Annotated in this window: 62 protein-coding genes and 1 pseudogene (1 of these 63 only partly in view); 6 read left to right on the top strand and 57 right to left on the bottom strand. The window is 47.3% G+C overall.

Annotated features, from left to right (window positions below):
* The 37 genes from BUB85_RS08115 to BUB85_RS07945 form a co-directional block, all read right to left on the bottom strand.
* Positions 1-2,151: the 5' portion of a phage tail protein gene (locus tag BUB85_RS08115; RefSeq protein WP_242945380.1), read on the bottom strand. 957 nt of this gene lie to the left of the window's left edge; the window shows 2,151 of its 3,108 coding nt (coding positions 1-2,151); the start codon lies at positions 2,149-2,151; its stop codon lies beyond the left edge, outside the window.
* A 9-nt stretch (positions 2,152-2,160) separates the two neighbouring features.
* Positions 2,161-2,913, bottom strand: a complete 753-nt coding sequence (locus BUB85_RS08110; RefSeq protein WP_073108206.1) for a phage tail family protein — start codon at positions 2,911-2,913, stop codon at positions 2,161-2,163.
* Positions 2,910-6,044, bottom strand: coding sequence for a phage tail tape measure protein (locus tag BUB85_RS08105; RefSeq protein WP_073108201.1), 3,135 nt, complete (start codon positions 6,042-6,044; stop codon positions 2,910-2,912). The genes BUB85_RS08110 and BUB85_RS08105 overlap by 4 nt, the downstream gene beginning before the upstream one ends.
* Positions 6,045-6,056: 12 nt before the next feature.
* On the bottom strand, positions 6,057-6,242 hold the full coding sequence (locus tag BUB85_RS21995; protein ID WP_073108194.1) for a hypothetical protein: 186 nt from the start codon (positions 6,240-6,242) through the stop codon (positions 6,057-6,059).
* Positions 6,218-6,607 carry a hypothetical protein gene (locus BUB85_RS08095; protein WP_073108187.1) on the bottom strand — a complete coding sequence of 130 codons (390 nt, stop codon included), beginning with the start codon at positions 6,605-6,607 and terminating at the stop codon, positions 6,218-6,220. The genes BUB85_RS21995 and BUB85_RS08095 overlap by 25 nt, the downstream gene beginning before the upstream one ends.
* 2 nt (positions 6,608-6,609) lie before the next feature.
* Positions 6,610-7,230: a major tail protein gene (locus BUB85_RS08090; protein ID WP_073108179.1), complete on the bottom strand. Its 621-nt coding sequence runs from the start codon at positions 7,228-7,230 to the stop codon at positions 6,610-6,612.
* Between the two features lie 2 nt (positions 7,231-7,232).
* The gene (locus BUB85_RS08085) at positions 7,233-7,559 is read right to left on the bottom strand and encodes a hypothetical protein (protein WP_073108172.1); all 327 of its coding nucleotides are present in this window, start codon (positions 7,557-7,559) and stop codon (positions 7,233-7,235) included.
* Entirely contained in the window at positions 7,556-7,927 is a 372-nt protein-coding gene (locus tag BUB85_RS08080) for an HK97 gp10 family phage protein (protein ID WP_084533960.1), read from the bottom strand. The genes BUB85_RS08085 and BUB85_RS08080 overlap by 4 nt, the downstream gene beginning before the upstream one ends.
* The gene (locus BUB85_RS08075; protein ID WP_073108158.1) at positions 7,917-8,345 is read right to left on the bottom strand and encodes a hypothetical protein; all 429 of its coding nucleotides are present in this window, start codon (positions 8,343-8,345) and stop codon (positions 7,917-7,919) included. Before BUB85_RS08075 ends, BUB85_RS08080 begins: the two co-directional genes overlap by 11 nt.
* Positions 8,317-8,631, bottom strand: a complete 315-nt coding sequence (locus BUB85_RS08070; protein WP_073108151.1) for a hypothetical protein — start codon at positions 8,629-8,631, stop codon at positions 8,317-8,319. Before BUB85_RS08070 ends, BUB85_RS08075 begins: the two co-directional genes overlap by 29 nt.
* A 4-nt stretch (positions 8,632-8,635) precedes the next feature.
* Positions 8,636-10,093: a phage major capsid protein gene (locus BUB85_RS08065; protein WP_073108147.1), complete on the bottom strand. Its 1,458-nt coding sequence runs from the start codon at positions 10,091-10,093 to the stop codon at positions 8,636-8,638.
* 12 nt (positions 10,094-10,105) lie between these two features.
* Positions 10,106-10,873 carry a head maturation protease, ClpP-related gene (locus BUB85_RS08060; RefSeq protein WP_073108144.1) on the bottom strand — a complete coding sequence of 256 codons (768 nt, stop codon included), beginning with the start codon at positions 10,871-10,873 and terminating at the stop codon, positions 10,106-10,108.
* A 1-nt stretch (position 10,874) separates the two neighbouring features.
* Positions 10,875-12,047, bottom strand: coding sequence for a phage portal protein (locus BUB85_RS08055; RefSeq protein WP_073108140.1), 1,173 nt, complete (start codon positions 12,045-12,047; stop codon positions 10,875-10,877).
* Between the two features lie 18 nt (positions 12,048-12,065).
* The gene (locus BUB85_RS08050; RefSeq protein WP_242945379.1) at positions 12,066-13,757 is read right to left on the bottom strand and encodes a terminase TerL endonuclease subunit; all 1,692 of its coding nucleotides are present in this window, start codon (positions 13,755-13,757) and stop codon (positions 12,066-12,068) included.
* Positions 13,735-14,028, bottom strand: a complete 294-nt coding sequence (locus BUB85_RS08045) for a P27 family phage terminase small subunit (RefSeq protein ID WP_242945378.1) — start codon at positions 14,026-14,028, stop codon at positions 13,735-13,737. Before BUB85_RS08045 ends, BUB85_RS08050 begins: the two co-directional genes overlap by 23 nt.
* Before the next feature lie 127 nt (positions 14,029-14,155).
* The gene (locus BUB85_RS08040) at positions 14,156-14,338 is read right to left on the bottom strand and encodes a hypothetical protein (RefSeq protein WP_073108135.1); all 183 of its coding nucleotides are present in this window, start codon (positions 14,336-14,338) and stop codon (positions 14,156-14,158) included.
* Positions 14,310-14,657: a hypothetical protein gene (locus BUB85_RS08035; RefSeq protein WP_073108131.1), complete on the bottom strand. Its 348-nt coding sequence runs from the start codon at positions 14,655-14,657 to the stop codon at positions 14,310-14,312. The genes BUB85_RS08040 and BUB85_RS08035 overlap by 29 nt, the downstream gene beginning before the upstream one ends.
* A 1-nt stretch (position 14,658) precedes the next feature.
* The gene (locus tag BUB85_RS08030) at positions 14,659-15,078 is read right to left on the bottom strand and encodes an HNH endonuclease (protein WP_242945377.1); all 420 of its coding nucleotides are present in this window, start codon (positions 15,076-15,078) and stop codon (positions 14,659-14,661) included.
* Positions 15,079-15,129: 51 nt separating this feature from the next.
* Positions 15,130-15,543 (bottom strand): hypothetical protein, encoded by a 414-nt coding sequence (locus BUB85_RS08025; RefSeq protein WP_073108128.1) that lies wholly within the window; start codon positions 15,541-15,543, stop codon positions 15,130-15,132.
* 62 nt (positions 15,544-15,605) lie between these two features.
* Complete coding sequence (locus BUB85_RS08020; protein ID WP_073108126.1) at positions 15,606-15,896, bottom strand: hypothetical protein; 291 nt, start codon at positions 15,894-15,896, stop codon at positions 15,606-15,608.
* Positions 15,896-16,264 carry a hypothetical protein gene (locus BUB85_RS08015; protein WP_073108122.1) on the bottom strand — a complete coding sequence of 123 codons (369 nt, stop codon included), beginning with the start codon at positions 16,262-16,264 and terminating at the stop codon, positions 15,896-15,898. The genes BUB85_RS08020 and BUB85_RS08015 overlap by 1 nt, the downstream gene beginning before the upstream one ends.
* Positions 16,233-16,733, bottom strand: a complete 501-nt coding sequence (locus BUB85_RS08010) for a hypothetical protein (protein WP_073108120.1) — start codon at positions 16,731-16,733, stop codon at positions 16,233-16,235. Before BUB85_RS08010 ends, BUB85_RS08015 begins: the two co-directional genes overlap by 32 nt.
* A complete protein-coding gene (locus BUB85_RS08005) occupies positions 16,730-17,305 on the bottom strand; it encodes a hypothetical protein (protein ID WP_073108117.1) in 576 nt (191 codons plus the stop codon). The genes BUB85_RS08010 and BUB85_RS08005 overlap by 4 nt, the downstream gene beginning before the upstream one ends.
* 108 nt (positions 17,306-17,413) lie before the next feature.
* Positions 17,414-17,845, bottom strand: a complete 432-nt coding sequence (locus BUB85_RS08000; protein ID WP_073108115.1) for a single-stranded DNA-binding protein — start codon at positions 17,843-17,845, stop codon at positions 17,414-17,416.
* A gap of 103 nt (positions 17,846-17,948) precedes the next feature.
* Positions 17,949-18,149, bottom strand: a complete 201-nt coding sequence (locus tag BUB85_RS07995) for a hypothetical protein (protein ID WP_143160680.1) — start codon at positions 18,147-18,149, stop codon at positions 17,949-17,951.
* Entirely contained in the window at positions 18,146-18,406 is a 261-nt protein-coding gene (locus tag BUB85_RS07990) for a hypothetical protein (protein WP_073108109.1), read from the bottom strand. Before BUB85_RS07990 ends, BUB85_RS07995 begins: the two co-directional genes overlap by 4 nt.
* Positions 18,370-18,735 (bottom strand): hypothetical protein, encoded by a 366-nt coding sequence (locus BUB85_RS07985; RefSeq protein WP_073108106.1) that lies wholly within the window; start codon positions 18,733-18,735, stop codon positions 18,370-18,372. The genes BUB85_RS07990 and BUB85_RS07985 overlap by 37 nt, the downstream gene beginning before the upstream one ends.
* A 9-nt stretch (positions 18,736-18,744) precedes the next feature.
* Positions 18,745-20,736: a PcfJ domain-containing protein gene (locus BUB85_RS07980; protein ID WP_073108104.1), complete on the bottom strand. Its 1,992-nt coding sequence runs from the start codon at positions 20,734-20,736 to the stop codon at positions 18,745-18,747.
* Complete coding sequence (locus BUB85_RS07975) at positions 20,736-21,227, bottom strand: hypothetical protein (protein WP_073108101.1); 492 nt, start codon at positions 21,225-21,227, stop codon at positions 20,736-20,738. The genes BUB85_RS07980 and BUB85_RS07975 overlap by 1 nt, the downstream gene beginning before the upstream one ends.
* 1 nt (position 21,228) lies before the next feature.
* Positions 21,229-21,657, bottom strand: a complete 429-nt coding sequence (locus tag BUB85_RS07970) for an RNase H family protein (RefSeq protein ID WP_073108098.1) — start codon at positions 21,655-21,657, stop codon at positions 21,229-21,231.
* Entirely contained in the window at positions 21,658-22,422 is a 765-nt protein-coding gene (locus BUB85_RS07965; RefSeq protein WP_073108095.1) for a rolling circle replication-associated protein, read from the bottom strand.
* Positions 22,423-22,572: 150 nt separating this feature from the next.
* Entirely contained in the window at positions 22,573-22,872 is a 300-nt protein-coding gene (locus BUB85_RS07960; protein ID WP_143160679.1) for a hypothetical protein, read from the bottom strand.
* A 326-nt stretch (positions 22,873-23,198) separates the two neighbouring features.
* Positions 23,199-23,345, bottom strand: a complete 147-nt coding sequence (locus BUB85_RS21450) for a hypothetical protein (protein WP_159434628.1) — start codon at positions 23,343-23,345, stop codon at positions 23,199-23,201.
* A 64-nt stretch (positions 23,346-23,409) separates the two neighbouring features.
* A complete protein-coding gene (locus BUB85_RS21445; protein ID WP_159434627.1) occupies positions 23,410-23,550 on the bottom strand; it encodes a hypothetical protein in 141 nt (46 codons plus the stop codon).
* Positions 23,528-23,899, bottom strand: coding sequence for a hypothetical protein (locus BUB85_RS07955; RefSeq protein ID WP_073108088.1), 372 nt, complete (start codon positions 23,897-23,899; stop codon positions 23,528-23,530). Before BUB85_RS07955 ends, BUB85_RS21445 begins: the two co-directional genes overlap by 23 nt.
* Entirely contained in the window at positions 23,899-24,327 is a 429-nt protein-coding gene (locus BUB85_RS07950) for a hypothetical protein (RefSeq protein ID WP_073108085.1), read from the bottom strand. Before BUB85_RS07950 ends, BUB85_RS07955 begins: the two co-directional genes overlap by 1 nt.
* 9 nt (positions 24,328-24,336) lie before the next feature.
* Complete coding sequence (locus BUB85_RS07945; RefSeq protein ID WP_073108083.1) at positions 24,337-24,549, bottom strand: helix-turn-helix domain-containing protein; 213 nt, start codon at positions 24,547-24,549, stop codon at positions 24,337-24,339.
* A 168-nt stretch (positions 24,550-24,717) separates the two neighbouring features.
* Between BUB85_RS07945 and BUB85_RS07940 the strand changes: the two genes are divergently transcribed.
* From BUB85_RS07940 to BUB85_RS07930, 3 genes are all read left to right on the top strand, one after another.
* Positions 24,718-25,068 (top strand): helix-turn-helix domain-containing protein, encoded by a 351-nt coding sequence (locus BUB85_RS07940; RefSeq protein WP_073108078.1) that lies wholly within the window; start codon positions 24,718-24,720, stop codon positions 25,066-25,068.
* A gap of 59 nt (positions 25,069-25,127) precedes the next feature.
* Positions 25,128-25,451, top strand: coding sequence for a DUF4429 domain-containing protein (locus BUB85_RS07935; RefSeq protein WP_073108075.1), 324 nt, complete (start codon positions 25,128-25,130; stop codon positions 25,449-25,451).
* Positions 25,452-25,610: 159 nt separating this feature from the next.
* The gene (locus tag BUB85_RS07930) at positions 25,611-27,005 is read left to right on the top strand and encodes a recombinase family protein (RefSeq protein WP_073108072.1); all 1,395 of its coding nucleotides are present in this window, start codon (positions 25,611-25,613) and stop codon (positions 27,003-27,005) included.
* 24 nt (positions 27,006-27,029) lie between these two features.
* Here BUB85_RS07930 and BUB85_RS07925 read toward each other — a convergent pair.
* From BUB85_RS07925 to BUB85_RS07915, 3 genes and pseudogenes are all read right to left on the bottom strand, one after another.
* Positions 27,030-27,551 (bottom strand): annotated as a pseudogene (locus BUB85_RS07925) (ABC transporter ATP-binding protein); the annotation flags it as partial.
* Positions 27,552-27,662: 111 nt separating this feature from the next.
* On the bottom strand, positions 27,663-28,799 hold the full coding sequence (locus BUB85_RS07920) for a sensor histidine kinase (protein WP_330392258.1): 1,137 nt from the start codon (positions 28,797-28,799) through the stop codon (positions 27,663-27,665).
* 50 nt (positions 28,800-28,849) lie between these two features.
* Positions 28,850-29,521, bottom strand: a complete 672-nt coding sequence (locus BUB85_RS07915; RefSeq protein WP_073108069.1) for a response regulator transcription factor — start codon at positions 29,519-29,521, stop codon at positions 28,850-28,852.
* 265 nt (positions 29,522-29,786) lie between these two features.
* Here BUB85_RS07915 and BUB85_RS07910 point away from each other — a divergent pair, with 265 nt between their 5' ends.
* On the top strand, positions 29,787-30,221 hold the full coding sequence (locus tag BUB85_RS07910; protein ID WP_073108066.1) for a hypothetical protein: 435 nt from the start codon (positions 29,787-29,789) through the stop codon (positions 30,219-30,221).
* A gap of 23 nt (positions 30,222-30,244) precedes the next feature.
* On the opposite strand, the gene cyaB is transcribed toward BUB85_RS07910, so the two are convergent.
* The 6 genes from cyaB to BUB85_RS07880 all read right to left on the bottom strand — a co-directional run bounded on the left by cyaB (position 30,245) and on the right by BUB85_RS07880 (position 37,622).
* Positions 30,245-30,793 carry a class IV adenylate cyclase gene (cyaB, locus tag BUB85_RS07905; protein WP_073108063.1) on the bottom strand — a complete coding sequence of 183 codons (549 nt, stop codon included), beginning with the start codon at positions 30,791-30,793 and terminating at the stop codon, positions 30,245-30,247.
* Between the two features lie 39 nt (positions 30,794-30,832).
* Positions 30,833-31,894 (bottom strand): threonine aldolase family protein, encoded by a 1,062-nt coding sequence (locus BUB85_RS07900; RefSeq protein WP_073108060.1) that lies wholly within the window; start codon positions 31,892-31,894, stop codon positions 30,833-30,835.
* A 279-nt stretch (positions 31,895-32,173) separates the two neighbouring features.
* On the bottom strand, positions 32,174-33,916 hold the full coding sequence (locus BUB85_RS07895; RefSeq protein ID WP_073108057.1) for a [FeFe] hydrogenase, group A: 1,743 nt from the start codon (positions 33,914-33,916) through the stop codon (positions 32,174-32,176).
* Positions 33,910-35,742 carry an NAD(P)-binding protein gene (locus BUB85_RS07890; RefSeq protein WP_073108054.1) on the bottom strand — a complete coding sequence of 611 codons (1,833 nt, stop codon included), beginning with the start codon at positions 35,740-35,742 and terminating at the stop codon, positions 33,910-33,912. Before BUB85_RS07890 ends, BUB85_RS07895 begins: the two co-directional genes overlap by 7 nt.
* 262 nt (positions 35,743-36,004) lie before the next feature.
* A complete protein-coding gene (locus tag BUB85_RS07885) occupies positions 36,005-36,364 on the bottom strand; it encodes a YolD-like family protein (protein ID WP_330392257.1) in 360 nt (119 codons plus the stop codon).
* On the bottom strand, positions 36,354-37,622 hold the full coding sequence (locus BUB85_RS07880; protein ID WP_073108051.1) for a Y-family DNA polymerase: 1,269 nt from the start codon (positions 37,620-37,622) through the stop codon (positions 36,354-36,356). Before BUB85_RS07880 ends, BUB85_RS07885 begins: the two co-directional genes overlap by 11 nt.
* Before the next feature lie 554 nt (positions 37,623-38,176).
* Between BUB85_RS07880 and BUB85_RS07875 the strand changes: the two genes are divergently transcribed.
* Together BUB85_RS07875 and BUB85_RS07870 are read left to right on the top strand one after the other, a co-directional pair.
* Complete coding sequence (locus BUB85_RS07875) at positions 38,177-38,959, top strand: SDR family oxidoreductase (RefSeq protein ID WP_073108048.1); 783 nt, start codon at positions 38,177-38,179, stop codon at positions 38,957-38,959.
* 10 nt (positions 38,960-38,969) lie between these two features.
* A complete protein-coding gene (locus BUB85_RS07870) occupies positions 38,970-39,332 on the top strand; it encodes a hypothetical protein (RefSeq protein WP_073108045.1) in 363 nt (120 codons plus the stop codon).
* A 59-nt stretch (positions 39,333-39,391) separates the two neighbouring features.
* Here BUB85_RS07870 and BUB85_RS07865 read toward each other — a convergent pair whose 3' ends face one another.
* The 11 genes from BUB85_RS07865 to BUB85_RS07815 all read right to left on the bottom strand — a co-directional run bounded on the left by BUB85_RS07865 (position 39,392) and on the right by BUB85_RS07815 (position 56,562).
* Positions 39,392-40,075, bottom strand: a complete 684-nt coding sequence (locus BUB85_RS07865; RefSeq protein WP_073108042.1) for a GntR family transcriptional regulator — start codon at positions 40,073-40,075, stop codon at positions 39,392-39,394.
* A 75-nt stretch (positions 40,076-40,150) separates the two neighbouring features.
* The gene (locus BUB85_RS07860; protein ID WP_073108278.1) at positions 40,151-41,818 is read right to left on the bottom strand and encodes a mannitol dehydrogenase family protein; all 1,668 of its coding nucleotides are present in this window, start codon (positions 41,816-41,818) and stop codon (positions 40,151-40,153) included.
* 69 nt (positions 41,819-41,887) lie between these two features.
* Entirely contained in the window at positions 41,888-42,952 is a 1,065-nt protein-coding gene (gene uxuA, locus BUB85_RS07855; RefSeq protein WP_073108038.1) for a mannonate dehydratase, read from the bottom strand.
* Positions 42,953-42,992: 40 nt separating this feature from the next.
* Entirely contained in the window at positions 42,993-44,021 is a 1,029-nt protein-coding gene (locus BUB85_RS07850) for an alcohol dehydrogenase catalytic domain-containing protein (protein WP_073108035.1), read from the bottom strand.
* 87 nt (positions 44,022-44,108) lie between these two features.
* Positions 44,109-45,050 (bottom strand): ABC transporter permease, encoded by a 942-nt coding sequence (locus BUB85_RS07845; protein WP_073108032.1) that lies wholly within the window; start codon positions 45,048-45,050, stop codon positions 44,109-44,111.
* Positions 45,043-47,496: an ATP-binding cassette domain-containing protein gene (locus BUB85_RS07840; protein ID WP_073108029.1), complete on the bottom strand. Its 2,454-nt coding sequence runs from the start codon at positions 47,494-47,496 to the stop codon at positions 45,043-45,045. Before BUB85_RS07840 ends, BUB85_RS07845 begins: the two co-directional genes overlap by 8 nt.
* Positions 47,497-47,527: 31 nt before the next feature.
* Complete coding sequence (locus BUB85_RS07835) at positions 47,528-48,232, bottom strand: cyclase family protein (protein ID WP_073108026.1); 705 nt, start codon at positions 48,230-48,232, stop codon at positions 47,528-47,530.
* Between the two features lie 84 nt (positions 48,233-48,316).
* The gene (locus BUB85_RS07830) at positions 48,317-49,375 is read right to left on the bottom strand and encodes a substrate-binding domain-containing protein (RefSeq protein ID WP_073108023.1); all 1,059 of its coding nucleotides are present in this window, start codon (positions 49,373-49,375) and stop codon (positions 48,317-48,319) included.
* A 234-nt stretch (positions 49,376-49,609) separates the two neighbouring features.
* Positions 49,610-50,917, bottom strand: a complete 1,308-nt coding sequence (locus BUB85_RS07825; RefSeq protein WP_200803558.1) for an amidohydrolase family protein — start codon at positions 50,915-50,917, stop codon at positions 49,610-49,612.
* 20 nt (positions 50,918-50,937) lie between these two features.
* A complete protein-coding gene (locus BUB85_RS07820) occupies positions 50,938-53,742 on the bottom strand; it encodes an ATP-binding protein (protein ID WP_073108020.1) in 2,805 nt (934 codons plus the stop codon).
* Between the two features lie 165 nt (positions 53,743-53,907).
* Positions 53,908-56,562: an EAL domain-containing protein gene (locus BUB85_RS07815; RefSeq protein ID WP_073108017.1), complete on the bottom strand. Its 2,655-nt coding sequence runs from the start codon at positions 56,560-56,562 to the stop codon at positions 53,908-53,910.
* Between the last annotated feature and the right edge of the window lie 519 nt (positions 56,563-57,081).

Raw genomic sequence — 57,081 nt, 5'->3', positions numbered from 1 at the left:
GTTTGTGGCATAGCTGCCGTCAAACGCATCAGGGAAATTTCCCCCAACGCAATAGTTGTGCTGCTGTGCCTCATACATTTCCTGGACGCTCTGCGTTATCTTTCCAGCCTCCACGGTTATTCTGGCATCCACATCATCAATCAGCTCTTTCACGTCCCTGAGCGCTCGTAGGTCTGTGATGTATGCCTCTTTTGCACTGCTGCCATACAAAGCAAAATAAAAGTTCTTTGTGGCCTTGCTTGTCAGCGTGACGGTCTTTTTGATTGTGTACCATGTATCTGTGTTGAGTGTTGAAAAGCTCTGGTACTGTGTGCTGCCGGTTAGGCCAAAATAGCAATAGGTTGGTTTCTTCCCGGTTGGAATGTATATTTTGACTTCCACCTCATAGGTTCCTGCCGGTAGTTCGCCCAGGGCCTGTTGTACAGTTCCCATTGAGCCATCTGTCTTGACCAGGTGCATTGCATTGATATTGCCTGCCTGCTCCTTTGTCACCGCTAGGTTGGCGGTTGCCGTAAACTTGTCCACATCAATATCCTGGTTATCCCCATTGACCACATAATCATAGCGGTTTGTGATGCTTTTCTGGTCCGTCACTGCCAGCTGTATCTGGTCCTCCATGGCCTTGATGCTTGTGGTGATGACTTCCCTCACTGCTATGTCCTTTTGATCGGTGTAGTCATTTGCGCCCTCTAATGTATCGGAGAACTTGCCCTCCAGTTCTGACTTGTATTCTACGGTCAGCTTTTCTGCATCAATGGAGTTTGCTGTTATGCGCTCGCCAATGATTTGGCCATCCAGTGTCATTCCCACTGTATATGGCCCTTGATACCCATTATGTGTGCCACCTATGCCGTCTTTATTGATCTGCAATATGTTGGTGGCCTGTTCCTTGTCTGGCGCGTCCATGTATAAATCCCTGAGCCACTTTCTGCTCTCGTCAAATTCTTCCCTCTTGTAGCCGCCCTCACTTCCTGTCATCTTGGCCGTGAGATTGTCAATAGCCGACTTGATGGTTTCATTTTGGATTTTCCTGCGCTGTTCTGCAGATGCTGTGATGCCTGAGTATATCCTTGACTGCTGCTCTGTATAACTCAGCTTTCGGTTTTCTCCCATGCTCAGCTTTGCGCTGTCTGGTCTCTGCAGTGGTATGGTCATTTCCATAACCGGGAAAATTCTATCCATGCCGTATGGTTTTGCCCTGCATGGAATCCGGTCTCCAATGTCAAAGGACTCATAGTCCTTGTCTAGGATGGATAAATCCACCGCTGTCAGGTCCAGGGTCATATCCTCAAACTGATTATCTGCCAGCCATTCTTTTCCCTTTCGCAAGAGATTTGATGGCACTGTGACATCATCCCACACCTGTGTGGCCCACACCCATCCAAAGGTATTGACCGCCTCCTGGCTGTAAATGTAATTTGAGCCACCATTCACGCTGGTGATGTCTGTGTATTTCTCCAGGCCCTCAATGTCTGACTCGTCCTGCAGGCGTGCACCTAAAGGAATGAGTGCCGTGGCCAGGTTCTCTGCTGATTTACTCTCTGCGTAGTCCAGTAGGTTCAGACCAAATTCTATGGGCTGTTCACAATACTTTCCATACTCCTCAATGTGTACCCAGTCCATATATAACCGGTCATTCTCATGCCGGAGTCTCAGGTACCCACCTAGTCTGTCCACCAGTTTCTCGCGGATGGCTTTGAGAGTGTTTTCAAAATTGGTGTAACGCATGACAGAGTCATTTGAGTCTGTCACGGTCACTACGCCAATGTATATCTTTTTCCTATCTTCCACTTGGTTGTTGTGGATGTCCAGGAACGTCTGCAGCATCTGTCTTGGTGTCATATCATGATACTCGGCCTGTGGTTGGATGCTGTCTGAGAGGAAACTCATTGCGCCGGCGCAATACACACTTTTGTTGTTGTATCGGTCTTTCTTTGGCTGTTTTCGCACCTCTCCATAAAATATTTCTTTGTCATCTCGGTACACGCTCACCATGCTCTTGCGGTTGTTGATTTTGCCATACAGCGGATTGATTGGCGGTACCGTAAATTCAAATTGACCGGCATATCCGGTCTGTAGTTTTACTGTTGGATTGGTCAGCACTGCCTCTTTGTCTCCAGGGTAGTACAGTATCTGGCCATCCATTTCCACTTTATACAATTACAATGACCCCCTCCTGTATCTGATTGTGAGCGTTCCCTGTCCAGTGAAAGACAACGTCACATCTTCCTGATCAACCACAATGTCTGCAAATCTGTTCTTGCCTCGTACCAGGGTGTATGTCTTGCCTGCTGTTGTCATGGTGATGCCTGCTGTTCCAATTTGGCTCACCTGAATGACCGGTACAAACGGCATGATGTCCGGTATGATTGTATAGCTCTTTGTGCCTCCTGATGGGGTTACTGTGATTTCTGTACCCTCATCTATGATGCCTGTTTCAAAGTCAAATGAGTCCCACAACCAGTCCTCTGTGGAGTCTGCTACATTGTACTTGTATGGGTCTGCCTTTGGTATGGCCAGCGTAAAGCTGCCAATCTCTCGGTTTCGGTCAAAGTCTGAAATCTTTGCCCTGCCAATCCAATAAAAGCCTGGGTCATTGTCAAATATGATTTTGACCTCTCGGCCCTCAATTTTGTTTCTTATGTCTGAGACAATAATATCCCAGTCATTTCTTTTGTTTTTTCCTCCCAGCAGGATTGTCACAGGACGGTTTTTGAATATACGCCGCCCCGTAGTAGCCTCTGACATATCCAGGAAACCGTCTGCCCCTGGAATATCCAGGTAAAACGTCTCCTGCTCTGGGTCTCCTATACAGTTGTTGTTGCCTATTGCTAAATGCCAGTCATTGATAGTGTGGAAACACTCTCCTGTTGAGACCACCTCAATGGTGGCCCCGTTTGTTAATACATTCATAGCTGTCCCTCCTCTATCGCAAGTTCTCCCAGCTTGTGGTCCATAGCCGGTGCCAAATGTCCTGCCACCTCATCTGTGTCCCACTTCAAAACATGCCCCTGTTCCAGGTATGGGAGGAACTTGGCCAGCATTGCTGTGATGTTCGTGATTGCGTTGCTCTGTGCTGTGCCGTCCTGGCTCACTAATGCATTTGCATTGATGGTCATGTCTTTTGTTACTCCGGCCACGGCATTTGCCACCACAGCCTTGCTTTTTTCAATACCTTTTGCCAGTCCCTGCATAAAGTCAGGCATCCAACTCTCATAGTCCGTCAGAGGTCCCTCATCCGGCACTGAGAAGTGTAAGAATGAGCGTATCGTGCTGGCCACGTTTGAAACCGCGTCCGTCACCCATCCTATTGCACCTTTGATTCCGTCTACAATTCCCATGATGAAATCACGGCCCCATCCTACAGCTTGGCTCGGCAATGATGTTATAAAACTGATAGCTGACTGAAAACCGCTTGATACAACTTGGCCCAGTCCGCTCAGCGCGCTACCAATTCCTGAAACCAGGTTATTGAATGCCTGTACTGCTGATTCTTTCAGGTTGGATGCCGTCTGGCACACGGACTCTTTGATACTGTTCCAGATTTCACTGGCTTTCTGTTTGATTCCGCTCCAGATTTGGCTTGCTGTTTCGGCCAGACCTGAGAAATATGTGGTCACGCCCTCGACCAGTCCAGAGACCAGTGATGATACAAGTTCTTTGATGCCGGTCCAGATTGTGTCTGCAGCATCCTTGATGTTGTTCCAAATATTTTGAGCGTCTGATTTCAGCTTGTCGAAATTCCCCGTCACCAGGTCAATCAGTAAGAGTACCGGTGCGAGTATCGTATTTTTCAGTAACTCCCATGCGCCTGATGCAATCGTGGTCAGTCCTGACCAGATGCCCTCTAGTGTTGTCACGCATGTCTGCCAGAGTGACTGGATAGTGGTCACAATCGTTTGAATGATTGGATTTTGCATGATGGCCGTCCAGATCTGTGCAAAGAAATCATGCACCTGCTGCCAGAGGCCTGCCCACCATTCCGGTATTGCCTGGAATTTTGCAACCAGGGCATCCCATGCCTGCGGTATGGTCACTGTAAAGAAATTGCAGATGGCCGTCCATATTTCCACGCATTTGTCTTTCACTACCTGCCACAAATTTCCGAACCATTCAGTTATGGCTCCCCAGTTTTTCACTATGGCTATGATGCCGGCTATGGCCGCGGCCACTCCTGCTATAATTCCAATAATTGGCAGCAACGGTACCTCTAACATTGTCACTGCCAACGCCACCGCAGCTATTGCTGGGGCCAGCGTTGTGAATACCGCAATCAGACCTCCCAGGATCACCACAAAGTGTTGTACTGGCTCTGGTAATTTCCCAAAGAAATCAGCCATTTTCTGTACACCGCTGACTAATGGCGGTAGTATTGTGTTGGCCAGCTCCACCAGCATCTCTCCCAGTGGTACCAGAGTTTCTTGTAGCTTTCGCATATTGGACTCTAATTTCTGTGACTCCGTAGTGGATGAGTCAAACATGCCCTCCGCACTACCTTTTACGCTGTCATAAGTATCTCCCACGCTGCTCATGGATTTTATAAACTTCGTGCCACCATCTTCTGCCATGGTTCCAAACGCCTTGGCGGCCAGGTTCATTGTCTCCTGCTCGTTAGTGCACTCTGATATGTCGGACACGATTGAGTCAATCACGTCTTTCTGGCTGACTTTTCCATCCTGCCATGCTTGGAATAGCTCCTGTGTCTTTGTGGAATACATTCCAATAGCATCCGCTATTGTTCCATCTGCCAGCCTAGCAGTTACCTCATTGATGGCATCATTTACCTTGTCCAGGTTATACGCGCCACCGTCTAGTCCATTATTCAATAATTGAAAATATTCTGATGCTGAGTACCCTGCCTCTGCAAATTTTCCACTATACTCTGAGAGGTTGTCTCCCAGTTCATTTGTTTTGTCCAGACCGTTTGATGTGCCTTTGACTATGTAATCCATAGCCTCTTGAGCACTGAGTCCAAAATGAGTCATCAATGAATTGACACCGCGTAGTGTCTCATTCATATCAATCCCATACAGCTCATCCAGGGTGATGGCCTGTTCTGTCAGATTTTTCAGAGTTGTCTCATCCAAATCTTTCAGGTTCTTTTTGACAGTGATGACAGCATCTGAGACAGAGTCCATAGACTCTCCCACTCCATCTGTGTATACATCTTTGATGACCTTTGCGGTTTGTTCCGCTGCATCTCCTGTCTCTGCAAAATATGTTTTTGCTTTGGTTGTGGCATCATCCGTCTGCAGAAAAGCATCTGTTGCCTTTTCTCCCAGCTCCGTGATTTTATCCCCGACCACTGACAACTGATCTGCTGCCTCCATGAGTACTCCACCTGACAGTGTTTGCCCCATTTCATCCAGTTGGTCGGATGTTGTGTCTGCTTGGTTCGCCGCCTCCTTTAGTTCTTGGATGAGGTTCTGGATTGCTGTGCCATCATCCACTGTGTCAAGTGCGGCTGTTAATTTCCCTATATCTGCTTTTCCATCTGTGCATGATCTTCCAATTTTCTCAATGGCCAGTTTCATCTGGTCTGCAGTTGCTGACCCATTCTTGATGGCCGTCACCAGTCTGTTGCCTAGTACATCTGCATAATCATCCACGTCTGATTTTGTAGCCTGGAATAATTTGTTGAGCCGGTCTGTGTTCGTTGATAGCCGGTCCTGTTCTGTATTTAAGCTCCCCAGTTCTGTTTCATACCTGGTGAGTGTTGCTCTTGTTTCTTCCACCTCGCGCTGGAATGCCATGTATTGCTCCTGGCCTATCTTCCCAGCCTCCAGTGCTGCTGTAACGTCTTTCTGTGCAGCCTCCAGGCTGTCCAGTTTCTCTGTTGTATTTGCAATGGCATCCTTTAAAAGCTCTTGCTTTTGGGCTACCAGTACGGTGTTAGAGGGGTCCAGTTTGAGGAGGTTGTTTACATCTTTGAGCTGTGTCTGTGTGTCTTTGATTTTTCCATTCACGCCACTGAGAGCTTTTTCCAGGCCGGTAGTATCGCCGCCAATCTCAATGGTTATTCCTTTAATGTTTCGCCCTGCCATCCTGTCACCTCCCTAGAATTTGTCAAAATCTTCCTGCGTGGCCATGCGTGGGTACTTGTATGAGTCATTCTGCTGCTCGGTGAACATATCCATCACCATTCCAACTGTGAGCAGTTCCAGGTCTCTGATTGAGATACCCACCTGGCAACAACGCAATAAAAAAAGCGGGGTGTTTAACTCCCTGCTACTTGGTTTAATTTTTTTTTACTTTCGCTTTTGGTTGCTTCGTTCATCTTCCAGAGTTCCAATATGGCAGGCAATACCTGATAAATGGAGAAAGTATCAAACTCCTCCAACCAGTCCATGATGTCCTGTGGTACGCCCTCCGGGTCTGCGTGCTGTGCCATCACATACGCGATATTTTCAAACATGGATAAATCCTCAATAGGGATTTCACTTTCTTCTTTTTCTTTCTTTTTTCCTTTCGCATTCACAGACTTTGTGACTTTCTGCAGGTCCATGAATAAATCACGGCCAAACTTGATACGGTAAATTCTAGGCACCGCTGCGGATGCCTTGAACTTTACCTCTTTGCCGTCAATGTCAACGGTTTTCATAATCATAATTATTCCCCTCCAGTTGATGCTGCGGATGCCTGTGCTGCATCTGCCGCCTCTGTTGGCACATAAACTGTCTTGTACCAACCGTCATATGTTCCTGTCTGTGTGTCAGGTCCTGTCTGAGCTTTCACAAAACCATCAGCGCGTGGGCTGTTCTGAATAGACAGGGTCTCTGTGCCAGGTTCTACCGTGTCCTCTCTTGTTTCAGACTCAATAGACGGTCTGGAACATGTACAGTTATAAAGGCATCTGCGGATTGCCTTTGCGTCTCCGTCAAACTCAAATAACAATGCGAATGGGCTTGTCTCGCTGTTCGCGTTTTCCACAAGTACACCGTTTGTATCTAATTGCTCGTTGAGAATTTCCACGCGGAACCATGATGGAATGATGGCCATTTCCAGATCTCCAGAATATCCGTTGTTTGCGCTCGCCACATAATATGCAATACCATCCGCGTAGAATGTAGAGATTTCTCCCTCAGCGTCCAATGAGATGGCCACTGCTCCTGTGATGTGCTTTGGTGTCGCATAGCTGTATGTTTTTGTACCATCAGCCTCTGTATCTGTCTGCTTGGCCACGTGCACATTTTTGATGTTGTACTTTACTTTGTTTTCTTTTCCTTCCATTTTTATACCTCCATTTCGTATAATGACTCCCACATAGACTCCGACTCTAACCATTCTGAGGCGGTTTGTTCCCAAGCAATCCCGTGTTCATTCAGAACGCCCTCCACCTTTTCCTCTAGTTCCCAGTCTTTTTCATCTGTGTAGATTTCAATTTCCAGTTGTTTGATTTTTAGATAGGTCTGCCCATCCGCAAAAAAGTTGCTTGTACCAGGGGCTTGCCATACCAATATAGGGAGGCTCACCTCTTTCATTTCCTTTTGTGTGAAATGATGATAACGATATGGCAGACCTATCTCATCCAGCATTTTCTTGATTTCTTCTACCGTCATAACCGTTTTCTCAGCTCCTTTTCCAGTTCTTCCACTGCTGCCTTTTCTGCTGGTTCAATATGCACTGCAGGAGCTGTCCTGCCACCATTACGGTTCTGGTGCCCTTTTTCCAGCAAGTGTGTCAGCGCGTACTCCGGTTTTTCTTCATGTACCACCGTGGTGTGACGTGTTCTCTTTGTTTCTCCCACGCCGTATGTCCATGATGCTGCATAGTCACCGGTCAGCTCAGGTGAGTTTTTGTTCAGCATTTTTGCTGTGTCCTTGGCCACTTCTTTGGAAATTTTCTCCACTTTCAGGCCAGTCTCAATCCCGTAGCCATCCAACTGCTTCATAACCTCTTTTGCGAGGTTGCCTATCTTAATTGCCACTGTCATCCCTCCTGTCTTTGAACGGATGCACTAATTTTTCCAGGGATAAATACAACGCCGGTGGCGCGGTGTCATACTTTGCTTGTATCTGTTGTATCTGATAATGGCCAGCCTGGTCTTGCATTTCACTTTCGTCAAATTCCATTCTGTCCCACAGCCAGTCCGTCTCATTTTCCAGGATGACAATGTCCTGTGTTTCAATCAGCAATGCCTCAGCTGCTGCCAAGGGGATGCTCAGAACTTTATCAATCTTGTTTCCTGCGGTCTTGGCTTGCCAGAATCTGGTCACTCCCACTGTCCTGTTTCCAAAGCGGATGTGCTCCACCTTTGTCCTTGTCAGTGTTCTCTCATCAGCTTCACAGATGGTCAGCAGTCCGTCCCCAAAGGTCTCAAATTGTTTGCTCCTCAGTCTCGGCATATCCATCCACCTTTCTGCTGATCTGCAGGGAGATGATTTCCGCTTTGTAGTTCGTCCAGAATTGTGGTATCTCTCCGGCCCTCGCATACATAACGTAATCAAAAAGGAGTGCTTTCTCCTGGGTTTCCCCATAGAAATCGCACTCCCCTATTTTCCCAGATATGGCATTCATTCCACGCTTTGCCATCCCCATGATTTTTTTATCACCCTCGCCATCATCCCATGTGATGTCTAGGTAATTTTTCAACTCAATGAGGAGCGTCCCGTCTTTTTCTGCCTCTGCCATAGCCTTACTCCTTTGTCACAGTTACTGTGTAGGTCTTTGTCTCATCTCCGTCAGTTACCACTACTTTCACAGTGTTGGTTCCATCAGTCCATGTTGCTGCAGCTCCGTTGGTCACGCTCTTGTCACCCACTGTGATTGCAATGTCGGCTGTTCCGCTTTCTTGCACTGCTGTGATTGTGTTTGTTGCATTGTCCGTTGTTACAGTGTAGGTTGTTGTTGCTCCAGCAAATTCAGGGCTGAGAGCCTTTCCACCGATTCTCAAATCAGACAATACTGCGCTGTGTACTGGTGTCTCTGTGACGTTTACCACCTCGAAACGTACTGGCTTGATGTCTGTGATGTCCAATACCATAAACGCATTGTTGTCTTTTGCGAATCCATTTGCGTACAGTTTGATGAGGTATACTCTTTCATCTTCCAAGAAACGGTATTCATCAGAGTACTCAATACGTCCATTGCTTGCCATTCCTACTCCAAGGAAGTACTTTCCGGCCATGCCATATACTGCCTTACCCTCTGGTACTGCTGCACTCTGAATGATTTCTGCAGGTACTGGTAACGTTGATACATACACTCCATCCGGTGTGAGCATTCTTGTTGCTGGCAAAACACGTCTCCAATAATCTACTGGGTTTACAAGGAGAATGAGGTCTGTTACAACTCTAGCTTGTCCCTTGTCATTTCTTGCCATGATGGCTGTTACATTTCCCATCTGAGTCATGTCTAAAGCCGTCATTTTGATAGCTTTCTTGTCAGGATATTTCCCTCCTGTTACTGTAACGCCCTCGCCAACCTGTTTCATCATTCCTACAGGCATGTCTAAACCAGTTCCGTTCACAATTCCGTACTCCAAGCCATTAGAGAGTGCTTCATAAAGCACCTGGCGCACATAGTTATCTAACCATGCAGGGCCTAAATCCAGCATAGCTTTTGACACTGGGAGGAATGCGCTCAATTTATCCTGAGTTACATCAACCTCTTTGAATCCAGATGTTAATTCCTCAATGATCTTTGCTGTTAATTTTCCCCATGCAGCTTTCTGCTCACCGTTGGTGTTCATCATCATACGTGTGAGACCTGTCACTGTTGTGGCAGACAATTTGGAAAGAAGAGGATGGTTTGTTGCCAATTCATCAAAGACAGAATCAATGATTGTCTCTGGCATCACCACATCTACATCAGATAGTGCCTGTTTTGGGTTTGGAGACTTCATGGCCTCAATTACTTTTTCGTAGTATTCTTTTTCTTTGGATGTCAACTGGCGCACACCTCTTTGAGCCAATACTGTTGCATCCTGTTCTGTGAGCAGGTCTCTTGCCTGTTCCAGGACATTGTCCTCAATCTTCTGGCAGAGTTCTGAAAACGCCTCACTGAATGCCTGAGAATCATCATCCTTGATGGCCTGGTTCATCTTCTCCACAAATTTTGCTTTTTCCATTGCTAAAATATCCTTGTTTTTCATTTCTTTTCTCCTTTACATTTTCTCAAATAAGTTGCTGATTTTGTTTGCAAGTGTCTTTTGAGCCGGTGCTGGTGGCACTGGTGGCTCTTTTGGCTCTGTCATGGCCTGCAGTTGTTCTCTAAAAGATTTCTGCTGGGCCATCATTGTCCTGAGCTGAACAATCTGTTGTTCTAGGCTTTCCTGGTTCTGTGGCTCTGCCTGCTGCTTTTTGTCCACACTGTCAATGAGTCCGTATTCCAGACATTGTGCCGGTGTTAGAAAAGTCTCTTTGTCCATCATCTCAATGAGCTGCTGCTCGTCCAGATTGGACCGTTCCATGAAAATCTGTCGATTGGACTCCATGAGTACGTCCAGATCATCCGCCATCTTTCTCAGTTCTTTTGCATTTCCCTGGCACTCAACCCACATATCGTGGACTAGGGCAGATGTTCCAACCCCCATGACTCTCTCATCACATGCCTGTAATATTACAAAGGCAATGCTGTAGGCTACTCCATCCACATGTCCCACCTTGTGGCATGCTTTCTGTTTGAGCTGGTTGTAGATTGCTACACCCTCCTGAACAGAGCCGCCATTTGAATTGATGTGCAACTCAATGGTATCTTTGTCAGGAATGGCTGCCAGCTGGTCTCGGAAATACTTTGCTGACGTTTCGCTTTCGTCATAGTTCCATGTGCTCCAGTTGAATTTCCCAAACTTCGTCACATCATCGTAGATGTACAACAAATGTGTGTTGGTTCCTGCCTGCTGCTGGAAACAAAAATTGATAGGTCTTGGCATCTTATACACCTCCTTTCTCTTGCATTCCGTCCAGAATTTCCTGGATGGTGGAATAATTTTTTGTGATAAAATGCTGATTTGCCCATGGCTCGTCTATTTCTGGTTCTCCCACTGCCCTCAAAATCATGTTGACAGTGTAAATGCCGGAGCTGATGAGCTTGTCTGCTGATGTTGCTATATCAAACATATCAATGTGTTTGACCTTTGTGGTGTTGACCTGCATATGCGTTCCGGTTTTCATGCCGGCTTTTCCATTCCGTTTCCGGTTGATTTCCTGCTGCAGAGTCATGGCCAGAGGGTCCAGGCAAAAGGTCAGCATTTCATCCACTGCTTTGCTTGTGTCTTGTACATCTCCTTTGGCCAGTGATGGCGGCATAGAGATACCGCGCGCCGTGAAGTCGAAAATATCATCATACTGACTTTTGATGTCTCTTGACGAACCCTCACTGTAGGTTTTTGAGCCAAGGTCCGTGTAGGTGTAACCCTCGTACAGAGGCAGTACCGCATTTGAATTGTTGAAAAATGACTTGAAATACTCATTCATGAGTTTGCTCAGCTTTTCGCTGAAATTCTTGTCACTCTGTGCCAATGCAGAAATGTCCAATATGCCCCTGCTGCCCCTGCTTTTTAAGTAGGATTTTGCTGAGTAGTCAATCAATTTGGAATAGGAGCTGTATAGTCCCTGGATGATCTGATTGACATTCTTGTTGTTCAACTTCCAGTGCAGCACATCCTCACTGCGGAAACTGCGCTGGAATGTGTAATCATCCACCGTCACCCCACTGTAGGTGTCCCCGTACAGAGTATTTTTTGTGGTAGTAAAAGAGTCAGCTACTAAGAGCTGACCGTCTGCACTTTCCACAATCAAGAGTTCGTTTTCTCTGTATAACTTTTCCATTGCTTTGCTCAGGAACTCTGCTTTGTTTTGGTTTTTGTTTGGTTCAAAATTCCACAGGTAGTACTCATCACCTTGTATCTCTTCCCCTTTGAAAAATGTGCGGAACTCGCATTTTGTTAGGGCGTTGGCAATTTTCCCCACGCAAGTCCAGAACGCAAGCTCTCGGAGACTTACCTCCACTGCTGCCTCATGCACTTGCTGGTCCGTAATTTCTACGGATGCCACTCTCTGTGGTTCTTCTCGGCTCTTGAAAAGCCGCCTGATACTAAATCCCATTGTTATCCTCCTATCTTGTTAATACGTGAATACGCCCAAATCTGGCGCGTTCGTAACCTGTGCATATGGTATGGCATCTTCAATGGTCATGGATGCCACCAATGCCATGAACGGGTCTGTCTTTCTTGATTTTGCCTCTATCTTTGCATAGACAAAATTGCCAATATCTGCATCATCCTCTTTTCCCAGCTTGCGTCCATACCTCACCATCTTGGTGTTGTTCGTAGCCCATCTGAGCACTGGGTTATCACCCCATGCAAAATAGTCATTCGCAAAGCAACTATCAATCACTGTGGCCACTCTCATGATGTCAGATGGCCGCACCATCTTGAGGTTTTTGTAGGTCTTGGCATCAAAGCCAATGTTTCTCAAATACTGGGCCATCAGAGCGTAGCGGAAATCATCTATTGCCATCATGCGGATGGAGTAGTTTTGCATCTGTTCCTCAATGTACTCCGTAATAATTTCCGGATGTATTTCCACGTCATCCACCACAGACAAAAGACCTCTTTTTTCCCATTCTCTCCATGGTGCCTTTATCCTGCCTATATCTTTTGATTGTAGGCACAACCACGAATGGTTCAGGTCATATCTGATGTTTTCCTCCCTAAAATGCAAATTCACAGACACAAGGTCAGTGATCTTTGAGAAGTCAATGCCGCATGTGCAAACTCTTCCCTGCAGGTCTGGTATTTCCCTGTTGGTCAGCTTGATTTTTTCATAGCTGCAGACTTTTATCTGGCTTGTGCCATCTGGAATGTTCATGCGCTTTGTCATGAATGCGGTGAGCCGTTCTGGATGTTTTACCCAGTCGCGGTACTCTTTCCTGATTTCATCCATGAGAGTTGGCAAGTATGGCAGTGATGGGTTTGCCTTTTCCCAGTTTGCCTCATCATGTACCTCCTCTTTGCTGTCCAGTCTGCAGATAAATGGCAGCATCCCATTGTCTGGGTCTCCACCAAACAGGATGCCCTCTGCCTGCTCCAGCATGTCATCCAGTGGACCCTCTCTCACATCTCCCTGGGTGGTATAATAAGACCGGCGTGGGTGTGCTTTCTTTCCCAGGCCGGTTGTGAATACATTTATATTTTTATAATCTTCATACTGGTGTATCTCGTTGAATACCACCAAGCCGGAGCGCAATCCATCTTTTCCTTTTGGGTTGTTGGTGCGCCCCATGACTGTTGAGTTTGTCTCCAGGCCAATCACTTTCTCTGTTGTCCAATAGAAAAAGCGTTTGAGCTTCTTGATGTTCTTTGGCTGCTCAAACGCTCCCACTATATCTTTGACCGGCCTGAGAGCCTGGTCCTCATTATTTGCACATATATCAACGTCATACTCTCGTATGCCATTATAAGGGGAGGCCAGTGCCGCCCCCTCCAGTGCTATGGTTCCATCTTTTCCTGCCCCTCGCCCGATCAGGCAGAACAGGTCTGGCCAGCGTGGAGTCTTTGAGTCTTTCCAGTATGTGCAATCATGTAGCCCCATGACAAATTCCTGCCATGGGAACACGGTCTCGAACGGGAAATACTTTGCAAGCCCCAAGTAGTTGGTCAACTGTTCCTGGTCAACGTAGATGTCCTCATTTTCAAAGCAGTATCTGATATGTTTCATCAGAGCCTTGACTTCTTTGGATGCTCGTCTTTCTCCTGACTCCACTGCCTCCATGTATTTTTCAATACGTGGGTCACAGTTTATCATCATCATCATCCTTTATCGTCTTGTCAGTTGTCAGCCCCAGCTTGTCCAGTATCATCAGCATTTGCTTGTTGACCGCCACCAAATCTTTGACTGACTGGTTCTGTTTTGTTATCGTTGCTTTCCCGGATGCAGAGGTGGACTCATAGGCTACACCTCGTTTTTTGATGTCCGCTTTGAGCTTTTTTTTGATGTCATACAGACTCATGTAGTCATCAATCAAGTCCAAAAACACAGAAATATCAGCCTCTTTTTTCTTGAGCTGTGAAATTAAACTATTCAATATATCGCCTTTTTTTTGGACCACCTTTTCACCCCCTATTTTTTTATTTTTTTATCATGTGCGACCTCTCTCGGAATTGTCGAGACCACCCACCGGTCTCCGGTTCCAAAATTAAAACGCGATTTTTTTAGACCGGGGGTGTATAGTTTTTCGTCTCTGCCGTCTGGCCAATCTTCAAAGCAAATTCTTTCTTTGTAGTGCCATGGCATTCTCTTTCTATTGCGTTTGTATTGTACTTACATGCGCTCTTGTTGCATCCTGTGTTGAGGTCTGGGTTGCACTCATATAGTTTCACTCCTGGTGCTGCCATGAATGTCTGCTCCATCAAGTCTGCTCACCTCCTCTTTCAGTCCTGCCACCCTGTCTGTTATTCTATCCACATGATCAGCAATCTTTTCTACCAGTTCACCCACCTTGTCCAGCTGTGATGTATCTACATCCACACCCACATGCATGGTTGTTACTCGGTCACCCTGCAATATTCCATAGCCTAATGGTATCAGTGGCCCACTTCCACAATCTGCACAGGTGCATCCATCTCCCTTGTGTCTTGGTACTATATTCATCATTCCACAGTTGGCGCAACTGCCAACCAAATACTCTGCTGTGTCTCTTGGTTTTTGTATCATGTCAATCCCACCTTTCCTCCGTTAGAGGTTCCTCTGCCTTTGGTTTCCGGTACCCATGTACCTCTTCATGGCAATCATGGCACAGGCTTATCAGGTTCCTATGCTTTACACCTCGCCACTCGTAATATGTCTCCAGAGCTGTCTCTGGATGTTTCTTGACGTAGTTGACATGATGCACTGTGGTTGCCTTTGTATATATTCCCTTAGCTTTGCACCGCTGGCACTCATCATGGTCCATGCTCAATATCTCAGCACGTTTCCTTTTCCACTTGCCCCATGTATAGAACTTGTGTATGTCCTCGCGTATGCACCGCCTAACAAAATCAATATCTTTCTGTGTCATCCTCTTCTCCAATACAAAAGGCCCCAGGAAACCTGGAGCCTTTGTGAGGGATAATGTTTGAGAAATCTGTTTTCTCATCTTTGGACACTATCAATATATCACAAAAGTTGTCCTCCGAGTACCGCACTTTCAAATCCTCTGGGCCATCAGGTAATAGAAAAAGCGTCTAACCTTGTAGAAGTATGTTCGTTCGCAAGGTATACCTTTCTGTTTCATCCAGTGAAATGTTGCGCCCTCAGTGGTCACATACTCCAGTATGTACTCGTATAGTGCCTGGTCTTTCCCTACAGCCTCGCGGACTGTCTGCTCCACATTATCCACTTTGTTCTGCAGCTCAACTCTACGTTCTGCCAGAGCTGCTGTTGCATCACTGCCGCTGTGCGCACCAGGCATCCCTGTGATCTGCGGACTCTTCAATGTTGATGTCTCACTGTTTAGCTCTTCCACCCACTCAGGATATTGTAGACAATAAGAGTAAGCTGTCCCAAACGCGTGCTTGCTGATACCGTATTTCTTTTTGTTTAATGGTCGCACATTCGACATTGTTTCATCTCCCCTACTTGTTTTTGCTGAATATAGCTTGTAGTATTGCCAATACCGTTCCACTATTCCTCTTTTTTCTCATCTTCTCTTTTCTCCTCTCTGTCTCCCTGCTGCCCCAGCATCTCATTTCTGGTCAGTTTCATCAGTTCCTCAATAAATTCTTCCTTGTGTTCCTCTATGAACTGGAAATAGGCTTTTTCAGCCCTTTTCCGTTTAATTCTGTTGTATGGCCACATTACTATTGCCCCGACTGCTGCCAGCGCGTTCTTTATTTCTGGCCAGAATATACAAGCTGTGAATGCGAGTGCCATTGTCAGAATTATCATCAAAATTATGAATGTATCGTCTGTCATCACTTTGCTCCTCTGCTCATTAGTAGGTTCAGTGCATCCTCACCTATGTCCGTCTGTTTTCCTTTGCCCTTTTGGCATATTATCATCTGGATGTCTCGGTCATAGCCAATGGATGTCTCCAGTCTCCTCTGAATTTGTTCCAATTTGGCCATCCGGCACTCCCAGGCGGCTCTTTGAAAGCCATCCCACTGGTTCTCCTCAAGTTTTGCCTTTATGATGTCCCTATAATCTGCCAGAGCCTCAATGGTGACTCTTAAATCACCATAGCAAGTCTCTATCCACTCCTCATTCATGCCCTTTGTGTCCATGTAATGATAAAAGCGTTTCATCCGCTCCTCATAGGTCTGTGTTGGGTCTTTCTTGTCCATTTCTTATCTCCTCACAATATCTGCAGTCATTGTTTGCCGCTCCAAAGCATCCCTGGCACTTATTATCCAGGAACATGAACCCTGGTGCATCATCCTGGACAACTGCTGCCGGTTCGTCCTTTTCCTCATCCAGGTAATTGCGGCCATACCGTTCCATGAACTGCTGCCGTGTATGGTCTCTTTCATAGGCTCTCTGGCCATCCTCATGTAGTCTGTCCATGACTGTACGGTTGTTGTGCACCGCTCCTGGCCCATCCAAATGATGAGCCAGACAAAGATACACTTTCAATCCATCCTCCTCTGAGAGCACCCTGTTTGGGCCTCCAAAGATGTGATGCTCATGTACTACTTGATAAATCCTGTATTTATCCTCTTTCATGCACAGATAGCATGTCCCGTCCCTGGTGTGCAGGACGCTTGCCTTGTGTTTCTTTCTTCTCTTGGTTTTCTTTGGCTTTTTGAGTATCATTCCACCGGGTCCTCTGTGATGTCAATTTGTGTGATTTCAGCCAAAAGTCTCTCGTGATTCTCGTCTGATCTCCAGGATGCGTGGAACCTGGCCACGTTATTCTGCCAGAGCAATCCTCTGCTTTTATTGAAAAGCGGCTTTTCCACTCTGTACTCTCCCTGATCTTCCATCACTGCTGCATTGTCAGCTACAGCTATGAACGCATTGTTGATGATGTACACATCACCGGTTGTCTCGTGCTGTAGGAGTCTCTGTGCCACTCCACCGTTTAGCAATACCAGGTTTGTCACCTCAATGATTTCATCAAAGCCCTCCACGTTGACTGCACATGGCAGCTCTGTCTCTAATTGGTTTCCCTCTTTGGTTGCTGAGAAACGCGTACCCTCTGCAGGTACTTCTCCAGCCAGCTCAATCAGCTGGGCCAGTATTTGCTTTGGCAGAAATTCCTTTTTGACATCCATCTCCCAGTAACTGCCGGCAATGTAGTATCTTGCCTCTGTCTGCGCCACGATCAGGCCGCGCTTATATGCCTGTTTCATCAATCGTTTTATAATACTATTGCTTAAAAACATGTTTTATCTCCTTTCGTCTGCTCCAATTTCCACACCAGTGATCTTTCGCTCCCCTGCAGGCACAATATGCTTTATGCTTGCAGGTTTCGCACATTTCCTCCGGTGTCATCAGCTGAATGGTAGCTCCTCGTCAACTCCGTCTGGAATATTCATGAACCCATCTGCATCTGTCTGAGGTTCAGGTGATGGCTGTCCTGGTGTGTATGACGCTCCATCTCTTTTACTCTCTGCAAATTCATGTTCTTCAACCACCACCTCTGTGGTGTATACTTTCTGGCCATCCTTGTTGGTATAGCTGCCAGTCTGGATGCGTCCAGAGATTGTGACCTTGGTGCCCTGCTTGAAATACTTCTCCGCAAACTCTGCAGCTCTTCCAAATTCCACGCAAGAGATATAGTCCGCACCGCCATCCTCTCCGTTTTTCTTGAAACGTCTATCCACGGCCAGCGTGTATCTTGCGATTGCCAGAGTATTCTCTCCCTGGCTGTATCTCACCTGTGGGTCTCTGGTGAGTCTGCCCATCAAAATGACTTTATTCATCTGCGCACCCCTCTCTGGCGTTTCACCGGCTTGTCCTTTGGCTTTTTGGTCTGTTTCTGCTCAGGCTGTTCCATCTGCTCTTTGATTGTCTCTGTTGTCTTTTTCATTCCATCAACTCTCCTCTCATCAATCTTTCTAAATCCCAGTAACGATATGACACGCAATAGCCGTATACAGTTCTAAACACTGCGTGATGTGTATAGCATCTGACCAGCTGCATCCGCTTTTTGACTTTCTTTTTGGTCTTGCTGTCTGTTTTCTCCCAGAAATACAAGTCATACCAGACTCCCTCTTTCAATTTCACATCCACACCCCCACTAATGACGCAACGTCCTCTTTCCCTCTTGGCAAGAAAGAGAAACCGGTGTGCTTTCTCAGGTCCTCCTCTACTTCTCGTAGTGACTTTTTGACCATCACTGTGTCAGTTGGTTGGTCCATATCGTATACCCTGGCCACGCAATAGCCTGGGAAATCCTCTGGACTGTTGTAAACGGCCACCATTGGCATCCTGAGACTCCTCATGTCTACCTGTGCCATTGTCTCAACCTTTTTCTGTTGCATTCTTTTTTCCTCCTCTCTGCTAGTGCTGTGGCAAGTACCACCGCTGGCTCCTGCTGCTCAATCAGCAACTGCTGCCCCGTGTTGTCTCCTCTCAGTCCGTCAGCCGCAATCAGGAAGAGGTTTCCTACAGCCTCCATTGTTTTTGTCAGTGCCTCTTTGAATGCGTCAAAACCCTTGCACATAATTTCAGCTATTCTCTCCACGTTTTCCTCCGGTATGACTAGGTCACCATTTTTGAGGGCTGTTCCCCCTGCTACCACTTGCCACTCTTTTGGAGGATTGTACCCATGGATTTTCTTGTACTGTTTCTTTTTCTGTCTCCGGTTCATTTTTCCCTCCTACGCTATGGCCACACGCTGTGGCTGCTCAATCGGTATTGCTACCTTTTCCTGTTTCTGCTTGATACTGTTCTTGTACTTGGTCAGCACTTTGCTGATCTCTTTTTCATCTGGCTTTCTGTCAAATTTGGAATACCACTGGATGATGTGGTCATCTTTCATGTCCACCTCTAGTGTGTAGTACGGTGTCTCCAGGTCATCCTTTTTCCTCAAAAAGCAAATCCAGCTCTTTCCATCTGCCATTTTCTTCATGTAGTGGCTATCTCTGGCCACACAATGATGGAGCAAACGGCCCTCTTTCATCAGCTCCTCACAACAACCTGCAGGTATAACCATATAGTCCTGGTTTTCCCAGAAATAACGCCTGACCTCTGGGAGCCTGTTCTTGATTTTCTTATCCAGTGGCCGGTATTCTTTCAGGCGTTCCTTGTCATCCTTTTCTTGTGCCATTTCCACCAGCTGGTCATGACGTGCTCTCAGGTCCTTTGGCAATCTCACAATATCATCTGTGGTGTCATAGCCTGCAGCTGCTGCCATTCTCAAATAATCTTTCCAGGTTGTCACCAGGTCCTTTGGTTTCACATCCTGTTTTTTCATGTAGTTGACCATCCGGTTGACACTTCTCAGCTCGTGGAGGATTTCTGTGCACTCTTCCATATCCAGATTGTTGTCTGCCAACCACTGCAAAGACTCTGTGGTGATTTTGATGCCCTGCTGCTCCTCGTACTGTAGCCACTCCAGGGTGTTCAGGCCTCCATTGACCTGTTTCATCCGGCTGACTCTGTTTCCGTCAATTCGTAATGCATCTTGTAATGTCTGGCCCTCCTCGTAGATACAATTTGGATTGCCATACCATCCGTATATGCGCACAATGTCTTGTACCATCCTGACCAGTCCAGCCTTGGCCAGATATTCCAGCCATGGTCTTTGGTGAAATGTGGTGATGTATGTATTCACATCAAATTTCTGGCCCTTGTTGGTCATCAGGTCCAGCCCACTATTTTCCAGATGGCCACATGGCAGCACCTCCTTGAGGTTTCCTGGCCAGAGGTATGACTGCAGGAACCTTTTGTTGCTCCGGTTTCTGTCCCAGAACTCCTGCGTAAATTCATCAGCCTCACTCAACTGGCCGTTCCATACCTTGCCCCAGCACTCACCCTCTGGAATGATGGCTCTGCGCTGTTCGTACATCTCAATTTCTTTGCCCTCCGGTGTCCAGGAGCACACAGCCTTGAACTGTCTCTCTATCCACTTCTTTTCTGAGTGTGTCACGCCTGGGATGCAGGTCTCTTTTTTCTCTTCGTAGGTCTGCAGTATGATGACTGGCTCCGTGGCTTTCTTTTCCTGTCTCCGGCTGTATGCTGTTACTGGTGCGCCACATCTTGGGCATGTGGTTTGTTCTCCATGTTTCCATCCAACCTTTTTCCAGCTATGTGCCCCACAAGCGGTGCAGCTGTATGTAGTCCTTTTCTTGTCTTTCTGCAGAAAGAGGAGGTCTCCCTGGAAAACCTTGTCTTTCACCCACGCCTCTGCCTCGTCTGGCACACATGGCACTGCTGCCATCATGTCCTCAATCCGTTGCTGTTTTCTCTCGTAGGCCCTATCATTCTTTATCCTGATGACGCTGTTCTCAAACCAGTTGATGAATGTATCATCCAGATAGGTTGCGGCCATCTTTTTATCTGCCTCTGATGCAAATTCCCATTCGTTGGTGCAGTAGTAATAGTCATTTTTTAGAGGTGTTTCCCCCTGGCATATTCTGGCCACGTTGTCTATTTTCACCCTGCGCCATCCTGTTCCTATGAACGCATTGAATGCCATCTCTTCCTGATCAGCAAAGTACCTGGCTTTTAGCTGGCCATCCACAAACAGGTCAACCTCCAGAGCTTGGTGCTCATCTACTTCAACTAACTGGCATCTGCCCACTACTTTTTCCCACTGACCCTCCGGTGCGGTGCATGGTTCGGTTTCTAGTAATTTTTTCCACTTCATTACTTGTCACCTCCCATGTAGTAGCTTGTAATAATCTGCTTTGCGCGTCCCATCCCTGGAATGCCCAGCGTCACTCTGCCGGCAGTTACCTTGGCCTCTTTTAGGATGTCCTTGTCCACTGGCATCTGATTCTTGAATGACCAGGAGAGAAGTGCTGCAATACATCCTTTCAGGCTCTTCCCTGTTTTTCTGACCTGGTGGGCAATGATGTCACTGTCCATGCACTGGCCTTTCAGATATTCCACCCAGTCCTCCATGATTTCCTTTGGTTTCAATTCCTTTGCCTCAATCTCTATTTTCCCCAGAGCGGCTGTCAAAGGGTCGCACAGCATTGGTACCTCTGCCCCTATGTACATTTTTGCAATCTCGTCTGGTATTCCATTTTCTTTGGCCAAAGCCTTGATGCTACCTGTGTCACCCTCATTGAACAGGTTTTCTGCCAACTCATTGATTTCTGCATATGAGTTGAACTCTCCAAATTTCTCAAACATGTTATTGCTCCTTTCGTCTTGTGATCTGCGTCTGTAGCCATCCAGTAAACGAATGCCGGCCAGGCTCTCCAAGGACCAGATGCTTTCTGGATAACTCCCAGACTCTTCTCCACTCTTCCTGGTTGGCCACCGGTTTTCCCTTGCTGGTACGGAAATCATTTCCTGCCCATCCGGCCAGGTTACGCTCCATCATGTTAAGGATGAACTCATCCTCTGTGTGTATATGTATTTCACAGCTCTGGTTGAACCTGTCCAATGCCTCAACCAATGCCATCAAAACCGTCTGATGATACGTGCCTGTTATCTGGCCAAATCCCTCACGGGTTTTACTCTCTCCGTTCATCATGACCTCCAGCACATATCCATATTGTTTCTCTGTGGCTTTCGTGGAGATGGAGTCTGTCTCTATGTAGATGTGTGTCTCAAACATTTATTCCCTCCTGTTCAGCCTGATCTGCGTGTATCGTCTATACTTGTACCCAGTCACTGGGTTGATGCCCTCATGAATATTTGCAATGTAATATCCCTTTTTGGGCTTTGGTTCTTCTTTCCACCTGATGAGCTTGTCCACATGAGGCTCAGGCAGAGGCATATTGCGGCTGGTGTTGTAGTTTGACTCTCTCATCCTAGATTCTCCCTGCTGCCCATTGGCTTTCTCGTAGGTGGTGTGTTCATTCTTTGTCACGTAATTTGATAGCTTAGTGAAATCCTCATCATATATTTTCTCATTGTCTTTTATGGTGCTGATGTAGGTTCCACCCTTTTCCCATGCCTTGCGGATAATGTTGGCAGTGTCTCCAATCTCGTTGATCACCAGATGGATGTGCCACGCTCCCTTGGTTCCCCTCTCTATGTTCCTTATCCAGAAAACCTCATATCCTCTTTTCTTGTATTCTTTCCTCACATACCTCATGGCCTTTTGAAAATCTTTCAATGCATCAGCCATTGTGGGAGGTCTGTTTTGCACCTCGTAGGTCCAGGTTGCAAATGTGTCACCCGGCGAGAAGTATTCCAGCAATCTCTGGCGGCACCTCTTGGCCTTGTTGAGATTGTTTACTTTCCACATCTGCTCCTCGGTGGGTTTCACTCTCTTCTTTCTCTTAGCTCCTGGACCACCATACCTCCCATCATGGAACTCCTCTACGTCTATGATGTCACCATGTCTGAATTTATATGTTTTTCTCTTTGTCCCCATAGCTCTCCAGTCCTAACTTTAATATCTTTATCAAGTGCTCAACGGGTCCTAAAATCCCCCGTTTTTCTTGACTTTTTTAGGTTCATGGTAGTACTATGTTTGTAGGAAGTTTATAGTACATCTATGAACCAGGCTGGCAGCTCCAAACTGTCAGCTTTTCTTTTTGCCTTTTTTCACCTCGTGACCAAAGATATACACATCCATGCTCACAATTTTCCCGTCTCTGATGCCTCGGTTCTCATACCAGTAACTTCCACCAGTGGCTTGAAAATAATCTGTTATCAAGTTGCCTCTCCTCGTGCTCCCTATGTACGTTATTGCACTGTCTTCCGCTCCGTGAGCCGCCATGCACTGTACTGGGTACGCCGTCTTGAATGCCACTTTCAACTTTTCCTCGTCTATTTCTTTGTATTCTCCAATCATATTCCCTCCAGGTGGTGCTCTTATCATGTTCACCACGCTCCTATTTGGCATGTGTACCACGTTGCTGCTTTTCTCATTAAAAATCAGCCAAAACCTGTCAACCATCCACGCGCTCTCTAGTATGGTGCGCCCACTGTCATTTTTTCGTGATACCCATGAGCCAGCTCTTGACTTGCTGTCCATGTGTGCAGGATGCCATCTCTGCTCAATACGCCCTGCCGGAATCGAACCAGCCTCTACTGCCCACTGCAGAGGGCGCGCCTTTTATTCCTCATCATTCTTGTGGCCTGCTGCCACCAGTGCCCACAAGATCACCATTGCCATTCCAAATATGTCCCCTAATAGAAACGCAACTATATATCCCATTCGTCATCCTCCTCATCTTCATATCCTGTCAACCAGTCTGCATTTGCTATCCCAAATAAGGTCAGCCATATTGATGAGACAGTAAAGATGGCAACGTCTATGGGTAGGTATTCTATTATCCAGTCATCTGCCATCCAGTCGAATATGCTGAAAAAGAAGTAATGCACTGCTATCAGGGTGATTGTTATGATTACAAAATTATGTATTTTGGAACGCCACTTTTTTGCTTTCTTGCACTCCCAAAATCTCCACCGTAACTTTTGCCCCATGCTTGGCTGACAGGATTGCCGCAAGCGTTTTGTAGAATCTCTCTGCATCAAATTTCCCTTTGACCTCCATGTTCTTTTTCTCCCATCTCAAATTGTTGCTGTTTTATCACTCTCATCCGTACGGTTCCATCTCCAAGCTGAACGATTTCAGACTCATATCCTGCTGCCGCCTGCTCGTAAATCTGTGTTATTACATCCAACGGTTTCACTGCTCTCCCTAATTTATCTGAAATTATTTTCATGTAGTTGCATTCCGTTGGTCTGCATATCGCATTCCATGTGCAACCTTTGCACTCTTTGCAGAGCTTATATTCACCGCGTCCATTGATGTCTGTGTATGTAACAAAATCTGTGTCTGTGTCTACCGTGTAATGAATGAGTATTCCACACGGTGCATACTCTTTTAAATCTTCAACCATTATTCTCCTGCCTCCTCATCACTCTCATAACACATGTTTACTTCAATAAACTTGTCCTCGGTATATCCTCGCTGGAGCTTGAACTCTGCCTCTCTTTCATTCTTTGCCATGACCACTGCCTCTCCTGCAAATTCCAGCTTGTAGCGTTTCATCTCGGTTGGTTCGTCTGCACTTTCCCTTGTTGATTCTGCTGGCTGTTTCCGTATGATTTCATATACTCCATCTGTGTCTCCATCTCCCAAGAGGCAGCTGAGCTGGTACTGGTCATTCTCTGCCACTCCACTAATCAGAGTCTCAATGATTGCATTCTTGATATTTCTGAGGAAATTGCTTTCTCCACTGACGTCAAACCATTCCTCTATCTGGCGTTCTGTTTCACAACTGTCTATGTAGGCTATGACTAATTTATCCACCTGGTTCCTGTCCATCCTTACCTCCTAAGCTGATGCTTTTTCCTGTTCCTGGTCAAACTTGTCCAAATCTAAAGACAACACGGTGCAGATTTTGATAAACTCATCCGCTTTCAATGCTCTTGTCCCCTCAAGTGACCGTCTCAACAACTCTCTTGGCATTCCTATACTGTCAGCCACATGGCTGTATTTGATGCCATTGTCATCAATGTACTTTTTTATAACCTCGTATGCTTTCATGTGTTCCTCCTCTCTGTCTACGTTTTTTAGACTAACTACAATATAGTCTATGTTTTTTAGTTTGTCAACACATTTTATCGCTTTTTGTCTATGTTTTGTAGATTTTTCCATTGACTTTGTTTATTTCTTGCCTTATTATTAGTTCATAGAAGTATAGGAGGTGGCTTGATGGTACGTGAAGAACTCGCAAAGAGATTGAAATATTATAGAGAAAAGAACGGTATGACAGTTTATGAAGTTGGTGAGGCTGTTGGGAAAAGCGGAAAGACTATCAGTGCTTGGGAGGTAGGCCGCGGTCAACCTGATGCAGACATGCTCATTTTACTTTGCAAACTATATCATGTTCGTAGCATAGCCGACCTTTATGGTGAGAGCACTCCTGCACTTACATCTGATGAACTTAGTTTTTTAGAAATATACCGATCGCTCAATTCTGATGGCCGCTCTAAATTATTGGAACGCGGAAAAGAATTACAAGAACTCGGCTATGTAAAAGGGGATATAGAAAAAATGGCATAAAATTCCATAAAGATGCTAAATCAAACATAATACATATCAAATTTTAGTAGGAGGTTTGTATGAAAGATACTTATGAATTTAAAAAACCAAAGACTATGGTTTCTTTTGACGGTAATTTTATTGTGATGTCTCGCGGTGAACATGATTTGAGTATCACAAAACATATGCGTGGTGAAACTCGCATCCCTATCAGTAAGATACTTACTATAAAATTTAAGGAACCAACTTTCACGTCCAGAGGATATATGCAATTTTCCATTCCTCGTACTGGCATCCATGGGATTGCTCGAACGATAGATCAGGCAGAGAACGCTGTTACTTTCGGTAAAGACCAGCTATCTGACGCGTTGGAAATAAAAGCATATGTTGAGAATCTGATGTAATTTGCGCCAGCGCAATAAAAAAGCCCAGTCACATGGACTGAGCTACTTTGAACCTACCGACTGCTGCCGGTATATGTTCCCTCGACAAGAACATTTTACCACATAGTGCAGCTGTTGTGTAGCTGTATTTTTTATACTCTTTTTTAGGTGGTGGATGAAATGGCATACAAAAAATTGATTGAGGAGAGTGTTGTCCCAGGTCTTGTCCGGGTCGCACTGTATATCCGTGTCTCCGGTGAGGAGCAGAAAATAAAGGGATTGAGTTTGGAGTCTCAGCAGGAACGCCTGGAGGCATATGCCAGGGAACGTGGCTGGGTTGTTGTTGGTGTGTATATTGACGCTGCCAAAACGGCCAGGAAGAAATTGCATAAAAGGACTGAGTTTCAGCGGATGCTTGACTCTGTTCAGCGTGGTGAGGTGGACATGCTTCTTTTCACTCGTCTTGACCGTTGGTTTCGTTCTGTTTCAGATTATTACAAAGTTCAAGAAGTCCTGGAGGCTCATGACTGCGAATGGAAAACCATTGATGATGGTGAGGGCTATGATACCACCACTGCCAGTGGCCGTTTGTATATCAATATAAAACTGTCTATTGCTCAGAATGAGGCTGATCTGGATGGTGAGCGTATTGATGTAGTCTTTGATAGCAAAGTGCAGCATGGCACTGTCCTCTCTGGGAGTTGTCCGTTTTGGTGTAAAGTAAATGATGAAAAGCGGCTTGAAATCATTCCTGAAAAAGCAGCTATCTTGCAGGATGCGTTTGATTATTATGAAATTTCTACATCACAGCGCGCTACCATCAAACGCATTCGTGATACTTATGGAGTAAACTGGTGTGATGCTACTTTTCGCCGTATGTTGCATGATGAGCTGGCTATTGGCGTGTACAATAAGAGAGGCAGATACAATCCAGAGTTTTGTCCTGCTGTGATAGACAAAGAACAATTTGCCCGTGTCCAGGAATTGTCAAAGCGTAATTCTCGGAGCAATCCATCTGGTAAAGTCTACATTTTCACCGGCATCCTTTATTGTGATGAGTGCCATCATAATATGGTCGGGTATCTTTCACATGGCCTTTATTATTACCGCTGCAACTATCACTTTCAGCGTGACCTATGCCATCATAATCATTCTGCCCGTGAAAGTCGCATTGAGGCCTGGCTCTTTGAGCACCTTGGTGATGAAATTGAAAAATATGAACTTGCTTGGAATGTGCAAGCTGCAGAAAAGAAACGCACCTCTGCCAGTGTTGACCGGGCTACTTTGAAAAGAAAATTGACCAAACTGAAAGAGCTTTATGTGGATGATCTGATTGATATTGAGGAATACAAACGTGATTATCAGACCTATACTGCCGCCCTCAACAAACTCAATACTCCTGTTGTGGATGAGGAACATCTGAACCTGTCCGGTGTTAGGCAAATTATTTCAAAAGGTTTTCGTGAGATATATGATTCCCTGACTAGGGAGGAAAAGAGAACGCTCTGGAAAAGCGTGATAAGAGAAATAAGGATTGATAATGACCAGAACATCACTGGCATTTCATTTTTTTAGATTTTGTTGTACTAACTGTACAATACCTGTCGGCTCATCGGCGAGGACCAGCCTTGGATGCGTGATCAGTGCTCTGGCGACTGCTGCCCGCTGCTTCTGTCCCCCGGAGACTTCATAGGGGAATTTTGCCAGAATATCGCCGATTCCGAGCTTCTCTGCTATCGGCCGCAGACGGCTGGTCATCTCCTCGTAAGATTTTCTCGAGAGCACCAGCGGCAGGAAAATATTGTCCTGCAGGGAAAAGGTATCCAGCAGATTAAAATCCTGAAACACGAATCCTAAATTATCCCGGCGAAACGCTGACATTTCTTTCTCTCTGATCTCGGCGAGACTCTTTCCGTCCAGCAGAATGTCCCCCGCTGTCGGCTTATCCAGTGCCGCCAGAATATTGAGCAGCGTGGTCTTTCCTGACCCGGACTCACCCATGATTGCCACATATTCGCCCTCCTCGACGGAAAAGCACACATCAGACAAAGCCTGCACCTGATTTCCTCCAAAACGGGTGGTATAAATTTTCTTGAGATTTTTCACTTCTAATATTGTCATTTTGAACGACCTCCTTCTTTTTACACTCCCATTATAGAAAACAGCCAATCTGCCCGCCATTCAATCGCGTGACATTTTGGCTGTTTCATGTGACATTTTTGTAAGGTGTGACTACTCTATCTCCAATGTTTCTGCGTGAAGATCCACCTGAATGGTGGTTCCCCGCCCCGCCTCTGAGACCGCACTGAGACGATGCGACAGCTTGTCTGCCGTCTTTTTGCACAGATAGAGACCGAGACCTGTGGACTTTTTGTCCGCTCTTCCGTTGTAGCCGGTGAAGCCCTTTTCAAAAATGCGGGGCAGATCCTCCGGGGCAATTCCGATTCCCGTGTCTGTAATGTAGAGCACCTTCTGTTCGTCAACCCGAATGGTTATCGCCCCTGTCTCCGTGTATTTCAAAGCATTTGACAGAATCTGCTCCACTATAAACAACAGCCATTTCTCATCCGTCAGCACCTGAACCTGTGTTGGATCATATACAAGGCGGATTCTTTTGCGCACAAACTGGGGGGCGAACTTCCGGATTGCCTGCCGGATAATCCCGTCCAGATCACAGCTTCGGATCACAAAATCTGAGGAGGCACTGTCCAGACGAAAATAGCACAGCACCATCTCCGTGTACTGTTCAATTCGAAAAAGCTCTGACAGCAGTTCCTTATTCTCTTCCGTGTCCTGTCCCTGCAGGATCAGTTTCATGACTGCAATGGGCGCCTTGATCTGATGGACCCACGCGGTATAATAGTCGATGCTGTCCTGTCGCTGCGCCAGCCATGCATTCCGGTCACGCTGGTTCACATGCCATAAATCTGCGATGATCTCCTCCAGATCACGCTCCATCAGATTTGCCGGTGGAGGAAGTTCTTCCTGTATCACTTCGATGTTCTGCCGGATCTGCTCCAGTCTGCGGTGCTTCTTATAATATGCCCTGAAGCGTGCCCCCAAAATCAGGCACGCCGTCAGCAGACACAGGAGCGCCGCATAAATGACCGCCTCCGTCTCCAGATCGTAGAGGGAAAACACACCCATGAAGATGACGCCAAACAGCATAAACATAATTGCGGTAAAACGGTATTGTGCAAGGAACCCCCAAAGTATCCTTCCCGGAGATGCCGGCTGCAATGTCTGTGTCCCGGTTTGTGCCAGATTCTGATCTGGCATCGGCTCACTATCTGGCATCTGCTCCTGATCTGACACCGGCTCACTGTTTTTCCTGTTGTCTTTTTCTATTGTCTGTTCATTGTGCACCATATCATCCTCTTCGCTGTTTTCACACAGCCTTATACCATTTTGCCGCTGTCTCATTCTACCATGTATCCGGAGCCGACCTTCGTTTTAATAAATTCGCTCAGCCCGGCTGCATCCAGTTTTTTTCGAAGCCTTGCAATATTGACCGTCAGAGTGTTCTCTTCCACGTAAGAGTCCACCTCCCACAATCTTACCATCAGAGTGTCACGACTCACAATCTTCCCTCTGTTTTCCATCAGCGTCTGAAGAATCCGGAACTCATTGTGCGTCAGGTCAATGCTCTTCCCCTCAAATGTAAGGGTCGTGTTATTCAGATTCAGCATTGCCCCGCGATGCTCCAGAACCGGAACCTTTCCCTGCAGGTCATACGTTCTCCGCAAAACAGCCTGGAGCTTTGCCATCAGCACATTCAGATCAAACGGCTTGGCAATAAAGTCATCCCCACCCATGTTCATGGCCATCACGATATTCATATTGTCTGCCGCGGACGAAATAAAAATAATCGGAATATTCGATATTCTCCGAATTTCACTGCACCAGTGATAGCCGTTAAAAAATGGAAGTACAATATCCATCAGCACAAGATGCGGGTCAAATTCTGTAAACTCCGGCAGTACATTTTGAAAATTTTTCACACAATGCACCTCATGTCCCCACGATTCAATCTGCCTGTGCATCGCATCTGACATGGCCTTATCATCCTCGATTATAATAATTCGATACATAGTCTGTCTCCACACTTTCCTCTTAATTTTTTTGTCTTATCCGCAGACATTCTCCCTGTCATAACGTGGATATCCGAAATCAGCTTCGCTCCCTCTTCATGATCGTCCATCGCTGTTACGGATATTTTACCATAGCTTTATTCTTTTGTGGATATTTCGAGATATCTTATGAAAAAGTTAAGAAATCCATCTCATAGCATACATAAACCTGCAAGATTGTGAAATACTAACAAGAAACATATACTTGTGAAGATTGGAGACTATTATGACTGATACAGATACAATCAAACTACTGGAGGAATGTGATTCCGGGACCAAGATGGCCGTTTCCGCCATCGATGAAATTGTGGAGCAGGTCAAAGATCCGAATCTGCTGCGCCTGCTTGAAGAGAGTAAGGGGCAGCATGAAGCTCTTGGCAATGACCTGCACCGCCTGCTCATTCAGGCCGGGGCAGCAGAAAAGGACCCTGCCCCCGTGGCAAAGGGCATGTCCTGGATAAAAACAAATATGAAACTCGCCATGGATAACAGTGACTCGACTGTCGCTGATCTGATCACCGACGGCTGTAATATGGGTATCAAATCACTGCAGCGATACCTGAACCAATATAAGGGCGCCGACAGGCGCTCCCGTGAAATCTGCGTGGATATCATCTCCCTGGAAGAGCAGTTGTGCACTGATCTTCGGAAATACCTCTGATACGATGAAGTGGAAAGCCTTCGCTATTTCATCTGCATGTTCTTCTCCAGCATGGACAAATACGATACACGCGTCGTATCTGCCATGCTGTATCCCAGTTCCGCCAGTATTTTCTCTATCTGCCGCAGTGCAGTTTCACGCTCTTTCTCTGACGGAACTACAATCTCCAGTTCTAAAAATGTGCCGAGATTCTCTACCTCGTCCACACATGCCGTCATACCGTCACGTTGATAATACTGTCTTATTTTTCGCACCGGGGATACCGGGCGGTATCCCAGCGACTCAAGAATTGCCTGGCATACCGTTCCATCCCCAACTTCTGTTTCCAGTTCTTTTCTTGTCATGGAGACCGCATCCACCTTTGGACCTTTATAAGTCAGGAACGCGCGGCGCCCTTTGTCACAGCTCCGAATCCGGAGTGCCTCATCCGTTTTCCTGAAATCACGGAGTGTACTGTTAAAATAAACATCTGATTCTTCTACTCGTCTTCCCGCCAAAAAACCGATTCTTTGCAGTTTTTGTTCTATGTCTGCTCTGCCACAGATAGGCAGCTTGATTTCAACCTCTGTCACGACTTTTGTCCTCCACCCTAAACTTTTCTGAGCATCTTTTTATCTGGATGATAACCCGCCCTTAACGAATCCTGACGAAAACAGGTCTCGCAGCTTCTCTATTTCCTGACAATCCGTTGCCCAGCTCGTAGCAAATCGAACCACGGTATGATCCTCATCTGCTTTTTCCCAAAATCCGACGGCAACCTGTTCCTCCAGTTTTTTCAGTTGTTCATTTTCCAGGATCACAAACTGCTGGTTTGTCGGCGATTCCAGGTAAAACTTATATCCATTTTCTTTTATGATTTCCTTCAGACGCTCCGCCATATCAATCGCATGCCGGCTGATCTGCATATAAAGGTTGTCTGTAAACAGCGTATCAAACTGGATTCCCAGCAGACGTCCCTTTGCCAGCAGTGCCCCGCGCTGTTTGATAATCGTCAGGAAATGCTTAGGCGCATTGTTCTTCGTAAACACGACCGCCTCCCCGCACAGCGCTCCCACCTTGGTTCCGCCGATGTAAAATACATCACAGTATTTTGCGATCATCGGCAATGTCACGTCGGTCTGATGGCTCACCAGGCCATAACCAAGACGCGCGCCGTCCAGAAACAGCGGGATCTTATAGCTGCGGCAGATTGCTGAGATGTCCTGCAGTTCTTTTTCTGTATATAATGTGCCATATTCTGTCGGATGTGAGATATAGACCATCCCCGGAAATACCATGTGATCATAGCTCCCGTCCTGATAAAAATCCCGAAGATACTGTTCCAGGTCCTCCGCCGCAATCTTCCCGTCCTGCTGCGGAATCCCGAGCACCTTATGTCCGCTGTACTCGATCGCACCGGCTTCATGAACGTTGACATGTCCGGTCTCCGCTGCCACAACTCCCTCGTATGTTTTCAGCATCCCGGAAATCACCGCCTGGTTTGTCTGTGTTCCCCCTACCAGAAACCAGATATCTGCATCCGGGCACTCACATGCCGTTCTGATCTTCTCTTTTGCACTGTCGCAATACGGATCCTTTCCGTACCCCGACACCACCTCCATGTTCGTCTCCACCAGACGCTGCAGTATGGCCGGGTGTGCTCCCTGTATATAATCGCTCTCAAATGATAACATCTCTGATTCCTACCTCCATAATTATCCTACTGTTTTGTGACGCTGCACATCACTCATGCTTGTTATTTTAACACGTTCTATATATCAAGTCATCACAAAACTTTTCTTCCGGGCGCATCAGCCTTTCGTTCTATTCGCTTTCTTACACAAGCTCAATACTATAGCATATTCTGCTGAGTAAAGATGTCCCCCGCTTCTAAGCGAAGCAGGGGACATCTTTTATACGGTTACCTTTTTATTATTTTTTTCGGCAACTGCAAATATCAGTTGATCTTATCATTAGTTCTGTTTCGGCATATCCCATGCATTGTGATCCGTATGTAACAGCGTATGTGATTTGTGAGATAACGGTTTTTCGAAGTAATCTGCATACAGCTTCAGGATATCCGGGTTCTCATGTGAGAATCGGATGTCTGCATTCTTGTCGAGGAAATACAAATTCTTTCCACGCTCAAACGCAAGCTCTTCCCCATCGTGAATCGGCTGGCCGCCGCCACCTACGCAGCCTCCCGGACATGCCATAACTTCAACGAAATCATAATGTACATCTCCGCGCTCGATTGCATCGATCAGCTTTCTTGTGTTGGCAAGTCCACTTACTACTGCCGCGCGAACGGTTGCATCCTTGATCGTAACTTCTGCTTCCACATGTTCCTCACCGAATTTCTTTGCTCTCACAACTGAGAATGCATCTGCATCCGGATTGGTTCCTGTTACAAGGTAGTACGCGGAACGAAGTGCAGCTTCCATAACACCACCGGTTGCTCCGAAGATTACACCCGCACCAGAGCCCTCTTTCATGAGTTCATCACACTGGATATCCTCCAATGTCGTCGGATCGATATGGGCAGAGCGAATCATTCTGGTCAGCTCTCTTGTCGACAGCACGGTATCTACATCATGACCTGCATACTCTTCATAGAACAGTTCCATGTTGCACTCGCCTTTTTTCGCAACACAAGGCATTACAGAGATGGTGTAGATATCCTCTGGATTTACATTGATGGATTTTGCGAAATAAGTTTTCATCACGGCGCCAAACATCTGCTGCGGTGATTTTGCTGACGACAGCTGTGGCACCAGATGTGGATACTGAGATTTGATGAAACGAATCCATCCCGGACAGCATGATGTAAACATCGGTCTGTCCTTCAGCTGGCCTTCTGATAATCTGGTCAGGAACTCATTGCCCTCTTCCATAATTGTCAGATCGGCTGAAAATGTGGTATCAAATACGTAATCCACACCCATGCGCTTCAGGGAATCCATGATCTTTCCAATTGTTGCTTCTTCTCTGGAGAGTCCGAGTGCCTCGCCCCATGCGGCACGAACCGCCGGTGCTACCTGGGCTACCGTAATCTTCTTCGGATTATCGATTGCCGCCCAAACTTTATCGGTATCATCTCTCTCTCTGAGTGCTCCAACCGGACAGTGTGTGATACACTGGCCGCAAAGTGCACAGTCTGCATCCTCGATTTTTCTTTGTTTTGATACATGCACAGTCGTTCTGGAACCGGTACTCTCCACATCCCAGATATGTAATCCCTGTACTTTGTCACAGATCTGTATACAGCGCATGCACTTGATACATTTTGCCGAGTCACGAATCAATGGGAACTTTTTGTTCCACGGAATCCGCTCGATTTCTTTCTCAAATGGAAGATCGATCATATTCAGATCATTTGCCACAGTCTGAAGTGTACAGTTACGGCTTCTCGCACAGACTGCACATTCACAGTTATGCTGGGAAAGAATCAGCTGTACTGTTCTCTTACGGCTCATACGTACCTTCGGGCTGTTTGTTCTGACAACCATGCCCTCTTCCACACAGTTGTTACATGATGTTACTAATTTGTCTTTTCCTTCGATTTCAACAACACAGACACGACATGCTCCGATTTCATTGATATCCTTCAGATAGCATAGCTTCGGGATCGGAATCCCGATTGTCTTCGCTGCTTCCATGATGGTCGTTCCTTCCGGAACGGAGATTACTTTATTGTCTATTGTAAGATTTACCATAATTTTTCACGACCTCCTTTAAAAATTCCGAAGCCGAAATGGTCACAGCGTAAGCATCTGGATGCTTCCTGCCTGGCCTCTTTTTCTGTCATTCCCATCTCCACGCCATCAAAGTCTTTGACACGTTCGCACGCCTCGCGCTCTCCCATGTTGACTCTTCCGCACGGAACACGGTCATCCAGACTTGGTTCAGGGATATCCACATCACAGGAAATCATATGACGGAATCCAAGGTACTCGTCAATATTCGCAGCGATTACTTTTGCCGCACCGATTGCTCTGATTACGGAAGAAGGACCGGTTGCACAGTCTCCTCCTGCAAATACACCAGGTATGTTGTCAAATCCACCGAATTTCTCAGTGATGATCTGTCCACGGGCTACAGGAAGTCCTGCCTCCTCAAAATGGTCAGACTCTATGTTCTGTCCGATCGCCACGATCAAAGTGGTGCATGGCACGAAGATATCTTCCTCACCGGAAGGAATCACGCTTGCACGTCCGTTCTTCACCTTGCTGATCATCTGCGGTGTCACATAAATTCCCTTCAGACGGCCCTGCTCATCCTTCTCAATTCTGGACGGTGCTTTCAGGGTACGAACCTCGATGCCCTCAGCGATTGCGCCCTCAATTTCGTCTGGAAGTGCTGTCATATCTGCAATTCTTCTGCGGTATAACAGACTGACTTTCTTTGCACCCATACGGACTGCCGTACGCACTGCATCCATGGAAACATTGCCTCCACCGATTACTGCTACTTCCTGTCCGGATAAATCTTCAATAATATTCTTTCCGACATTTCTCAGGAACTGTACTGCTGAGAGAACACCTTCTGCGTCCTCGCCTTCAATTCCAAGTTTCTTGTCTGTGCTTGCTCCAATTGTTACAAGAACTGCGTCATACTCAGCTCTCAGGCTCTGAATCGTCATATCCTTGCCGACACGGAGACCATGCTTCACCTCGACTCCGGTAGAGAGAATCGCGTTGATGTCATCATCAAGACGATCCTTCGGAAGACGATAATTCGGAATACCATAACGAAGCATTCCACCTAATTCCGGCAGCATCTCGAACACGGTTACCGCATGTCCCATCAGGCGCAGATAGTACGCTGTACTGAGTCCTCCCGGACCTCCACCAACGATAGCAATCTTCTTGCCAGTATCCGGCGCGCACTGTGGCTGTTCCACATTGCCTGCAAAATCTGCTGCCGTACGTTTCAATCCACGAATATTAATTGCCTCATCAATCATGTTGCGGCGGCATCTCGCCTCACATGGATGCTCGCAGATAAATCCACATGTTGTCGGGAATGGATTGTCCTTGCGGATCAGCTTGATTGCGTCTGCATATCGACCCTCTCCCACGAGTGCCACGTAGCCAGGTATATCCACCTGGGCTGGACAGACTGCCACACACGGAACCGGATGTTTGTACTTACAGGTACAGCGTCCTTCTCTGATATGTTCCTCATAGTCATCACGAAATCCGATCAATCCTTTGTACACCATGTGGGCCGCTTCGTATCCAATGGCACAATCTGCAGAATCCATAATTGAGACTGCCAGTTCCTCCATAAGATCAAGTGTCTCCATTGTTGCTTTTCCGTCCAATACATCCGTAATCAGGTTGTTCAGTTGTCCAAGTCCTACGCGACATGGAACACATTTGCCACATGTCTGTGCATGACAGAGTTCCAAAAACGCTCTGGACATGTCAACAGGACACAACCCCGGCGGGCTCGCCTCGATACGGTGCTCTAAATCTTTATAGAGCCCTTCTACCACGAGCTGTGCCTTGTTGGGCGTTACAATTTCTAGTCTACTCATTTGTTCACCTCTCACATTTATTTTTGTTTTACAGTTGATTCTAATTGTAGTATATAAACAAATTTTATGCAAGATATAATATTTATCTATATAATATGACTAATTTTTAACGTTGTATTTTTAACGTTCATTGTCTATATTACACTATTTTTATTCCACTTTTCATCATTTTATTGTTTATTTTGACTTCTCTTTTGCTTTATTTTATTTTTTCTCTATATTTTGTTTCGAAAAATATTATAATTTTCTATAATTTCATTTTTTATTTTTCTAACTTTTTCCCCACTGAGGCCTTCTCTTTCATCACGATGTCGTAAATATCATCAAACAGAATCCTGGTATTCACCACCTTCAGAATCCTGGCCGTCCTGTCGATCCTTGTCACCATCCCTGTCTGTTCCACATACTCATTTTTCTGAAAATAGATTACCGTCACGATATCCGGCTTTTCCACCTGATGCAGCTTACGGTCCAGCGTTTCCTGATAATCCTCGGACAGTTCCATCTTCGGCACCACAATGCGTTCTTTCTGCCGAAGTGCCTCGGGGTATCCTTTCAGTGCTGCAAACGGCATAAACTGCTTGGCGCGTTCTTCTCTGCTCATCTTTGCTCTAATCGCCACTTCGGTGTCCTCCGATCTGCCTGTTTCGCTCCATGGTTGTCGCTCCCTTTTCCAGATTCATGCCTTTTAAAATGGCATTCTTTCCATACTTTTCCTTGATATCAAGCATCGCCTTCTGAATCCGGTGCTCGCGTTCCAGCTCCGCGCGGTCTGTAAACAGATCATACTGCTGATACGCCTCGTCCACTACATTGTTAAATGTCAGGTTCACTCTGTGAATCCATCCATGGGGATCCACGATCCGAGTGTACAACCCTTCCGTATATTCCATAATCACCTTCGCAGAGCTTGTTGTTACTGTCATCGCCGCCGTCCCGTGAGCCGGTCTCCGCTCCTGGCGGTTGCCGTATCCGATGTGCAGCGTGATAGAATCCGTCACCATTCCCTTGTCCACCAGCTCCAGACAAAGCATATCCGCCATCTCCTTCACAATCAGCCTGCCATCCTCAAAACTATAATCACAACCCAGCACCTGCCCGCTTGAAATAGAGTTGGACTTCGGCCGGTATGCCTTGATATCAGCCATTGTCGTTGTCTCCCTGCCCCACGCATGATCAATCAAAAGCTCCGCATCAATTCCAAACAGGCGGTACAGACTCTCCTCGTCCGCCTGCGCGATTCCTTTCATCGTGGTGATTCCGACACTCTCCAGCCGTCTCGCAATTCCGCGCCCAATGCGCCAGAAGTCCGTCAGCGGACAATGCTCCCATAGCGTATCCCGGTAAGACTGTTCGTCCAGTTCCCCAATGTGATCCGCCACATGCTTCGCAGTGATGTCCAGTGCGATCTTGGCCAGATACAAGTTCGTCCCGATTCCGCAGGTTGCTGTAATCCCTGTGGTTCTGCTGATGTCATCCATGATCATAATCCCCAGCTCCCTCGCCGTCATCCGGTACATCTGCAGATAATCGGTGACGTCCATAAAAACCTCATCGATAGAGTAAACATGAATGTCTGCTTTGTCGATATAGCGCAGATAAATGCTGTAAATGTTCGCCGCATAGTCAATGTAGAGCTGCATCCTTGGAGGCGCCATCACGTATTCTATATTCTTTGGGATCTCAAATACCCGACACCGCCCCGGCACTCCGAGTGCCTTCATGGCGGGTGATACCGCCAGGCAGATTGTCTTTTCCGTCCGCTCCGGATCCGCCACCACCAGGTTCGTAGTAAAGGGATCCAAGCTGCGCTGCTGGCATTCCACAGAGGCATAAAATGATTTTAAGTCAATGCATACATAGATTTTGTTCTTCTCCATGTTTATTCCTTCCCGCATATTCAATTATGCTCCAGCATAATTGCTGCAATCCGCCGTTCGCCAAATGAAAGCACTTGGCTCACATACACCTCTTATGATATCCGTATGTGCGTTCTCTTTTGTGATAGAACGTATGTTCTTCTTTGTATTATAGCAGATATTATTTTGTACCGCAATACTAGTATAAGATTAAATGTGTTTTTAAATTCCAACCTTTTAGATTCCAGTTTTTATTTTATTGCAAGCGTAAATTCTATATGACTGGAAATTACTCCTGTACGCATATTTGCCATATCTCCTGACCTCATTGTAATTCTTTCTATTTGTCGATATTGATTGTCAATAATATAACTTTCTATGAATTATCAGATTTCTATTGTTTTTTCAAAACTATTGTGATACGATACAAAACAGTTAATACAAATTGCAACAGGGTGAATGTGTGCAAGGAGCTTTTGCTTCAAGCTGGAGTGCCTGTCTGAAACAGACAGGCACTTTTTTATGTTCAAATTATTTCTTTACCAAATCTAAAATCAAAATCAGGAGGGTTAAAAATGGGACTTTATGCAATCACAGGAGCATCCGGCGGGATCGGCGGGAAAGCTGCGGAGATGATTCGTGCCGCGGGGCACACCGTCATCAACATCGATATCAAGGATGCGGATATCAATGCCAATCTGGCGACACCAGAAGGCCGGAAAAAAGCAATTGAGGAACTCCGGGCCATGGCCTCGGAAGGCTTGGACGCCATGATCTGCGTGGCAGGAGTGTCCGCCATGTGCGGGAAGCCGAAGCTGATCATATCCGTCAATTACTTTGGCACAGTAGAGCTGGTGGAAGGCGTCTATGATCTGCTGCGCAAAAAGCATGGATGTGTTGTGGTTACAGCCTCCAACACAATTTCACAGGGAGCCGCCCGCATGGATATCGTGGATTTGCTCAACAACACCTCGGATGAAAAGAGGATCCTGAGTCTCCTGGAGGGAAAGGATCCGGCTGCTTATTCACATGCCATGTACGTTTCCTCCAAGTATGCTCTGTCAAGATGGATGCGCCGCTCCTCCCCCGGGTATGCCGCAGAAGGCGTTCGGATCAACGCCATTGCCCCGGGCAATGTCGCCACACCGATGACTGCCGACCTGACACCCCATGCATGGGAGGCCTGTCTTGCACTGCCGATTCCGACACTGTACCACCAGAAAAAGCTGATGGATCCCGAGGACATCTCCAAGGGAATTGTCTTCCTGGCCTCGGATATGGCAAGCGGAGTAAACGGTATCATTCTGTTCGTGGACGGCGGAACCGATGCACTGTTAAATTCAGAGAAAGTATATTAGGAGGGGCACTATGATCAGAGAAGTAATTAAAACTATTAAGGATGGAGATTATAAGGGGCTTGCGGCACTTTTTTCCGTGCGCAGCAACTACAGTGACTTCATGCCCAACACGATTGGCCGGAACGATTATCATATATATGGAAGAAAGAGCATCGAAATGTTTTTCCAGAATAAATTGTTTTTCCACGAGATGGTTATTACCAACGTGGAGTACGAGAGTGAGACCAGTGCCAATTATCTCGCAGTATACAACGGCGAAAATCTGCATGCACAGATGCGCATCGAAAACATCGACAACAAAGGAAAGATCAAACGGCTTGTCGTGCGGCCTACCGCAGGCGAGTTTGCAAAATATGTCAATCCGATTGATTAATGTCATCGTGTTTATTCCTTAAAGATACCCCCGCCGAAATCGGCGGGGGTATCTTATGACTAATCCAATGGTTTGAAGTATTCCGCACACTCCTGTTCAATCTGCTCCACATCGAACTTATAGCGTGACAGATGCTTATCCATAATCTGGGCCGCAAGATCCGGATTATTGTGTTCGATTGCATCCACAAGTTCCACATGATCCGACACGACCTTCAAATCCTTTACTGCGATAACTGTGATATTGCGAAGTCTGTCGTAATGGATCAAGAATGTTTTCATCAAATCATAAATCTCAAGCTTCTCTGTGATTTTAAATAACATCTTGTGAAATTCATCATCGGTTTCCAAAAGCTTATCCGTCATATGATTATCCAGATAAAACTCCTGCAGCTTCAGATTTTCCTTCAACTGCAAAAGTTCTTCTCCTTTTATAGTTGTACACGCCTCTCTCACCACCGCGCATTCCAAGGTATTACGGAGGAATCTGGACTCCTCTATCATGGCAATATCGACTAACGCAATTCTGCAGCCGCTCTGTGGAAACACCTCCACAATCCCGGTTTTACTCAACTCATTCAGCGCCTCTCTGACCGGTGTTCTGGATAGTCCCATCTCCACTGCCAGTTCATTCGCGCTGACCATCGTACCCGGCTTTAAATCCAGATGAACTATATTGTCTGTTATAACACGCAGGGCAAACTCTTTTCCTGTCTCCCTGGCAAAACGTTCTGAAATATGCATCTTCTCTACTCCTCGTATATTCAATTATGCTCCAGCATAATTGCTGCGAGCGGCTGTCAGTTCGGCGGAGATATCTTAATATGAAGGGAAACTTTGTTTCACATTGATCTCCTTCTGTTCGTTCGTAAAGCGGATGTTCAAGTATTTTCTAAGAGTCGCACGAACTGCTCCGTTTCCAGCCAGTTCTTCCCTAAATATCTGTTCAATTTTGGATGCCAGTCCAATTTCCACAAGGTTCACACCAAATATTTCTGCATTGGATAAAATGTCTGTCAGCTGTCCCTGACAGCTCTCCGGCTGTCCTGCGACAATCCCGGCAAGTGCTTTCTGCAATGTCTCCTTCAGTGGATCTGGAGATATCTCGATTTCATTTCCTTCGTCGTCCACCGCAAGCAGATAACGGAGCCATCCCGCAAGTGCAAGCGGCAGTGCATTCAGTTTCTTGACATCTTCCCCGCGCTCCACATATTTCTTGATAGTCTCCCCGAAACGAATGCCCACCTTCTGACTGGTATCCGTCACGATTCTCTGCGGAGCATCCGGCATGAACGGATTCGTCAGCCTCTTTTCCACCACTTCGTCAATAAATTCTTTCGGGCTCAGGATCTTCGGGTCGACCACCACCGGAAGTCCTTCTTTATACCCCAGAGTCTTCACCAGGTTCACGATATCCTCGTCCTCCATCTCCGCTGAGATCAATGTATAACCAAGCATACATCCGTAAACACTCATTGCGGTGTGCAGTGGATTCAGGCAGGTCGTTACCTTCATTGTCTCCGTACAATTGACTGTGTCGCGATCCGTCATATAGACACCTGCTTTTTCCAAAGCCGGTCTGCCATTTGGAAATTGGTCTTCGATTACGAGATACTGTGCCTCCTCCGCATTTACAAAAGGCGCAATATAAGTGTTGCGGCTGGTTATGATCGGCTGCATATCACGGATCTCGTCCGCCTCCAGAGCCTTCTCCACAACCTCCGCCGGCCTCGGAGTAATCTTATCGATCATGCTCCATGGAAACGAAACTCTGGATTTATCTTCCAAATATGTAAGAAATTTCCTCTCTACATTTCCATTTTGAACCCATTCTCGGGCGATTGTCAAGATACTATTTTGCAATTTCTCTCCATTATGGCTGCAATTGTCCATAGACACGACTGCAAGCGGCAGTTCCCCTGCTTTATAACGCTCATACAGGAGACCTGCGACAACGCTCATGGCATGTTTCCCTTTTCCCGGACCAGCCGCAAAATCAGCCAGCACAACCGGCATGTACGCTCCGTCCGGCGCCTTCAATGCATACCCTTTTTCTGTGATGGTAAATGAAATCATCTGCAATTCGGGATTCCGTATGATTTCATTCAGTCTTTCCATAGAAGCCGCATTCCCGGAATCTGCACACACTGCCTCCGTAATACTTCCAAGGATTTCACGTGACATGGTTCCATCCGCCTTCAGGGTAATATTCATGGTCAGGTTGTCATAGGGTTCATAGATTTTGCGTACGATATCATAGTCAAATGTTTCCGCTGCAATGATTCCCCGATCGCACAGTCCCTGATTCAGCAGATTCTGCTGCAGTCCCCCCACAAATCCACGGAAAATGTTGCCTGCCCCGAAATGAAGCCATATCGGATTGTCATGGGTTGCCTTTACAACCTTTTCCACGTCATACTGAGGCAGCTTAACACTTACCTTTTCCCATCCTTTTTCATCCTGTAAGGATGCCTGATTCATCTTAATCATTTTATCCACTCCTTTCAAAAACAAAACAACATTCACCAAACCGCCCTTATGCAGCTTTACTGCCAACTACTTATTTTTCTTAATTGCTTCCCAGAGTCCGTTCAGATACGCTGCTCCCAGTGCACGGTCATAAAGCCCATATCCCGGCATCGCCTTCTCGCCCCAGATCATGCGCCCATGATCCGGTCTCATCAGTCCTTCAAAATGAATATCTGACAATGCTTTCATAATCTCATACATATCCAGACTTCCGTCAGATGACAGGTGTGCTGCCTCCTGAAAATCTCCCGGCGCATTGTGCTGCACATTGCGGACATGTGCAAAATGAATCCGTCCCTCCAGGCTGCGGATGATATCTGGAATGTCGTTATCCGGATTGGATCCCAGTGATCCTGTGCACAATGTGATTCCATTAAACGGTGCATCCACGATCTTCGTCAGGCGAAGCAGATTCTCCCTGGATGTCATGATGCGCGGCAGACCAAATACCTTCCACGGCGGATCATCCGGATGAATCGCCATGTTCACCTCATATTTCTCGCATGCAGGACGGATTGCCTCCAGAAAATATTTCAGGTTCTCAAACAATTTCTCCTCGTCCACATCGGCATACATCTCAAACAGTTCCTGCAGATGTGCCATACGCTCCGGCTCCCAGCCGGGAAGAAGCGTGTCTCCCGCCTTTTTCTGCATGGACTCGAAGATATTTGCCGGGTCGATCAGATCGATCTCCTTCTGATCATATGCCAGAACCGTTGCTCCGTCACTTCGAAGCTTTGCAAGGTCCGAACGTGTCCAGTCGAAGACCGGCATGAAGTTGTAACAGATACACTTTACTCCCGCCTCGCCAAGCAGTTCAATCGTTTTGATATAGTTTTCGATATACTGGTCTCTCTCCGGTGTTCCCACCTTGATGGAATCATGAATGTTCACACTCTCAATTCCCAGTAATTTCAGTCCGGTAGATTCCACCCGTGCCTTGAGTGCTGCTACTTTTTCCTTCTCCCAGAGATCTCCCGGCTGTGCATCGTACAAAGTCGATACCACTCCTGTCACGCCCGGAATCTGACGGATGTTCTCAAGTGAGACCGTGTCATATCCATCTCCGAACCAACGCAATGTCATGTCCATATGTTTTTCTCCTTCCAATAATGTAATTGCCTATTTGCATCTATCGTTCTTCAAATGTCAGGACGATCTTCCGGATAGAAGGATCCCTGCTGTCGACAAAATCAAATGCTTTCTGCGCATCCAGAAAATGATAGGTATGGGAAACACTTCCGTTCAAATCAATTTTCCCTTCATTTACCAGATCAATGACTGTCTGAAACTTTCCATTCTGCAGACGGCTGCCGCGTACATCCAATTCTTTGGATGTGATCACAAACTGATTGATCTCGTCCGATGCCACACTAAAGCCCATGGTGATGACTCTTCCTGCATTACCTGTCGCATTCAGTGCACTCAGCAGACTTCCCTTCACACATGCTGCGTCAATAGATACCGTCACGCCATAGCCGTCTGTCAGCTCATGGCATCTGGCCGGAAGGTCTTCCTTCCGGCTGTTTACCACGTCGGTCGCTCCTGCCTTCAGTGCTTCTTCTAATTTACTGTCATCAATATCTGCCACAATGATCTTCTTCGGTGCATACAGCTTGACAATCTTCAGAATGCTGTTTCCCAGTGCACCTGCGCCGATGAGCAGTACCGTGTCCTCACTCTCGAGCCGGGCACGGCTGCAGCACTGTACTGCAATTGTGGTCGGCTCGATCATGACCGCATCCTGATCAGACAGACTGTCCGGGAGCAGATAGCAGTCGGAGGCATTCACTGCGATATACTCACGGTAACCACCATCGATATGTACCCCTTTTACCTTCAGGGTTCCACACACATTCGGGCGTTCCTTTCTGCAGGCATAGCAATGTCCACAGGCTGTCACCTGATCAATGATGACTCTGTCGCCAGGTTTCACTCTTGTAACGCCTTCGCCGATCTCTTCCACCACACCGACAATCTCATGTCCGATCACTCTCGGATAGGTTGCCGCCGCATTCGTGCCGTGATAGATTCCCACATCACTCCCGCAGATACCGGATGCTGTCACCTTTACCAGTACATTCAACTCGTCTGTGATAACTGGTTTTTCCATATCTACAATCTGTAAATCATCTGGTTTTACAATTCTTACTGCTTTCATAATATCCTTCTTTCTATAACCTCAATATCTGCATAGATGCCAGCGAACGCAGTTCGCCCCTTCATGCATCTGTTCTATCGTAAATCTCTACTTCTTTTTTCCTGCGTCCGATACGGCTACCACCAGCAGGAATACAAGAAATGCTCCCTGAATCAGACGCTGTACGCCGATATCCAGTTTTGCAGCATTCAGGAATGTGGACATAAATGTCATCATCAGTGCTCCGATGCTGACGCCTACTACGCTTGACTTTCCACCTGCCGCGTTCGTTCCGCCCACAAAGGCTGCCGCTACTGACGGAAGAAAATATGTTGTTCCAAGATCCTGGTTTGCACCGCCGCAGTACGCTCCACAGAGTGCACCAGCCAACCCGCAGAGCGCACCGTTGATCAAAAATGCCATGATGACCGTCTTATTCACATTGATGCCGGCAAGTCTCGCCGCCTCTCTCTTCTGTCCAACGGCATGAAGCTGATGGCCATACTTGGTTCTGTAAAGCACGAACCAGAGGAGCACTGCCACAAGAATGCAGAGCAGCGTCATCATATTGATTCCCAGCACGCTGGCATTGACGAACTTGACAAATCCCCCTGCCGGAATACTGGATCCCCTGGAGGATACCAGCAGAATGACCGTGTAAAACAGGTATCCGGTTGCCAGAGTCGTGATCATAGCCGGTACTCTCAGGTACACATTGATCACGGAACTGATCAGTCCGCACACGACGCCGACTGCGATTGCTGCGATCAGGCCGAGCACGATGTTTTTCTCCATCACTGTACAGGAAACGTAAGCGGTCAGTGTGAGGATATATTTCTGGGACAGATCGATTGCTCCGTCACCGCTGGTTACCACGATCATCTGTCCCAGTGCCAGAAGCATTGCGAATACGCAGAGCTTCGCACAGGATGAAATGACTGCCAGACTGAAACTGCCTGTAACGATCGTGATTGCAATATAGAGCACGATGCAGCCAAGAATCGGCCAGATAAACGCATTTTTCTGCGTGATTTCCTTTATCTTATTCATTCTTTGCAGCCCCCTTTCTATGAATCAGGAATTTGAAAGCCAATACCGCAATCAGGATCAGACCAATGATGGCCGTCTGATAATTGGAATCTACCTTCATTGCAGTCAGCAGGGAGTTGATCAGGTTCATGGCGATTGCCGCCACAACGACTCCGATCGGCTCCCCAACTCCGCCTGCCATCTCACATCCGCCTAAGATCACGGTTGCGATAGACATCATACAGAAGTTTACCGAGCTGTTTGCATCCGCGCCATTACAGGTTGATGTATATGCCATACCGGCAAATACGATCATAAGACCCGCCATACCATAGTTGGCTGCTTTGGCCCGAAGGTAACTCCATCCGGAACGCTCCACAGAGGTCGGATTGTTTCCGATTCCTCTCATGACCATTCCATAACGGCTCCTCGCCAGCAAATACCAGCATGCAGTTCCCGCCACAGCTGCGAGGATAATCGGAAATGGGATGACTGGTGTCCGGATTCTCAGGAAGTCAGACAGCCACTGCGGACAACTGCCCCCCGGCGTCGGACATAGGATCAGCGCAATGCCGTACCATACGAACTGTGCGCCCAATGTCACAACGATCGCTGGAATGTTGCGCAGGTGGATCAGCGCCGCCATGCCCATGTATGCTGCAATAAAAATCACAAGTCCGCCAAGTCCGACGAGCGGATTTCCAGTCAGCAGGGTACCGACCAGGACATTGACCAGTCCGATGGAATATCCGTTACCCATATCACAGTCACCGGACAGGATGATGAACATCTGGCCCAGTGCTGCAAAGATCAGCGGCAGGGTGGAACTGATTTTCATACGAAGTCCTACGTAGGAGAGCATGTTTGGGTTATTGACTGCATTTGCGATAAAGATCACGAGCAGGGTAAGAATCGGAAGCATGAGACGCGAAGAAACCATCTGGCTGATTACGCTCTTCTTTTTGTCCTCCGCCTTTTTCTTCTCTACTTTCTTAAAGGATGCTGTCACAATGTTGGACACAGTAATGTCCGCCCCGGTGAGCTCCGCTGTAATTGCGCCCTCATGCATGATATACGCACGGTCACAGATCTCGATCTCTGCATCCTCCGTAGAATACAGGATGACGGATTTGCCCATCTGCTTTACTTCCTCCAGCAGTGCATAGATATCCTGCTTTGTTCCGATATCTACTCCGGCTGTCGGGTCATTCAGGATGATGATATCCGCCTCTGATGCGATCCCTCTTGCAATCAGTGCTTTCTGCTGATTACCACCGGACAGTGACATGATGTTGCTGCCGATTCCCTCGGCACGAAATTTCAGTTTGTCATACCAGTAGTTGGCCGACTCGTCACATTTCTTTTTGTCCAGCAGCACTTTGCCCCTGACACGGTCAAAGTTCGCTGCCAGAATATTGTTTCTGATATCCCACAGCGGGAACACACCCTCTTTTGTACGGTCACCTGACACATACGAGATTGTGCTGTTGACCTGCACGCCATTCCGTCCCATGACACCGATATGTTTCCGGGCACTGTAGATTGCCTGCAGCAGTTCCTGCTGACCGGAGCCGGCCAGACCTGAGATACCAAGAATCTCGCCTTTTTTTACCACCAGATCAACATGATTCAACTCCTTGGAGGTCAGGTTCTTGATCTCGACCATGATCTCCTCTGACGCTTTGCCGCTCTCCTGTCTTGCGGCCTGTTTTTTCTTGCCGCCGCCCATCATTTCTACCAGGCCGTCCTGATCCACCGCGGAGGCACTTATCTCTCCGTGATTCTGCCCGTTTCTCAGCACCGCGATCCGGTCTGCGACGATTCCGATCTCATCCAGCTTATGGGAGATATAGATGACTGCCACACCCTTTTTACTCAACTTTGCAACGACCTCATGAAGCTGATGCGCTTTGTCCGATGACAAGGCACTGGTAGGCTCGTCCAGAATCAGGATCTTCAGGTTATCGGTCATCAGTGTCTTGCAGATCTCCACGATCTGCTGGTCCGCCAGACTCAGCTTGTCGACCGTCCTGCTGACATCGATTCCACTCCCCGGAAAATACTGCTCCAACAATTCTGTCGCATGCTTCTTTGCCGCTTTTCTCCAGCCCGGCTTTTCCACCAGACCGTGGCTTACGTTGAGCAGTGCAAAGTTCTCATATACACTGAGATTTGTACACAGAGACAGATCCTGATAAGCACAGGCAATTCCGATCTCCTTCGCAGTACGTGCATTGTAATGCTCCGCGTCCTTCCCCTCAATTGCCAGCACGCCATTTGTCGGCTGCAGTACACCCGTCAGGATTTTCATTAATGTTGACTTGCCTGCACCGTTGGGTCCGATCAGACCGATGACTTCTCCGCCATAGATATCCAGATTGACACCCTGCAGTGCCTTCGTGATTCCGAAGAATTTGTCGATGGATTTTAATTGCAGATAAGGCTTTTGATTTTCCTTATGTTCCAACTCCTGTCACTTCCTTTCTCTAATATGTTGCTTATTGTTTATCTATGAATGCGACGAGACGCAACGGAGATCCCGATCCGTCTTTGATTTTTAACGGAAGACCCACACAGCTGAAAAATGGCGGAAGTTCTCCCAGATTCGCTGCATTTTCGATGATGTTAATCTCGTTTCCGAGCAGGATCGCGTGATTGGGATAATCGGTACCATCCGCATCCAGCGCAAGCGCATCGCAGCCCACCGCCTTCACCTTTTTGCCCAGTAGATACTCGCCGACCTCCGGTGCAATTCCCGGCCAGTCCTTTAAAAACGCCTGTCCGTCTGGCTTCAGTGCATACTTGTAATCCCATCCAAAATGAAAGAATACGATATCTCCCTGCTTGATTTCTCCGTGCTCCTTTTCAAACTCCAACACTTTGTCAAGCTCCAGAGAAGCCCTCGGTTCCGTTCCGACTGCATCGATCTTCACGCCGCGCCCCATGATCTGAGTCAGTGGCAGCTTCTCAATGCTGTCCGTTCCGGGCACAAAATGGCAGGCTGCGTCGATGTGGGTTCCTGTATGCTCACACATGCTGATTCCCCGGTGGTAGGAATCAAATCCCCATTCCAATGCCTCATACGTTACCGCGGAAAACGGAGGCTGTGTCGGCCACTTCGGCATCCCCTCCTCCAAAGTCAACGTCAGATCAATCGCTCTTGTATTCTGCAGAAAATCTTCCATTATTTTTATTCCATTCATCCTGTATACTCTTCCTTTCAAAAAAGAAGCAGCCCGAGAGCTGCTTCTTCGCATTACCCAAAGGAGCAATTTACTCTGCTCGTTTTATTTTCCCGGCTCAATATCAGATTTGATTGTATCCCAGTCATATGAGGTACTCGCAACTTCATCCTCTGCCATATCAGCATACTGGGCAACGTCATCTGCTTTCACATAACCAAACGGGCAGTTCATGTTATTTGCAACGTCTTCTCCATTCAGGATGTCAACTGCGATGTACATTGCCATACCGCCATCCCATGGATTGCATGCTCCTGAAATCGTCTCGTATCCTTCCGGCGCATCTTTTGCCCACCAGCTTAAGAAGGATCCTCTGTTGTCACCTGCGATAACCGGCAGTTCTGAATATCCTGCAGAAGTGAATGCCTGAACTGCTGCGTATGCATCTCCACCCTGCGTAACCAGTCCGTCGACCTTGTCTAATGTAGGAAGAACGCTGTTGAGCTCGCTCTGTGCTTTTGATCCTGTCCAGTCTGTATAGATCTCAGATGCTATTTTTACATCCGGATATTCTTTTAATGCTTTTTCAACACCTTCATGCATCTGTGTATCGCATGTTGTTCCTGCTGTACCTCGCAGTTCAATGATGCTGCCTTTACCGCCGATCTGCTCACATACCTCTTTGGTCAATGTGTAAGCAAGATCCGTAAAGTCAAAATTAAGCTGATATACAAGATCATTCTCATAATCGATTGGTCCGTCATTGATGACCAGCACCGGAATCCCTGCATCACATGCCTCCTGTACTGCACTGTTTAATGAGCTGGTAGAACATGGGTCCACTACGATCAGATCATATCCCTGCATCACAAAATCCTCGATCTGTGAAATCTGTGTTGCCGCGTCCTGATTCGCCTCTGCAATCGTAAGCTCGCTGATGTCACCGGATTTTTTCAGCTCATCTGCCACTTCCTGCATGTACTTCTCCATCGACTGGTGGTAGCTGTTGCCATTGTAATTATCTGTGAATCCAATCTTGTAACCATCTCCACCAGATTCCTTCTTTGCACTGGAGCCACTTGAAGAATCAGAAGAACTTCCACAGGCTGTCATTCCCAGAACCAACGCTGCGCACATCAATGCTGCAATAACTTTCTTTTTCATTTGTTTCCTCCTTTTACTGCTTGGGTTTATTTGTTAAGTCAATAATACAGCTTGCATACTAGTATGTCAATTAGATCAATCTTACAAATATCGCCCTTTATTTTTGTGCATATTTTCCATTTTTCTTTTCAAATTCCAGATTTTTATAGTCAAAAAACCACAGTTTCGACATCCGCATAACCTCTGTCAAAACTGTGGTTCTTTTCTTATAATTCCCAGGCCCGAAGGCCGCGCCTAATTACATTTCATCCTCCCAATGATCTCATTTGCCTTGGCATACACGTCCTCCGGCCGCACTCCGATGTGGAACTGGCCATCCTCATACAGCACTTTCCCGTTGACCATGGTCATCTTCACATTCTGCTTGCTGCCGCTGTACACGATATTCTTTGTGAGATTGTTGATTGGCTGCATGTTCGGCTGGTGCAGATCGATCATAACTAAATCTGCCAGTTTTCCTGCTGCCAGCACGTCCGCATCGAAAAGCCGCATTGCATGTGCACCCTCAACTGTCGCCATCCGCAGCACCTTGTCGGCATCCAGCGCAGACGCGTCGTCCGCTTTTATTTTGGCAAGTCCGGTGGCGAGGAACATTTCCCGAAACATATCCAGACAGTTGTTGCTCGCCGGACCATCCGTGCCGATAGCCACATGGATTCCACGCTCCAACATATCTTCCAGTCTTGCAATTCCGCTGGCAAGCTTCACATTGGATCCTGGATTTGTCACTACATAGATGTTTTTCTCCTTCAGTATCTCCAGATCTTCATCCGTCATATGCACGCAGTGATAGCAGCCGCCGCCATAGTCAAATATTCCCAGCTTGTCAAGCAGTGCTGTCGGCGTCATGCCGTACCTGCCGATGCATTCCTCCACCTCCGACCGGCTCTCCGAGCTGTGCGTGTAGAGCGGGGCGTGATACTTGTGGGACAGTTCCGCAAGTTTCTCCAGATTTTCTCTGGAATTGGTGTACTCCGCATGGAACCCCAATTCAAAGTGCACCAGGCTGTCTTTCTCGTTGTACCTCTGATACCAGTCCTCCAGCTCTTCAATCGACTGACTGAAATTATTAAAGGCTCCGCACAGTACCGTTCTGTATCCACAGTCCAGAGACGCCTGCGCGACCGTTTCCGGTGTCAGATACATGTCGAAATTCGCCGTCATCCCGCTGGTCAGATACTCCATGATCGCCAGCTTGGACAGATGGTAGATATCCTCCGGAGTCAGCTTTGCCTCCATCGGGAACACCTGCTTGTTCAGCCAGTCCAAAAGCGGCAGATCATCCGCGTAGGAACGGAGAAATGTCATGGCGGAATGGGTGTGCGCATTCTTAAAACCAGGCATGATCAGGTTCCCCTTCGCATCGATCTCCCGATCCCAGATTTTTTCCTCGACTTTCGTATTTTCCCCCATCGCATCCTTTTCGTCGGCAGTTGGACCCACATATGCGATCTTGTTTCCCGTCACCTGGATCTCTCCTGCAAAAACCGGAACGTTCTCTTCCATGGTGAGGATTCTTGCATTGTAAATTCGAATGTTCATATGTCTACCTCTTTTCTTTTTTATTTTTCATTCAAACCGGAGCTTTGAATCCGATTCCCAATCTGCCGCTCCACCGCTTCATACAGCACCTGCGGTTCTATCGGTTTCGCCAGATGTTCATTCATGCCCGCCTCCTTCGACTGCTGGATATCGCTGTCGTAGGCGTTGGCCGTCATGGCCAGTATCGGCACCTTCCCGGCATCCTCACGGTCAAGTGCCCGGATTGTCCGCGCCGCCTCCAGTCCATTCATGACCGGCATACGGATATCCATCAGAATCACATCAAAATAATACGGCTCGGACGACGCAAACGCCTCAACGCCCTTTTTTCCATCCTCTGTCCACACCACTTCACATCCCACCTTCTCAAGCAGACGCCTGGCGATTTCCGCATTCAACGGGTGGTCCTCGCACAGCAGAATCCGCGTTCCCACCAAACTGTTCTCGACTCTGGATGCCTGCTCTTTCTGTTGACGGATGCTCTGGATTGCCTCTTCATTCTCCACCAGCTCGAAGTTCAGATAGACGCTGAACGTCGTTCCTTCCCCGAGTTCACTTTCAACCTCAATCCGGCCACCCATAAGATCCACCAGATTTTTCGTGATAGCAAGCCCCAGTCCGGAGCCGGCATACTGATCAGACATCGTATTCTTCTCCTGGGAATACGCCTTGAAAAGCTGATGCTCCTTAAACTCCCGGCTCATCCCCACACCGGTGTCGCGGATCTGAATCCGTTCATACGCTCGGGTGTTATCACGCTTGATCTCCTTCATGATGACCTCAATCGTTCCGCCCTCCGGCGTGAACTTGATCGCATTGGACAACAGATTTGTAAAGATCTGTTTCACACGAATGGGATCAATGCGGACAAATGACGTCAGATCCATGCCCTGATTCTCCAGATGAATCTGAATCCGCTTTTGTTCTGCAGTCGCGCATACCATACTGAGCGCACTCTCCATAAAGTCTTCTGCGCGGACGATCTGCAGATTAAACTTAAGTTTTCCACTCTCCAGCCGCTGCAGGTCCAATGTATCGTTGATCAGGCTGAGCATGTACTGACCGGAAGCTTTCGCCTTTTTCATGTTACTTTTTATCTCACTGCAGTCCTCTGTCTGTTCCGTCAGCGCAATCATACCGAGAATGCCGTTCATCGGTGTACGCATATCGTGGCTCATCCTTGCGAAAAAGTCAGTCCGCTCCTGGTCGAGTTTTTCGATCCGATCCCGCTCTCTGCGCATGAACTTCGCATAAAAAAGCAGCACTATCAGAGAGACCAGCACACCGATCACAAAGACGAAAATTCCGATGGCAAGCTCCGCGTGCTCTCTCACCATATACGCCAGCGTGATCTGCGGCGCGGTGCCGAGTGCGTACTGCAGGGATGCCTCTTCCACCGCGTCCTGATCAACCAGCTTCATTCCTTTGTTGACAATGTCCGCGAGGAGCTCGCTGTTCTCTCCTTGAAACTGCAGACCGATTCCAAAGTCTACTTCGTCTGTCGGGATCTGCATAACCCCCGTCAGAACCTCCTCTGTTATGATATTTTCCGCAACACTCGCATTGAGATATGCCAGGTCCGTCCTGTCACTGAGAATACTCTCCACACACTCCTTCGGCGTTCCATACTCGACCAGCGTGCATTCCGGATACTTCTCCTCCAGATACTTACGCAGTCCATCCCGGTTCTTCACCACCGCGATGGTATACTTTCCCCGCTCATTATATGGGTCTCCCGTCTTATGATACAGGTTAAATGTCGTATCCAGTATGGAGTTCGTCACCCCCGCCTGCTGTTCAATATCCTCCACTCCGTAATAGAGCGTCCGGTATGTAACGATCGTCTCCTCGCTGTCCCTGTCTTCGTCGCTGCGCTTCTTTATCTCCAGATTCAGTCCCGTCTTCTCCCGCAGCTGGTCGCAGATATCCACCAGGGTTCCGTGCATCGCGCCATCCTCTTCCTCGTACCATGCCAGCGGCTTCGTCGAGCCGTCAAAGTAGATCGTGTACACCTCATTCTGTGCGATCAGATCATACTCTTCTTTGGAAAACGGAGAACCAAGAAGTGCCTGAAAGTAGTCCTGAAGCAGCTGGTCATCAAAGTCTGTATCATACAGATTCATCTCGATGATTGCCTCATCAATCTTGTCTGTCAGCTGTTCATTCCCCTTCCATGAAACGAAATAGAAAGGAGAATACAGAAACTTCTCAACCAGCGTCCAGTCCTTATGCATCGCATGGGAATTGGCCGCCATAATGTCAATCTCCCCGGAATACAGTGCCGCCTCCAGCTGTTCCTGATTCTCATACATTCTGATCTCCGGGTTAATTCCATGAGCCGCAAAAGTCTCTTTCATTTTATCCATACGCACATAATTATAAACACATCCAATCACCGCGCTACTGATTTTCTCGTAGTCCTCATAGATGTAACCACTGTTCGGAAGTGCTGCCAGTTCCCCGACGGTATAGCCATAGTTTTCCATGCAGAACTCAAAGGTATCCTCCCTCTCCTTTGTCCACTGCATGGTTCCGACCAGATCCACCTCATGATCTGCAAGCTTCGCGAGTGCCTGATCCCAGGTACCGCAGTACACGAACTCAAAGTCCAGGTCCGTGTGCTCCTCTATTTTCTCCAGATACTCTGTATCATAGCTTTTCACTGTCCCGTCCTGCTGAACCTGAAAGTAATCACTCAGATCAAAGTAAGCTACCCTGATTATCTGCTTATCCGCCGCACTTACATTTTTTACACAGGCCGTCCCCAACAGCAGGCTGAGAACTATCAGAAACAGGAACCTCGTATCGCTTATTTTTTTTCGCACTTTTCACCTCCGCCGTGTCCGGAATCCATGCATAGAGTCCCTTTTGGAATCCCCTCTTCATAATCTAATTCCAATTTACCGCACATTTCCCGTCGTGTCAATGAACGGTGTCCTCAAAAGACGCTCCCCTTTTTGGGGAAGCGCCTTCACTGCTATACAATATTCTCAAATCGGCTCCATCCGGGGTGTCCGGTTCTTCTCATAAATTTCAACCCTGCCCTTGCCGGTCCGTTTCGCCTCATAGAGTGCCTGGTCTGCGTGCTGAAACAGTTCCTCATACCGTCCCTCTTCCTCCAGAAATGCAATCCCAACACTGACCCCCCCGTTAATCTGGTAGTCCTTCGCACATGCGCTGCTGATCTTCGTAATCAGTTCTTCTGCCTTCTTCACCGCAATCTTCTGATTTGGAATCCGGTTCATCAGCACCATAAATTCATCTCCGCCAAATCTCCCGATCAGATCCGACTGCCGAAATTCTTTCTTCAGTATATTCGCCACCTCTTGAAGCACATCATCCCCAACCAGATGTCCATAATTGTCATTGACGTTCTTAAAATCATCCACATCCAGAATCAGCAGCGCCTTGATGTCATCCGGATAACTCTCCATCGCATGCATCGTCATTTTCTGAAATGCGGCTTTGTTCAACAGTCCCGTCGTCTGGTCGCGCTCCGCCATGTTGCGGTAGTCGACCTCCCAGTTTTCAAACGTCCGATACTGCCTGCTGATATTCATCACATGGCTGATCCGTGCCTCCACCACATCCCACTCCAGCGGTTTGGTAATGTAATCATAAGCCCCGTAGCGAAATGCCTTCGCCGGGTCTTTCGTCCGTTCATCTTCCGTAATCATAATCTTTGGAATCGGGCTCAGGTTTGGATTGTCCTGACAATAAATCAGAAAATCGAGACCGCTCATCCCCGGCATTATGTTGTCCACGAGGATCAGTCTGACATGCTGTTTGTTATTCTGCAGATAGACCAGTGCTGCCTCTGCCGAGCTGCACTCCTGTACGTGATACCGATCCCGGAAATGTTCTGCCAGCAGCGCGCGGTCTGTCTCGTCATCATCGATCACCAGTATGGTAACATTGTGCATCGGCGCCGCCATCTTACAGCAATCTTCCTCCTTTTCCGCCGCCTGTTCCACGAAGACGTACCGCTCCTCATATTCCTTCTGCGGAATCGGTTTGGAATAATAATAGCCCTGCACATAGTCCGCGCCCACGCCGATCAGGAAATCTCTCTGCATTCTGGTTTCCACTCCCTCGACCACCACGGACATTCCCAGCCAATTGGCCATCTTTATCACTGATGCGAGAATAATCTCGCCCTTCTTCACTTCCTCGTCCACCGGAAGAAACTTCATATCTACCTTCAGAATATCTACTTCGATATCCTTCAGCGTATTCAGAGATGAATAGCCACTTCCAAAATCATCAATCAGAATCGTAAATCCCGCGCACCGTAATGCATGGATCGTCTCCAGCATCAGTTCCGGATTTGTCATATATGCACTTTCCGTAATCTCCAGCTGCAGCAGCCGGTATTCGATCCGGTACTTTTCCACCAGCCCCGTCAACCGCTCCACAAGCTGTGGATTATAGAGACTGACTCTGGAAACGTTCACAGAGACCGGCATCGGCTCTTTCCCCATATCCAGCCATCCCCGCAGCATTCCGCAGATTTTTTCCCACACATAATAATCCAGGGTCGCAATGAACCCGTTCCGCTCAAAGACCGGGATGAACACCCCCGGCGGGATCAACCCCCGCTCCGGGTGCTGCCAGCGCACCAGTGCTTCTGCCCCGCACGCCTGATCTGTTGTAATATCCATCTTCGGCTGCAGATAGATCACAAACCGCTCTTCCTCCAACGCCTGACGCATCTCATTGATGATCTGCATCTCCTGGGCCGTCTTCGCCACCGTCCCAGCGTCGTAATAGCCGATGTGTTTTCCATACTGGCTCTTGCACTTCTGTGCACCTATGGACGCGCGCAGATAACACTCTTCCATGCTGGTGGTCTTCTCTTCGATCGCATAGGCCCCCACCGATATCTCCAGAAGATAATCTTTCCGATACTTTGCCAGCTGATCCTGCATCCGGTTTACCGTGTCCGTCAGACGCTCCTCACCGCCGTCATATCGTGCGCACATGCAGAAGATGTCCGCAGATATGCGCCCGTATGTCAACAGATCATGGTCCTCCGCCAGCTCCTCGAAAATATCTGCAATATAACAGAGGAGACGATCTCCTTCCTCTTCCCCGAAGGCAGAATTGTAAAGCGCAAAATGGTCGATGTCCACGCGCAGAAACACAAACGGGATTGTTGGATTTGCATCCAGCATCTTTCTGCTCTCGGCAAACATTTTCGTCCGATTGTAAAGTCCCGTAAGCGAATCGTGTGCTGCCATCTTCTGCATCTTCTTGTAGACCGCTGCCTCGCTCCGCCCGATCGCATTGCGCAGTCTGCTGAAAAGCACCTTGGCATTGTACGGTTTCATTACAAAATCCCACGCCCCGGCATCCAGCACCTTCTGCTCCGTCTCCGCTCCTGTCTCCCCGGTCATGACAAGGATCGGAAGTTCTTTGATCTTCCGCGCCCTGATGTTCTCGAGAAATTCGTATCCGTCCATCACCGGCATGATAATATCCAGCAGGACCGCTGCAAAGTTGTGCTCGTTCCCCTCTAAAAGAGCCATTGCCACGGCTCCGTTCTCTGCCTCGACCACCTCATATTTATTCGACAGCAGTTTTTTCAGTATATGACGATTGATTGGTTCGTCATCCACCACCAGTATCCTCTGTTTTTCGTCCATTGTACTCTCGTTCCTTTTGTGTTCTGATTTTGAATTGATTTCCTTTGACTGAAGCGCCCTCACCGGCACTGCTCGTTACTGTTGTATACATTTTATCATATTTTGGCCTGAAAATCATCTTGCAATCCATTTTGTCTGTATATTTAGATGTATTTTCCCTGCTGTAAATGAGAAGACGGCTAAATCATTCGTCCTATCTATTGATCGAACAAAGAGTTTCGCAAGCGAAACTCTCGCGTATATTAAAAAAGCAGGGGCTGTCGCACTAAGTAATTAGTGCGCAGCTCCTTTTTTATGCAAAAACACAAATGCCAGGCTTCGAAAAGCCTGGCAAAAGGTGTAAAATATACTTATGCTAATAAATAAAATCTTGTAACTGTTCAGAACTCCATTAGTTAAAGATGATATCGGAATTCCCTAAAAGGGCTTCTCTGATTGCTGTAAAAGCATTTATTCCATGCTTATGAGCAGTCCCAATATAGCTCATGATTGTAAGATATTCCTGTGCGCCTTCCTCAC

It is taken from the genome of Hespellia stercorisuis DSM 15480, assembly GCF_900142165.1.
Taxonomy (GTDB): domain Bacteria; phylum Bacillota; class Clostridia; order Lachnospirales; family Lachnospiraceae; genus Hespellia; species Hespellia stercorisuis.
The sequence above is the reverse complement of the archived record's forward strand: the minus strand, read 5'-3'. Positions and strand labels throughout refer to the sequence as shown.

What these genes read in the sequence shown, in the direction of transcription:
- BUB85_RS08110 (WP_073108206.1), bottom strand. Translation starts at nt 2,913, where the DNA reads ATGAATGTATTAACAAACGGGGCCACCATTGAGGTGGTCTCAACAGGA.
- BUB85_RS08105 (WP_073108201.1), bottom strand. Translation starts at nt 6,044, where the DNA reads ATGGCAGGGCGAAACATTAAAGGAATAACCATTGAGATTGGCGGCGAT.
- BUB85_RS08095 (WP_073108187.1), bottom strand. Translation starts at nt 6,607, where the DNA reads ATGATTATGAAAACCGTTGACATTGACGGCAAAGAGGTAAAGTTCAAG.
- BUB85_RS08090 (WP_073108179.1), bottom strand. Translation starts at nt 7,230, where the DNA reads ATGGAAGGAAAAGAAAACAAAGTAAAGTACAACATCAAAAATGTGCAC.
- BUB85_RS08085 (WP_073108172.1), bottom strand. Translation starts at nt 7,559, where the DNA reads ATGACGGTAGAAGAAATCAAGAAAATGCTGGATGAGATAGGTCTGCCA.
- BUB85_RS08075 (WP_073108158.1), bottom strand. Translation starts at nt 8,345, where the DNA reads ATGCCGAGACTGAGGAGCAAACAATTTGAGACCTTTGGGGACGGACTG.
- BUB85_RS08070 (WP_073108151.1), bottom strand. Translation starts at nt 8,631, where the DNA reads ATGGCAGAGGCAGAAAAAGACGGGACGCTCCTCATTGAGTTGAAAAAT.
- BUB85_RS08065 (WP_073108147.1), bottom strand. Translation starts at nt 10,093, where the DNA reads ATGAAAAACAAGGATATTTTAGCAATGGAAAAAGCAAAATTTGTGGAG.
- BUB85_RS08060 (WP_073108144.1), bottom strand. Translation starts at nt 10,873, where the DNA reads ATGCCAAGACCTATCAATTTTTGTTTCCAGCAGCAGGCAGGAACCAAC.
- BUB85_RS08055 (WP_073108140.1), bottom strand. Translation starts at nt 12,047, where the DNA reads ATGGGATTTAGTATCAGGCGGCTTTTCAAGAGCCGAGAAGAACCACAG.
- BUB85_RS08050 (WP_242945379.1), bottom strand. Translation starts at nt 13,757, where the DNA reads ATGATGATGATGATAAACTGTGACCCACGTATTGAAAAATACATGGAG.
- BUB85_RS08040 (WP_073108135.1), bottom strand. Translation starts at nt 14,338, where the DNA reads ATGGCAGCACCAGGAGTGAAACTATATGAGTGCAACCCAGACCTCAAC.
- BUB85_RS08035 (WP_073108131.1), bottom strand. Translation starts at nt 14,657, where the DNA reads ATGATACAAAAACCAAGAGACACAGCAGAGTATTTGGTTGGCAGTTGC.
- BUB85_RS08030 (WP_242945377.1), bottom strand. Translation starts at nt 15,078, where the DNA reads ATGAGAAAACAGATTTCTCAAACATTATCCCTCACAAAGGCTCCAGGT.
- BUB85_RS08025 (WP_073108128.1), bottom strand. Translation starts at nt 15,543, where the DNA reads ATGTCGAATGTGCGACCATTAAACAAAAAGAAATACGGTATCAGCAAG.
- BUB85_RS08020 (WP_073108126.1), bottom strand. Translation starts at nt 15,896, where the DNA reads ATGACAGACGATACATTCATAATTTTGATGATAATTCTGACAATGGCA.
- BUB85_RS08015 (WP_073108122.1), bottom strand. Translation starts at nt 16,264, where the DNA reads ATGGACAAGAAAGACCCAACACAGACCTATGAGGAGCGGATGAAACGC.
- BUB85_RS08010 (WP_073108120.1), bottom strand. Translation starts at nt 16,733, where the DNA reads ATGATACTCAAAAAGCCAAAGAAAACCAAGAGAAGAAAGAAACACAAG.
- BUB85_RS08005 (WP_073108117.1), bottom strand. Translation starts at nt 17,305, where the DNA reads ATGTTTTTAAGCAATAGTATTATAAAACGATTGATGAAACAGGCATAT.
- BUB85_RS08000 (WP_073108115.1), bottom strand. Translation starts at nt 17,845, where the DNA reads ATGAATAAAGTCATTTTGATGGGCAGACTCACCAGAGACCCACAGGTG.
- BUB85_RS07990 (WP_073108109.1), bottom strand. Translation starts at nt 18,406, where the DNA reads ATGCAACAGAAAAAGGTTGAGACAATGGCACAGGTAGACATGAGGAGT.
- BUB85_RS07985 (WP_073108106.1), bottom strand. Translation starts at nt 18,735, where the DNA reads ATGAACCGGAGACAGAAAAAGAAACAGTACAAGAAAATCCATGGGTAC.
- BUB85_RS07980 (WP_073108104.1), bottom strand. Translation starts at nt 20,736, where the DNA reads ATGAAGTGGAAAAAATTACTAGAAACCGAACCATGCACCGCACCGGAG.
- BUB85_RS07975 (WP_073108101.1), bottom strand. Translation starts at nt 21,227, where the DNA reads ATGTTTGAGAAATTTGGAGAGTTCAACTCATATGCAGAAATCAATGAG.
- BUB85_RS07970 (WP_073108098.1), bottom strand. Translation starts at nt 21,657, where the DNA reads ATGTTTGAGACACACATCTACATAGAGACAGACTCCATCTCCACGAAA.
- BUB85_RS07965 (WP_073108095.1), bottom strand. Translation starts at nt 22,422, where the DNA reads ATGGGGACAAAGAGAAAAACATATAAATTCAGACATGGTGACATCATA.
- BUB85_RS07960 (WP_143160679.1), bottom strand. Translation starts at nt 22,872, where the DNA reads ATGATAAGAGCACCACCTGGAGGGAATATGATTGGAGAATACAAAGAA.
- BUB85_RS21450 (WP_159434628.1), bottom strand. Translation starts at nt 23,345, where the DNA reads ATGGCAGATGACTGGATAATAGAATACCTACCCATAGACGTTGCCATC.
- BUB85_RS21445 (WP_159434627.1), bottom strand. Translation starts at nt 23,550, where the DNA reads ATGGAGGTCAAAGGGAAATTTGATGCAGAGAGATTCTACAAAACGCTT.
- BUB85_RS07955 (WP_073108088.1), bottom strand. Translation starts at nt 23,899, where the DNA reads ATGGTTGAAGATTTAAAAGAGTATGCACCGTGTGGAATACTCATTCAT.
- BUB85_RS07950 (WP_073108085.1), bottom strand. Translation starts at nt 24,327, where the DNA reads ATGGACAGGAACCAGGTGGATAAATTAGTCATAGCCTACATAGACAGT.
- BUB85_RS07945 (WP_073108083.1), bottom strand. Translation starts at nt 24,549, where the DNA reads ATGAAAGCATACGAGGTTATAAAAAAGTACATTGATGACAATGGCATC.
- BUB85_RS07940 (WP_073108078.1), top strand. Translation starts at nt 24,718, where the DNA reads ATGGTACGTGAAGAACTCGCAAAGAGATTGAAATATTATAGAGAAAAG.
- BUB85_RS07935 (WP_073108075.1), top strand. Translation starts at nt 25,128, where the DNA reads ATGAAAGATACTTATGAATTTAAAAAACCAAAGACTATGGTTTCTTTT.
- BUB85_RS07930 (WP_073108072.1), top strand. Translation starts at nt 25,611, where the DNA reads ATGGCATACAAAAAATTGATTGAGGAGAGTGTTGTCCCAGGTCTTGTC.
- BUB85_RS07920 (WP_330392258.1), bottom strand. Translation starts at nt 28,799, where the DNA reads ATGGTGCACAATGAACAGACAATAGAAAAAGACAACAGGAAAAACAGT.
- BUB85_RS07915 (WP_073108069.1), bottom strand. Translation starts at nt 29,521, where the DNA reads ATGTATCGAATTATTATAATCGAGGATGATAAGGCCATGTCAGATGCG.
- BUB85_RS07910 (WP_073108066.1), top strand. Translation starts at nt 29,787, where the DNA reads ATGACTGATACAGATACAATCAAACTACTGGAGGAATGTGATTCCGGG.
- BUB85_RS07900 (WP_073108060.1), bottom strand. Translation starts at nt 31,894, where the DNA reads ATGTTATCATTTGAGAGCGATTATATACAGGGAGCACACCCGGCCATA.
- BUB85_RS07895 (WP_073108057.1), bottom strand. Translation starts at nt 33,916, where the DNA reads ATGGTAAATCTTACAATAGACAATAAAGTAATCTCCGTTCCGGAAGGA.
- BUB85_RS07890 (WP_073108054.1), bottom strand. Translation starts at nt 35,742, where the DNA reads ATGAGTAGACTAGAAATTGTAACGCCCAACAAGGCACAGCTCGTGGTA.
- BUB85_RS07880 (WP_073108051.1), bottom strand. Translation starts at nt 37,622, where the DNA reads ATGGAGAAGAACAAAATCTATGTATGCATTGACTTAAAATCATTTTAT.
- BUB85_RS07875 (WP_073108048.1), top strand. Translation starts at nt 38,177, where the DNA reads ATGGGACTTTATGCAATCACAGGAGCATCCGGCGGGATCGGCGGGAAA.
- BUB85_RS07870 (WP_073108045.1), top strand. Translation starts at nt 38,970, where the DNA reads ATGATCAGAGAAGTAATTAAAACTATTAAGGATGGAGATTATAAGGGG.
- BUB85_RS07865 (WP_073108042.1), bottom strand. Translation starts at nt 40,075, where the DNA reads ATGCATATTTCAGAACGTTTTGCCAGGGAGACAGGAAAAGAGTTTGCC.
- uxuA (WP_073108038.1), bottom strand. Translation starts at nt 42,952, where the DNA reads ATGGACATGACATTGCGTTGGTTCGGAGATGGATATGACACGGTCTCA.
- BUB85_RS07850 (WP_073108035.1), bottom strand. Translation starts at nt 44,021, where the DNA reads ATGAAAGCAGTAAGAATTGTAAAACCAGATGATTTACAGATTGTAGAT.
- BUB85_RS07845 (WP_073108032.1), bottom strand. Translation starts at nt 45,050, where the DNA reads ATGAATAAGATAAAGGAAATCACGCAGAAAAATGCGTTTATCTGGCCG.
- BUB85_RS07835 (WP_073108026.1), bottom strand. Translation starts at nt 48,232, where the DNA reads ATGAATGGAATAAAAATAATGGAAGATTTTCTGCAGAATACAAGAGCG.
- BUB85_RS07830 (WP_073108023.1), bottom strand. Translation starts at nt 49,375, where the DNA reads ATGAAAAAGAAAGTTATTGCAGCATTGATGTGCGCAGCGTTGGTTCTG.
- BUB85_RS07825 (WP_200803558.1), bottom strand. Translation starts at nt 50,917, where the DNA reads ATGAACATTCGAATTTACAATGCAAGAATCCTCACCATGGAAGAGAAC.
- BUB85_RS07815 (WP_073108017.1), bottom strand. Translation starts at nt 56,562, where the DNA reads ATGGACGAAAAACAGAGGATACTGGTGGTGGATGACGAACCAATCAAT.